Here is a 57,671-nt window from a genome sequence, read left to right as displayed (position 1 = left end):
CGATAAACAGCGAAACTGACATTATTTATTTGGGCGAAAGTGTTTGTTCAAAGCGTCGTGAAATGAAGCCTAAAGATTGGTTTTCAATTGCTAAAGATATTTCTGAATCGGGAAAACAAGTTGTACTTTCTACGATGGCGCTGTTAGAGGCCCCTAGTGAAGTCAGCGCAATGAAAAAATACATTGATAACGGTGACTTCATTATTGAAGCTAACGATGTATCTGCGATTCAATTGGCTTCAGAAAGTAAAGTTCCTTTTGTCGTCGGTCCCGCAGTTAACTGTTACAACGCTCAAACGCTCAATTTATTTTTAAAACAGGGTATGACTCGTTGGTGTATGCCCGTTGAGTTATCTCGTGAGTGGCTACAGAATGTTCTACTTCAATGCGATGATTTAGGCATTAAGGGAAAATTTGAAACTGAAGTATTCAGTTATGGCTATCTGCCATTAGCCTATTCTGCTCGATGCTTTACTGCTAGAGCTGAAAATAAACCAAAAGATGAATGCGAGACTTGTTGTATCAAATACCCTAATGGTATTACGGTTAACAGCCAAGAAGGACAAGAAGTCTTTACATTAAACGGAATTCAAACTCAATCAGGCTACTGCTATAACTTAATCAATGACTTACCAAGCATGAATGAACTAGTTGATGTGGTTCGTTTAAGCCCATTAAGCGTTGAAACATTCAGTGAAGTCTCTAAGTTTAAAGCTAATGAAGCCGGTACTGAAAAATTTGCATTAAAAGATGCACGTCAATGCAATGGCTATTGGCACAACATTGCTGGGTTAGATGTTCAAATTTAATTCATATGTACTGTAAATAAAAAAGCCCTTACTTACTTTAAGTCAGGGCTTTTGATTCAAAAAATAATCTCTATTTATTCGCTTAGCGCTTCTTCTTTTAACGCTTCTTTTTCAATACCTTCAGATACAGCAGTTTCTTTAGCTTCTAATGCTTGCTGCTCTTTTATTTTCTGTTCTTGTAATTCACGTAATGATTGATAGATCTTTCCTAATTCAACAAACGAATAGCGATGCTCAACAAATTCATAGACGTTACCTGCCATTGCTAATTTATACAGAGCAATTGCACTTGGGTAATCACCATCATGCTGGTAGCCTTTCGCTAAATAAAAATAGCCTTCGGTTAATTTCTGAGCTAACTCCACGTTATTACGAGTCGTGGTTAGTAGCTTATTAAAAAACTCATCTTCAGTTGTCTCTTTTAGAATCAGGCCAACAAGATCCCACCCAAAATCATCATCTGTACGTTGTTGATATTGAACTTTGAATTCTTCCGTTGCCGCTAATGGGTCAACTTCAAGGCCAATCCAATATAACCAAATCGCACGATAAGGGTCTGTGGGTGCATCATTATAATGCTTTCTTGCTATCTCATACGCTTGGTCATAACGTTCACCATAATAAAGAGCAATCGCTAAATTTCGCTCTGCAAATTGATTACTAGGATCAAGTTCTAATGCTGAATCTAACGCTTCATAAGCCCCATCAAAATCAGTATTCTGCGTGTAATACACACCCAAAATATTAAATACATCACTTTGATCTGGCTTCAAGTTTAAAGATTGAGTGAAATCAACACGAGCTAAATCACGTAATCCCAGACTGTCATTAATTAACCCGCGTTCATAAAACATTTTAGCTCGGGTAATATCATCAATATCTGGACGCAGTAATAGTTGCTCCAAACGAGAGAGTTGTATCTCCTGTTGAATACTTGCTTGCAAAGGTACCGCCATTGGAGGGGAAACCCATCCAGAAGTGTTACTTGTTGATGCACAACCTGATAACACCATAACTACGCCAACTAAGGCTACTCGAATCCAATTCATTCATTTTCTCCTATGATAAGCTGACTTCTTCTAACTGCAGTTAAAAGAAAAGGGAGCATTTCTGCTCCCTTTATAACACGCTTTATATTAAAAGACTGTAATCAATCAGATTATTCTGCGTCTTTTACTTCAGCTGCAGCTGCTGGGTTTAACTCAGCATTTGCTTCTTTGATACTTAGACGAATACGGCCTTGACGGTCGATTTCTAGTACTTTAGTTTTCACTTCTTGACCAACTTGTAGGTGGTCAGCTACTTTCTCGATGCGCTCTTCTGCGATTTGAGAGATGTGTACTAGACCTTCTTTAGGACCAAGAACCGTTACGAATGCACCGAAATCAACGATACGCATAACTTTACCAGTGTAGATCTTACCCACTTCAACTTCAGCAGTAATTTCTTCGATACGACGGATAGCTTCTTGTGCAGCAGCACCTTCAGTCGCAGCGATTTTGATAGTACCATCGTCTTCGATTTCGATAGTTGTACCTGTCTCTTCACAAAGAGCACGGATAACTGCACCACCTTTACCGATAACATCTTTGATCTTATCAGAGCTGATTTTCATTGTGTGGATACGTGGAGCGAACTCAGAGATATCTTCACGAGCACCAGAGATTGCTTCGTCCATAACAGTAAGGATGTGCTTACGCGCGCCTTGTGCTTGGTTTAGAGCGATCTGCATGATCTCTTTAGTGATACCTTCGATTTTGATGTCCATTTGAAGAGCAGTAATACCTTCGTTAGTACCCGCTACTTTAAAGTCCATATCACCTAGGTGATCTTCGTCGCCAAGGATGTCAGAAAGAACAACGAAATCGTCGCCTTCTTTAACAAGACCCATTGCGATACCAGCAACAGACGCTTTAATTGGAACACCCGCATCCATAAGAGCTAGAGATGTACCACATACAGAAGCCATTGAAGATGAACCGTTAGATTCAGTGATTTCCGATACTACACGTACTGTGTATGGGAATTCTTCAACAGAAGGCATAACCGCTTGGATACCACGTTTAGCTAGTTTACCGTGACCGATTTCACGACGCTTAGGAGAACCAACAAAGCCAGTCTCACCTACACAGTATGGAGGGAAGTTGTAGTGTAGAAGGAAGTGATCTTTCTTCTCACCCATTAGGCTATCGATGATTTGTGCATCACGTTGTGTACCAAGCGTTGCAGTAACAAGTGCTTGAGTTTCACCACGAGTGAATAGAGAAGAACCGTGTGTACGCGGAAGAACACCTGTACGTACGTCTAGCGCACGAACCATGTCTTTTTCACGACCATCGATACGTGGGTGACCAGCAATTATGCGGCTACGTACAACGTTTTTCTCTAGAGAACCAAGCATGCCGCGGATTTCGCGCTCGTCTAGTTCTTCATTTTGAGCTAAAAGTGCTTCAACAGCTTCGTTTTTAATTACGCCAACTTGCTCGTAACGCGCCATTTTTTCAGTAATTTGGTACGCTTCAGAAAGACGAGTTTCTGCAAGCTCAGCAACTTGTGCTTTAAGCTCTGCGTTTACTTCTGGAGCAGTCCAATCCCAAGCAGGAGTAGCTACTTCAGCAGCGAATTCGTTGATTGCTTTAATTACTACTTGTTGTTGGTCGTGACCAAATACAACAGCAGAAAGCATTTCTTCTTCAGATAGGTTGTCAGCTTCTGACTCAACCATTAATACTGCGCCTTCTGTACCAGACACAACTAGGTCTAGTTTAGAGTTTTCAAGCTCAGTGTTTGATGGGTTAAGAACTAGCTCACCATTGATGTGACCAACACGTGCAGCACCGATAGGACCATTAAATGGTACACCAGCGATAGAAAGTGCAGCAGATGTTGCGATCATTGTGATCATGTCTGGGTTTACGTCAGGGTTGATAGAAACAACCGTAGCGATAACTTGAACTTCGTTTTTAAACGCACTTGGGAAAAGTGGACGAATTGGACGGTCGATTAGACGAGCCGTTAGTGTTTCGCCTTCAGAAGGACGACCTTCACGCTTGAAGAAACCACCAGGAATTTTACCAGCAGCGTAAGTACGCTCTTGGTAGTTAACTGTTAATGGGAAGAAATCTTGACCCGGTACTGCGTCTTTTTTAGCAACAACAGAAACGAATACTGAAGTATCGTCCATGCTTGCCATAACAGCTGCAGTTGCTTGACGTGCCATTACGCCCGTCTCAAGAGTTACGGTGTGGTTACCGTACTGGAATGATTTTACGACTGGATTCGCGAACATTATTTTTCCTTCATTCTTAATAACCAAACCATTTCTGGCTGAAATTAAGAAAATTTAAGTGATAATTCAATCTATTACCAATCGCGACTAGTACAAATTTACTTAAAAAAGATAACTTGTAATAGTCGCGACCTAGTGGCCGACTTCGGTGACTGTAATAGATGAACAAAATTATAGAGTTAAAAACGCACACAGCGATTTCAACGGCAATAGTATACCCCAATTAAGGCAATATGCGAGGTTCAGAAATGAAAAAGGAGAATTGCAGGCACAAAAAAAGGAGCGATAAACGCTCCTTTTTGTCAAACTGTCTTTACAAACATCGCAATTAGCGACGTAGGCCTAGACGTTTGATTAGATTTTGGTAACGCTCGCTGTTTTTACCTTTTAGGTAATCAAGAAGCTTACGACGGCTAGAAACCATACGTAATAGACCACGACGGCTGTGGTGATCGTGCTTGTGATTAGCGAAGTGACCTTGAAGGTGGTTGATAGAAGCTGTAAGTAGTGCTACTTGTACTTCTGGTGAACCTGTATCGCCTTCAGATTGTGCGTATTCTGCAACGATTGCTGCTTTAGTTTCTGCATTCAGAGACATAATGCTCTCCTGATAAGAGTTGTTTAATATATGTAGCAGCCAATCTCTGATTCAGCCACTACGCGAAGGGCGAATTATACGGATGAACAATAATAAAGCAATAAAAAAAAGAGCAAAACCGTAAGGCTTTACTCTTTATTAATCAGGCTACTTCAAAAGTATTTATTTATCTTCTTCGACTTCATCTCGGAAAACAACTAAACGCTTAGGAGCAACACGACCATCATTATCGATGTGACCAACACCGATGAATAAACGCTCTTCACCTGACGTCATACGAACAATGCCATCTTGTGGGGCGCCAAACACTTGAACAGGCTGTCCATGTAATACATGATCAGCCAATTCAGGGATCATATTTACTTCTGGTAAATCCTGTACTGCAGAGTCCATTGGCATAAGCAGTGGATCAAGCAATTCGCGAGGAGCAATTTCTTCACGATGTGCTTTTTCCAGTAAGGCTTCAAGGTGCTCAATCGTTACCATATTTTCATATTTGTAATTTGATACACCAGTACGACGTAAATAGGTTACGTGTGCGCCACAGCCAAGCATTTCGCCAAGATCATCAGTAATAGTACGGATATAAGTGCCTTTAGAACAGTGCACGTCCATTTCTACTTCATGACCTTCAAAACGGATTAATTCAATTGAGTAAACCGTAATTTTGCGAGACTCACGTGGTACTTCAATACCTTCACGTGCATATTCATACAAAGGGCGACCTTGATGCTTTAGCGCAGAAAACATTGAAGGGATTTGATCTGTCGTACCACGGAACTTAGCAATACAACGTTCAAGCTGACCACGGTCAACTTTTACTTCACGAGTTTGAACTACTTCACCATCAGAATCGGAAGTGTTAGTACGTTCACCAAGCTTAGCAACAACGCGATAGCGCTTATCAGAATCTAATAGAAACTGAGAGAACTTCGTCGCTTCACCAAAACATAATGGCAGCATACCAGTTGCAAGTGGATCAAGCGCGCCGGTATGACCTGCTTTTTCAGCAAAGTAAATACGTTTTACTTTTTGCAATGTATCGTTCGACGTAATTCCTGTTGGTTTATCGATTAAGATAACACCATTAACTGGACGACCCTTACGACGACGAGCCATTACTCTTCACCTTCATCTGATTCAGTACGACCAGATTCAGCCATTTTACGCTTATCTGTGTTTACAACGTCCGACACTAAATTAGACATACGCATACCTTCAACAAGCGTATTATCGTAAGTAAAGCGAACCTCTGGCGTTAAACGATGACGAATACGCTTACCAAGCATCATTCGAACTGGCACTTCATGTTCTTTTAGTGCTGCTAGGCATGTTTCAGGCGTTTGATCGCCAACACAGAAGAAAGTAACGAATACTTTTGCGTATGCAAGGTCACGAGATACTTCAACATCAGAAATGGTAACCATACCGATGCGTGAATCACGAACTTCGCGTTGTAGAATTAGAGCTAACTCTTTTTGTAATTGTTGCGACACACGTTGTGTGCGGCTAAATTCTTTTGACATATCATTTCTCACTTAGAAAGATGGGGGGCTTGGTAATTACCAGCCCCCCATGGTGTATTCAACAACCGATTACTACTTATCGTTAATGATAACGTTAGTAATTATAGTCAATTAGTCAAGAGTACGTTTGATCTCAACAATTTCGAATACTTCGATTTGGTCGCCAGCACGAACATCGTTGTAGTTCTTAACGCCGATACCACACTCGTAACCATTTTTAACTTCAGCAACGTCATCTTTAAAACGACGTAGTGATTCAAGCTCACCTTCGTAGATAACTACGTTTTCACGTAGAACACGAATTGGGTTGTTACGCTTGATTGTACCTTCAGTAACCATACAACCTGCGATAGCGCCAAGTTTAGGAGACTTAAATACTTCACGAACTTGTGCAAGACCAATGATTTCTTGACGGAACTCAGGAGCAAGCATACCGCCCATCGCTTGTTTAACTTCGTCAATCAACTGGTAGATGATTGAGTAGTAACGAAGGTCTAGGTTTTCATTTTCAATTGTACGGCGAGCTGTCGCATCAGCACGAACGTTGAAGCCTAGAAGGATTGCATTAGATGCTGCTGCAAGTGTTGCATCAGTTTCAGTAATACCACCAACACCAGAACCGATGATGTTCACTTTAACTTCATCAGTAGACAGTTTCAGTAGTGAGTCAGCGATTGCTTCAACTGAACCTTGAACGTCAGCTTTAAGTACAACGTTACATTCAGCTACTTCACCAGCTTCCATGTTTGCAAACATGTTTTCTAGTTTCGCTTTTTGTTGACGAGCTAGTTTAACATCACGGAATTTACCTTGACGGTAGTTAGCAACTTCACGCGCTTTACGCTCATCACGAACAACTGTTGCTTCGTCACCTGATGCAGGAACACCAGAAAGACCAAGAATTTCTACAGGAATAGATGGACCTGCTGATTCAATGTCTTTACCGTTTTCATCGCGCATTGCACGTACACGGCCATACTCTTGACCACAAAGAACGATATCGCCTTTGTTTAGAGTACCAGATTGAACAAGAACAGTAGCTACAGGGCCACGGCCTTTATCCAGACGAGATTCAACAACAACACCTGATGCCATACCTTCTTTAACCGCAGTTAATTCAAGTACTTCAGATTGAAGAAGGATTGCTTCAAGAAGGCCTTCGATGTTTGTACCTTGCTTAGCAGAGATATGAACGAAGATATTCTCGCCGCCCCACTCCTCAGGAATAACGTCGTATTGAGCAAGCTCATTTTTAACGTTATCTGGATTAGCGCCTTCTTTATCGATTTTGTTTACTGCAACAATCAGAGGTACACCAGCCGCTTTTGCGTGTTGGATAGCTTCGATTGTTTGTGGCATAACACCATCATCTGCAGCAACAACAAGAACAACGATATCTGTCGCTTGAGCACCACGTGCACGCATAGCGGTAAACGCTGCGTGTCCAGGAGTATCAAGGAAAGTGATCATACCGTTGTCAGTTTCAACGTGGTATGCACCGATGTGTTGTGTAATACCACCAGCTTCCGCATCAGCAACGTGTGCACGACGGATGTAATCCAGTGTAGAAGTTTTACCGTGGTCAACGTGACCCATGATAGTAACAACTGGTGCTCGGCCTTCAACCGCTGCATTGTTATCACGATCAGACAGTACTGCTTCTTCTAATTCATTTTCTTTACGAAGAACCACTTTATGGCCCATTTCTTCAGCAACTAGAGCCGCTGTTTCTTGGTCAATAACTTGGTTGATAGTCGCCATAGCGCCCATCTTCATCATAACTTTAATTACTTCAGTCGCTTTTACTGACATTTTGCTTGCCAGTTCAGAAACAACAATTGTCTCACCAATAGCAACATCTTGCTTAGCAACAGTTGCTGACTTATCAAAGCCATGCTGCATAGAAGTTGGTTTGTTTACTTGAGGCTTCTTGTTGCGACCGCCACGTTGGTTACGACCACCGCGAGGTGCTGCTTCAGCTGGTTTCGCTTTCTTCTTACGACGACGAGGCTGTTGCTCATCTTTACGGTCAGCAGCATCTTCTGCTTCACGAGCGTGAGATGAAGTTGTCACATGGTAATCTGCAGTTTTTTCAGCTGCTGATTTCTTTTGCTCTTCTTCTTTCCAACGAGCTTCATTTTCTTCAGCCAGTTTACGAGCATCTTCAACCAGTTTTGCTGCTTCTGCTTCTGCTTTACGAGTTGCTTCTTGTTCTTGACGAAGTCTTAGTTCATCAGCTTCTTTTTTTGCTTGATCATTTTTAGTAGTCATTTCTTTTTTAGCCTTTTCAGTCTCAGCTTGTTTCGCTTTTTGTTCAGCGTCACGTTTTGCTTTAACCTCTGCTTCAGCATCACGCTTAGCTTTTTCTTCCGCTTCACGTTGTGCTTTTTGTTCAACTTCGTGAATTGCAGCATCCTCTGCATCACGTTTTGCTTGCTCTTCAGCTTCTGCTTTCAGCTGCTCAGTTTTCTTCTCTTCTTCAAGTGTGCTTGCTTTTACATAAGTACGCTTTTTACGTACTTCAACTTGCACATCTTTACTTTTACCGCCAGTACCAGCAACACTTAATGTACTACGAGTCTTACGTTGAAGAGTTAGACGGGTTGGTGACGCGCTGTCATCAGCGCTACCATGCTCTTTCTTTAGGTGAACTAGCAATGATTGCTTTTCACCTTCAGAAACAAAATCGCCATCTTTTTTATTAATACCAGCATCCGAAAATTGCTGAAGTAAGCGGTCAACTGGAGTTCCAATTTCATCACTAAGTGCTTTTACCGTAAGCTTTGTCATACCGCTTCTCCTTGCTGAAATAATTATGCTTCGTCGCTAAACCAACAAATATTACGTGCTGCCATGATTAACTCACCAGCACGAGCTTCTGTTAGGTCTTCAATATCAGACAGCTCATCAACACCTTGATCTGCAAGATCTTCAAGTGTCACAACACCTTTAGCTGCAAGTTTAAACGCTAATTCACGTTCTAGACCTTCAAGTGCAAGTAGGTCTTCTGCTGGTTCTACACCATCAAGAGATTCTTCTTGCGCTAGAGCAAGTGTTGTTAATGCTTCTTTAGCGCGAGTACGAAGAAGATCAACTGTCTCTTCGTCCAAAGCTTCAACTTCTAATAGTTCGTTTACAGGTACGTAAGCGATCTCTTCAAGCGTAGTGAAGCCTTCTTCAACTAATAGCTGAGCAAAATCTTCATCGATATCTAAATGCTTAACAAATGCATCAATAGAACCTTGCGCTTCTTCTTGGTGCTTCTTGTTAAGATCTGCAACTGTCATTACATTTAGTTCCCAACCAGTTAGTTGAGATGCTAGACGTACGTTTTGACCACTACGGCCAATTGCTTGTGCTAGGTTATCAGCTTCAACAGCAATATCCATTGTATTGTTGTCTTCATCAACAATAATAGAAGCAACTTCAGCTGGAGCCATTGCATTGATAACGAATTGGGCCGGGTTATCATCCCATAGCACGATATCAATACGCTCACCGCCAAGATCGTTCGATACAGCTTGAACTCGAGCACCACGCATACCAACACAAGCACCCACAGGGTCAATACGCTTGTCGTTAGTTTTCACTGCGATTTTAGCACGAGAACCTGGATCACGAGCAGCGGCTTTTAATTCAATCAGTTCTTCACCGATTTCAGGCACTTCTACGCGGAATAGTTCAGTTAGCATAATGCCTTTTGAACGAGTCATGAATAACTGGAAACCACGTGCTTCTGGTTTAACTGCGTATAGCAGACCACGAACACGGTCACCTGGACGGAAGTTTTCACGTGGAAGTTGGTCTTCACGTAAAATTACCGCTTCAGCGTTGTTACCAAGATCCACAATGATTGCATCACGGTTTACTTTTTTAACGATACCAGTGATTAGTTCACCTTCGTTATCAATAAACTGTTCAACGATCATTGCACGCTCAGCTTCACGTACTTTTTGTACGATAACTTGTTTCGCTGTTTGAGTGGTAATACGGTCAAATGTTACTGATTCAATATCATCTTCAACGTAACCACCGATCTCGATAGTTTCATCTTCAAACTGTGCTGCTTCAATAGAAATTTCAAGCGTTGGGTGTTCAACTTTTTCTACAGCTACCCAACGACGGAAAGTTTCAAAGTTACCTGTTTTGCGATCAATCGCTACACGTACTTCAATTTCTAATTCAGATTTTTTCTTTGTTGCTGTTGCTAGCGCGATTTCTAATGCTTCAAAAATTCGCTCACGAGGAACAGCTTTTTCATTTGATACTGCTTCTACAACAGCTAAGATTTCTTTGTTCATTTTAGCCTCTATTCAGCCTTAAAATTTAGGAACTAAGTTCGCCTTTGAAATGTTGCTTAACGCAAATTCTTCATTGTTACCATCAACTGTAACCGTAACAATCTCACCGTTAATGTCTAGGATATCTCCTTTCCATTTACGACGGTTATTCATCGGCATCTTTAATACAAGGCTGACCTCGTGACCAACAAATTGTTGATAATGTGCTGCTTTAAACAGTGGACGTTCAAGACCTGGAGACGAAACCTCTAGGTTATATGCTACTGTAATTGGATCTTCTACATCCATTACCGCACTGATTTGACGACTGGCTTCTGCACAGTCCTCCACAAAGATGCCATTTTCATGATCGATAAATACGCGTAACGTTGAATGCTCACCCGCACGAATAAATTCCAAACCGACCAATTCATAACCTAAAGCACCAACAGGAGCCTCAAGCATTTCTGTTAGTTGTCTTTCTAATCCTGTCATTGATATCCCCTGAAAACAAAAAAAGGGCACTAAAGGCCCAATTCTTAAAAAACAGTCTGTTTCAGATAGCAAAAAACCCCGAAAATTGCGGGGTTTAGTACTGCTGGACCCTGAATGCCACTTGCGTGACTTATCTAATAATAGCAATTACTCTTATTAGATAATTGGTTGCGGGAGCCGGATTTGAACCGACGACCTTCGGGTTATGAGCCCGACGAGCTACCAAGCTGCTCCATCCCGCGTCCGAAAAGAACAAAGAAAGTATAGTTTCTTTATCCTTTTATTACAAGAATCAGATTCTTGTCTGAATATGGTGCCGAGAGAGGGACTTGAACCCTCACACCATAAGGCACTAGCACCTCATGCTAGCGTGTCTACCAATTTCACCATCTCGGCTAAAGTCGTTTAAAGAGGTACGTCGCTGTTTTCAGTAGCAGGAACGTCACTCGTATTATCAGTTACTTGCTCTGTTGCTTGTTGATCTAATTTAAGATCAAAGCCTTCAGATTTATGCGTAGACATATTGCCTAGCGCTAAGCTGATAATAAAAAATACTGTTGCACAAAGTGCGGTCATTCGGGTTAAAAAGTTTCCAGAGCCACCAGAGCCAAATACTGTATTTGATGCTCCAGCCCCAAATGAAGCTCCCATATCTGCGCCTTTACCGTGTTGTACCAATACTAGGCCAATTACACCGACTGCGGCAATCAGATAAATCACAAGTAGAATAGTATGCATTCCGTCACCCATGTATCTAATTAATGTACCGGTAGCCCATTGGCAACACCAGCGCCCTCTCAATTAAGAGGCCGAGGGATATTAACCAAACTAGGCTACTATGACAAGTTAAAATTAACAAAAAACGTTCAATTTCATTTAATTGGTTAAATTAACAGCTTTCCTTTACAGCATCAGCAATCTGAAGTGCATATTGCTGAACAAGCTCAGCATTCTCGCCTTCAACCATAACGCGGATTAAAGGTTCCGTGCCTGATTTACGTAGTAAAACTCGACCGTTATCACCTAATTTTGATTCAACATCGGCTTGAGCTGCCTTAACTGCATCAGAATCAAGAGGATTACTATCGCCAGTAAAGCGAACATTTTCCAATACTTGTGGAAACATACTCATACCATTGCATAATTCTTGTAATGACATTTTACTTCCTACAATAGAAGCGATTACTTGAAGTGCCGCGACAATTGCATCGCCCGTAGTTACTTTATCCAATAAAATAACATGACCTGAATTCTCAGCCCCAATTAACCAGTTGTTCTCTAATAGTTTTTCCATCACATAACGGTCACCAACATTAGAACGAACAAATGGGATACCTAAATTACGTAACGCCACTTCCATTCCCATATTGGTCATCAAAGTACCAACAACCCCACCCTTCAATTCACCACGACGTAACGCATCACGAGCAATAATATAAGCGATTTGGTCACCATCAACCTTCTCACCAAATTCATCAACCATGATAATACGGTCACCATCACCATCAAAAGCGACACCGAAATCTGCTTTTTTTTCTAATACTTTTGCTTGTAGAGCACGTACGTCAGTAGCTCCTACTTCATGGTTAATATTAGTACCATTTGGTTCACAACCAATAGTAACGATCTCTGCACCAAGTTCTTTAAAAACGTTCGGTGCAATGTGATACGTTGCGCCATGAGCACAATCTACAACCATTTTCACACCGGCTAAACTCAGCTCTTTAGGGAAGGTACTTTTACAAAATTCAATATAACGACCTGCTGCATCGTTTAAACGAGATGCTTTACCTAACAAAGCAGATTCAACACACGTCATTGGTTTATCTAGCTCTGCTTCAATTGCCATTTCGATATCATCAGGAAGCTTTGTTCCTTCAGATGAGAAAAATTTGATGCCGTTATCATAATAAGGGTTATGTGACGCAGAAATAACAATACCCGCTTCAGCACGGAAAGTTTGTGTTAAATAAGCCACAGCAGGCGTTGGCATTGGGCCTGTAAATTTTGCTTGCAAACCAGCAGCAGCTAAACCTGCTTCTAGTGCAGATTCAAGCATGTAGCCAGAAATGCGTGTATCTTTACCGATAATAACTTTTTTCGTTCCTTGTTTTGCAAGGACCTTACCTGCAGCCCAACCTAATTTCATAATAAAATCTGGGGTGATAGGTGCTTGCCCTACAAGTCCACGAACACCATCGGTTCCAAAATATTTACGCTCAGCCATGTTGTACTCCATGTTTTATTTTTAATAATTTATTTTAAAATGAACAATTCTTTAATGAGATACTTGTTCTAACGTTGCTTGGCAAACTTTGACTATATCCATGGTTTGTTCAAAGTCATGAACTCGAATAATTTGTGCGCCTTTCATTGCCGCAATCGTCGCACATGCCAAGCTACCTGACGTTGCCTGTTGAGGTTCAACATCGAGCAATTTAAAAACCATTGATTTGCGAGACATTCCCGCCAAGACAGGTAAACCTAGTTGATGAAAACGCTCTAATTCTGCAAGTAGTTGGTAATTATGCTCCAAGGTTTTACCAAATCCAAACCCAGGATCAAGAATTAACTTATCTTTTGCGATACCAACCGATTGGCACGCTAAAATCCGCTCACTCAAAAAGTCAGAGATATCTGTAAACAAGTCTTGATAAGTAGGATTTGATTGCATCGTTCTTGGTTGACCTTGCATATGCATTAAACAAATAGGCACATTTGCCTTTGCTGCAGCCTCTAATGCATTTGGTTCTTGCAATGCTCGTACATCATTAATTAAATCAGCCCCAGCTTTTACGGCTTCTTTCATTACAATAGCTTTACTAGTATCGATAGAAATCCAAGTATCAAATCGCTGATGAACAGCCTCAATAATAGGGATAACACGATCTAACTCTTGTTGTAATGAAACCTCTGGCGCACCTGGGCGTGTTGACTCTCCACCGATATCAATGAAGGTGACTCCGGCATTCACCATTTTCTCTGCTTGCGTTAATGCAACGTCTAGATGAGTAAATTGTCCACCATCAGAAAAAGAATCCGGCGTAACATTAAGGATCGCCATAACATGAGAACGGTCTAATATTAACGTTTTATCTTTACTTATTAAGTTCATGTTTAGTCCTTTTAAAATACAAAAACCCCGAGCATAACTCGGGGTTTATTTCGAACTTAATTCATCTTATTTTTCTGATGAATCAGAATCTTTTTTAGTATCTTCAGGCTCTTGAGGTTTTTCGTCCTCAGGATTTTCTTCTACTTTTGACTCTTCTTCGTTTACTGGTTTCTCATTTTTCTCTTGAGGTTTAGTTTGATTATCATCGCCCCAACCTTGAGGTTCACGGATCTCAGTTTTACGTTCCATCAAATCATCAATTTGACCAGCGTCAATCGTTTCAAATGTCATTAGTGCATCTTTCATTGCATGCATGATATCCATATTATCTTCAAGGATCTGTCTAGCGCGAGCGTAGTTACGATCAATGATAGTACGAATTTCAGCATCAATAAGTTTTAGTGTTTCAGGTGAAACATGCTTTGAGTGATGAGAACCGCCGTGGCCTGAGAATGGGTCGCCTTGATCTTCTGCATAAAGCAGAGGACCTAATGCATCAGAGAAACCCCACTGTGTTACCATTTTACGAGCGATATCAGTGGCACGTTCAATATCATTTGATGCGCCAGTTGACACTTTATCAACACCATAAATCAGCTCTTCAGCCAATCGACCACCGTATAGACTTGAAATCATCGATTCTAAGTGCTGACGGTTCATACTGATACGATCTTGCTCTGGTAAGTACATTGTTACACCTAGCGCTCGGCCACGTGGAATAATAGATACTTTATATACTGGATCATGCTCTGGCACTAAACGACCAACAATTGCATGACCAGCTTCGTGATACGCTGTTGATGCTTTCGTTTCTTCTGACATAACCATCGATTTACGCTCTGCGCCCATCATGATTTTATCTTTAGCAAGTTCAAACTCAACCATCGAAACCACACGCTTATTAGTACGAGCAGCGAATAACGCAGCCTCGTTCACTAAGTTTGCTAAGTCAGCACCAGAGAAACCCGGTGTTCCACGAGCAATAAGCGATGGTTCAACACCGCCAGCTAATGGTACTTTACGCATATGAACTTGAAGAATTTGTTCACGTCCACGGATGTCTGGTAAACCAACAACAACTTGACGGTCAAAACGACCAGGACGAAGTAATGCCGCATCTAGTACGTCTGGACGGTTAGTCGCAGCAACGACGATAATACCTTCGTTACCTTCAAAGCCATCCATCTCAACCAACATTTGGTTCAGTGTTTGTTCACGTTCATCGTTACCACCACCAACACCAGCGCCACGTTGACGACCGACAGCATCGATTTCATCGATAAAGATAATACAAGGAGATGACTTCTTCGCTTGTTCAAACATGTCACGCACACGAGATGCACCAACACCAACAAACATTTCAACGAAATCAGAACCTGAAATAGAGAAGAAAGGTACTTTTGCTTCACCAGCAATCGCTTTTGCAATCAGTGTCTTACCCGTACCCGGAGGCCCGACTAAAAGAACACCTGTTGGGATCTTACCACCCAACTTTTGGAAACGGCTTGGTTCACGTAAGTAGTCAACTAATTCTTTAACGTCTTCTTTTGCTTCATCACAACCAGCAACATCATCAAAGGTTGTTTTAATCTGCTCCTCAGTCATCATCTTAGCTTTGCTTTTACCAAAGGACATTGCACCTTTGCCACCGCCGCCTTGCATCTGACGCATAAAAAAGATCCAAACACCAATAAGAAGGATCATTGGGAACCACGAAATAAAGATAGACTCAAGTAAGCTCTGCTCTTCAGGTGGTGTGCCTTTAACGATTACGTTTTGGTTAATAAGATCATCAAGCAATTTAGGATCTTGGAATACAGGCATATACGTTACATAACGACTACCGTCACGCTTCGTTACCTTAATTTCACGATTATTAAACGTTGCTTCTTGTACTTGACTATTACCAACTTCTTTTACAAAAGTGGTGTAATCAATCGAACGACCAGAGCTGTCACCCGGCCCAAAGCTTTGGAATACCGACATTAAAACAACAGCGATAACCAGCCACAATATTAGATTTTTTGCCATGTCACTCAAGGTGTTAACCCCGCGTTAACTAAATAGATGAAAGATAGAGTACTACAGTTTATTAAGTGTAGCTACTACGTACGAATTATCCTTTGTAACCAGTGGCTACAATATACACTTCACGAGAACGAGCACGTGATGAATCTGGTTTTCTAATTTTGACGACTTTAAACATTTTACGGACTTCTTGTAAGTATTGATCAAAGCTTTCACCCTGAAATACTTTAACTGTGAAGCTGCCGTTTGGAGCCAATACTTGACGGCACATATCCAATGCTAACTCAACAAGATACATAGCTCTTGGTTGATCTACCGCTTGGTTACCACTCATATTTGGCGCCATGTCAGACATTACTACATCTACCATATCTGGTTGTATGCGTTCAAGCAATGCGTTCAATACTGCTTCTTCCCTAAAGTCCCCCTGCAGAAAGCTTACACCTGCGATTGAATCCATTGCTAAAATATCACAAGCAATAACTTGCCCTGAATCACCTACTTGTTCAACCGCATACTGTGACCACCCACCAGGAGCTGCACCAAGGTCAACAACCGTCATTCCTGGTTTTAATAACTTGTCTTTATTTTGAATTTCTTCAATCTTAAAAATAGCACGAGAACGATAGCCTCTTTTTTGCGCTTCAAGAACGTATTTATCGTCAAAGTGTTCTTTTAACCAGCGGCCAGAGCTTGCTGAAAGTTTATTCTTACTCATGCATTACCTAAAAATACTTAATTTAAATTAGAAGACTGAAACAAAAAATAGTCTTCAGGGATAGATGGCGTTAGAATAGGCTGTTTTCAACCCTTAATATAGAAAAAATCGGGTATATATGAACCTAAGCACAAAACAGAAGCAACACCTTAAAGGCCTTGCTCACAATTTAAAACCCGTTGTGATGATGGGCTCAAACGGTCTTACTGAAGCTGTAGTAGCTGAAATTGAGATTGCGCTTAATCACCACGAGCTAATCAAAGTTAAAATTGCTTCTGAAGATCGTGATACTAAGCAACTGATTGTTGATGCAATCATTCGCGAAACTGAAGCTGAAAAAGTGCAAGTTATCGGTAAGACACTTGTCCTATTCCGCGCTAGCGAAGCTCGTAAAATCGAGATCCCTAGAAAATAATTTCTACACTTATTTTGTAAGAAATTAAAAAGGCCGTCTTAGTTCTCTACTTAAAGATAACTACGCGGCCTTTATATTTTGAATCAATAGTTACAAATCAAATGTACTCGACTTCTTCGATTTCAAATTCTTTAGTGCCGCCTGGCGTTTGAATGTTCACTTCATCACCAGCCATTTTTCCAATCAAACCACGAGCAATCGGTGAGTTTACTGAAATTCGACCTTCTTTAATGTTAGCTTCATCATCCGCTACAATCTGATATTTAACTTCATCGTCAGTATTCACATCAATCAATGTAACTGTAGTTCCGAAAATAATCTTGCCAGTGTTGACCATTTTAGTAACGTCAATCACATGAGCAACTGATAACTTATATTCGATATCACGGATCTGAGCTTCACAGATACCTTGTTCTTCACGAGCAGCATGATATTCAGCATTCTCTTTTAAGTCACCAAGCTCACGAGCCTCGCCAATTGCTTTTGAAATAAGAGGACGACGCTTTAATAACACATCTAACTCATCACGCAGTAACTTTTCACCACGTACCGTCATTGGTACCTTATCCATATTTTCTACCTCTAAAGCTGAAATTACAAATTCAGCAAATAAAAATCCCACCAAGGGCACCCATAGTAGCAAAACATTTGCTAAATAAGAAAACGACCTAAGTGTATCTGTTTAAATTTAATTTGCTCTAGTGTAAACAAAGAAATGGCTTTTATCACCTATCTATTGTTTGTTTCTAGCATTTGTTTTTAAGTAATGACTACAACACACGTAAGAAGTTCGTCTCAAAAATAAAATTAAACCAGTAAAATAATAGAGTATAAAATATAAAGTGGGACAATTATCACATTACTTTTATAGTTAAAACTAAAAAAAACATAAAATACCATTAAGCTTAAAATTTAAGAAAACTTTATTTAAATTTTATAAACACCTGATTTTCAATGACAAGGCTCACAAAAAAACAATAAAAAACACTGTTCAATTGCAGTTTTTAGATTGTTTTACTAACCTTTTATCCGAAATAACCCTGAAAATGACCTTATTGAAACAGTGAATGTAAGCGATAGCTCCACTTACAAGATAAGAGGCTATCTATTACACTCTTCATTGAAAATGGACATAATCTCCTCCACCCTTATAGGAATTAGAACAATGATGAATAAAAAAGTACTAGCTCTAGCAGTAGCAGCAATTACTTCAGCTGGCGCGGTAAATGCAGCAGAAATTTACAAAGGCGCAGACCAAACTCTAGAAATGGGTGGCCGTGCTGAAGCTCGTCTATTCGCTCAAGATGGTGATGTTTCTGATAACTCTCGTATCCGTCTAAACTTTAAAGGTACTACTCAAATTTCTGACGGCCTATACGGTGTTGGTTTCTGGGAAGGTGAATTTACAACAAATGATAACGGTCTAGTTACTGATTCAGGTACTGATGGACTTGAAAACCGTTACGCATATGCTGGAATCGGTGGTAACTTCGGTGAAGTTTCTTACGGTAAAAACGATGGTGCTCTAGGCGTTATCACTGACTTTACCGATATCATGGCATACCACGGTAACTCAGCTGCAGATAAAATTGCAGTAGCTGACCGTACAAACAACAACCTTGGCTACAAAGGCACATTTGGTGACTTCTCTGCTAAAGTAAACTACCGTTTTGACGATGCTGATAATAACGAAATCTCTAATGATGGTTACGCTCTATCTGGTATTTACGCATTTGGCGATTCTGGCTTCAAACTAGGTGGCGGTTACGCAGACCAAGCAGACTCTAACGAAATGATGGTTGCTGGTTCTTACATCATGGGTGACCTATACCTTGCTGGTACATTCACCAACGGTGAGAAGCAAAAAGCGACTACAGTAAATAATACTACTGTATTCCATAACGGTTCTGTTGATTACACCGGTTACGAAGCAGCTGTAGCTTATACAATGGGTAAAACAGTATTTACTTCTACGTATAACAACGCAGAAACAAATAATGAAACATCAACAGACAACTTTGCTGTAGATGCAACGTACTTCTTCAATGCTAACTTCCGTACATACATCTCTTACAACTTCAACTTAATCAGTGAAGGCGATAAGATGGGTTCTACATCAGGAGTTAACGGAAAAGCATCAAATTCTGACGCTGAAGACTCTCTAGCTCTAGGTATGCGTTACGACTTCTAATCCAGTCCTAACTCCTACTTAAATAAAGCGCTCACCTCGGTGGGCGTTTTTTATTTGTGATATTCCATTAATTTTTGCTCAATCATTACACATCACTCGCTGCAAACGATAATATATACTCAATTATCTTTATATTGAGTTCATCATGTCTTTTTCTCGTTTTACTCTTTTAAGTCTCGCTTTATTTTCTTACTCAAGCTTTGCTCATAATATCCAAGAAAATCTTGATTACCTCCCACCTGGAAGTCGAGCGGCTATTATTGTTGAATCATTACCAACTCATGATATTAAATACCAACAAAAGCAAAACGAACTACTACCTCCAGCAAGCACATTAAAACTCGCAACTGCACTAGCAGCAAGGTTAGCTCTTGGCAAAGACTTCACCTTCTCTACTACGCTTTATAAGCAAGGAAATGATGTAACCCTTACTTTCACTGGCGATCCTTCCCTTTCAAGAGAACAATTATCCGCTCTTTTTGAAGACAGCGGCTTAAAAACCATTAAAGGTGACTTATGGGTAGATGGCACAATATTTACTGGATATGAACGAGCAGTCGGTTGGCCATGGGATATTCTAGGGGTTTGCTATAGTGCACCATCAAGCGCCTTAAGTATTGATGAAAACTGTGTACAAGCCTCTATCACTACACATGATGATGGCAGCACTAAAGTCTTCGTCCCAATACATCAGCCTATTTCATTTTCCAGTAATGCGAAAAGTGTTACTAAAAAGGAGCAAAAAGAATCATTCTGTGATTTAGAACTAACGACTCAAGGAAATCATTATCAATTAAATGGTTGCCTGGTTAATCGTAATAAACCCTTACCTCTCAAATTTGCAGTACAAGACACTCAAGATTTCACCGAACAAACTGTTTTAAAAATTTTAGGTGAGCATAATATTGCCCTTAATGGTCAAGTCCGCTTTGGTAAACCTCAACAAGAACCTCTACCATCGAGCTTACTAGCTCAGCATCAATCTAAACCTTTAATGACGTTATTAGATCACATGCTTAAAAAATCGGATAACCATTACGCTGATAATTTAACCAAGATGTTAGGTCACTTGAATTACCAACAAGCAGGAAGCTTCACCAATGGTACAGCTGCAATTAAAGATATCTTACTAAAGCACGCCGATATCGATTTAAGCAATGCGGTGTTAGTGGATGGTTCAGGTTTATCTCGTAATAACCGTATGACCGCAAATCAAATGAGATCAATCCTTCAATATATCTATAAATACGATAAAGAATTAGGGCTGATCGACCTATTACCGACATCAGGCATTGATGGCACACTAAAATATCGTAACAGCATGCGTAAAGAGCCAATTAAAGGCAGCATGAAATCTAAAAGTGGTTCACTGTTTGGTAGTTATAATATGGCGGGATTTGTCGGCTTAGAAAATAAAGAACCTCATTTGTTTGTTCAATTTGTAGCAGATTATCATCCGGTCGCCGCAAAGAAAGATTCAGTGCCCGTTGATCGCCCTATTGATACCTTTGAGAAAAGCTTCTACCAAGAGTTAATTGAACTGTCTAAAGATTAGCTTTTTATTTTTCTAATTAATTGCATTAGATTAACTAGAAAAGATAAATGAAAAAATCCCGAAGAATTCTCATTCTTCGGGATTTTTATTATTACTTAACTAATACTTTTCTTAACTAACTTAGTAATTAAGCGTATTTAGCCGCTACTTTAGCGTGTAGCTCTTGAACAGAGTTAACCGTATTACGGTCATCTGCTTCATGCGCTAAACAGCTAGCAAATGCTGCATTTAGCGTTGTTGTGTAGTTCACTTTTTCAGCCAATGCACCACGACGTAATACTTTAGAATCTTCAATCGCTTGACGACCAGCTGCAGTATTTACGATGTAGGTGTATTCGCCATTCTTGATACGGTCAAGAATGTGAGGACGACCTTCGTGTACCTTGTTTACTAGACGAGGGTTAATACCCGCTTCGCCAAGAATAACCGCTGTACCGTGAGTGGCATCTAATTGGTAACCCAATTTAACAAGATGTTTTGCTAAATCGACAACACGTTTCTTATCGCCTTCACGAACAGAAAGTAATGCTCGACCGCCTTCTGGGTACTCTTTGCTACAACCTAACTCTGCCTTTGCGAATGCTTCAGCAAACGTTGCACCAACACCCATAACTTCACCCGTCGAACGCATTTCTGGGCCTAACAGTGGGTCAACACCAGGGAACTTGTTGAACGGTAATACCACTTCTTTAACTGAGTAGTATGGAGGAATAATCTCTTTCGTAAAGCCTTGAGACTCTAACGATTGCCCCGCCATTACTCGTGCAGCAATCTTAGCCACTGGCGCACCAGTCGCCTTAGATACGAATGGAACCGTACGAGCAGCACGTGGGTTCACTTCAATTAGATATACTTTGTTATCTTTAACAGCAAACTGTGTATTCATTAAGCCACGCACACCTAACTCGAATGCCAGCTTACGTACTTGATCACGCATTACATCTTGAATTTCTTCGCTTAATGTATAAGCAGGAAGAGAACATGCTGAGTCACCTGAGTGAACACCCGCTTGCTCGATGTGCTCCATGATACCAGCAATAACCACTTGCTCACCGTCACAGATTGCATCTACGTCAACTTCAACAGCATCATCTAGGAAGCTATCAAGAAGAACTGGAGATTCATTTGAAACGCTCACTGCTTCATTGAAGTAACGACGTAAGTCTTGCTCATCATATACGATTTCCATCGCACGACCACCAAGGACATAAGAAGGACGAACAACTAATGGGAAACCAATTTCTTTTGATTTCTCAACGGCTTGTTCCATTGTAGTTACGGTTGCATTTTCTGGTTGAAGAAGGCCTAAACGGTCTACGGCAACTTGGAAACGCTCACGGTCTTCTGCACGGTCAATCGCATCAGGGCTTGTACCAATAATTGGCACACCTGCCGCTTCAAGAGCACGAGCCAGTTTAAGTGGCGTTTGACCACCGTACTGAACGATAACGCCTTTTGGTTTTTCAACACGTGCAATCGCTAATACATCTTCCAGAGTTACTGGTTCGAAGTATAGACGGTCAGACGTATCGTAATCAGTAGAAACAGTCTCAGGGTTACAGTTAACCATGATAGTTTCATAACCATCTTCACGCAGTGCTAGTGATGCGTGTACACAACAGTAATCAAACTCAATACCTTGACCAATACGGTTTGGACCGCCACCTAAGATCATGATCTTATCTTTATCTGTTGGATTTGCTTCACACTCTTCATCGTAAGATGAGTACATGTAAGCCGTATCTGATGAGAATTCAGCGGCACATGTATCTACACGCTTGTAGACTGGGTGAATATCATGTTGGTCACGTAGGCGACGAATTTCACTTTCAGCAACACCTAGTAGTTTAGATAAACGCGCATCAGCAAAACCTTTACGCTTAAGTTGACGAAGGCCATCCGCAGTTAAGCTTGCGAAACCGCCCGCTTTAACTTCAGCTTCCATCTTAACTAAGTCTTCGATTTGAACTAAGAACCAACGGTCAACATTCGTTAGGTTAAATACGCCATCAACTGACATACCTGCACGGAATGCATCAGCGATGTACCAAATACGTTCAGCACCAGCATCTTTTAATTCATGACGAATTTTAGTTAATGCATCAGGAGCATCAAGATCAACCATTTCATCAAAACCATCCGCGCCAACTTCTAGGCCACGTAATGCTTTTTGTAGAGATTCTTGTTGGTTACGGCCGATAGCCATAACTTCACCAACTGATTTCATCTGTGTTGTTAGACGGTCGTTAGCTCCTGCGAATTTTTCGAAGTTAAAACGAGGGATCTTAGTAACAACGTAATCAATTGTTGGTTCGAATGATGCTGGTGTTGCCCCACCTGTAATGTCATTCATTAACTCATCAAGTGTATAACCAATCGCAAGTTTCGCTGCAATTTTAGCAATAGGAAAACCCGTCGCTTTAGATGCAAGCGCAGAAGAACGTGATACACGTGGGTTCATCTCGATGATAACCATACGGCCATCTTTCGGGTTAATACCAAACTGTACGTTTGAACCGCCTGTTTCAACACCAATCTCACGCAGTACTGCTAGAGAAGCATTACGCATTAATTGGTATTCTTTATCTGTTAGCGTTTGAGCTGGAGCTACGGTGATTGAGTCACCTGTATGGATGCCCATTGCATCAAAGTTTTCAATCGCACATACGATAATACAGTTGTCGTTCTTATCACGAACCACTTCCATCTCATACTCTTTCCAACCGATTAATGATTCATCGATTAGAAGCTCGTTGGTTGGAGATAGGTCCAAACCACGACGACAAATTTCTTCAAACTCTTCTTTGTTATAAGCGATACCACCGCCAGTTCCACCCATCGTAAATGATGGGCGAATGATACAAGGGAAGCCTACCATCTCTAGAACTCTGTAAGCTTCTTCCATTGTTTTTGCAGTATCAGCCGTTGGACACTCAAGACCAATTGACTTCATTGCTTTATCGAAACGTGAACGGTCTTCAGCTTTATCAATGGCATCAGCCGTTGCACCAATCATTTCAACACCGAACTCTGCAAGCACGCCGTGTTTTTCTAAATCAAGCGCACAGTTCAATGCTGTTTGGCCACCCATTGTAGGTAGAACTGCATCTGGACGCTCTTTTTCGATAATGTTACGAACCACTTCCCAATGGATAGGCTCAATGTATGTTGCATCAGCCATATCTGGGTCAGTCATGATTGTTGCAGGGTTAGAGTTCACAAGGATAACGCGGTAGCCTTCTTCACGAAGTGCTTTACACGCTTGTGCACCAGAGTAGTCAAATTCACATGCTTGGCCGATTACGATTGGGCCTGCACCTAGAATTAGAACGCTTTTAATATCAGTACGTTTTGGCATCTTATTACTACTCCGAATTAAGCTTTATGCTGCTGAATCAATTCAATGAAATGGTCAAATAATGGCGCTGCATCATGTGGACCAGGGCTTGCTTCAGGGTGACCTTGGAAGCTAAATGCTGGCTTATCTGTACGATGAATGCCTTGCAGAGTGCCATCAAACAATGATTTGTGTGTTGCACGTAAATTTTCTGGAAGTGTTTCTTCATCTGCCGCAAAACCATGGTTCTGTGCAGTGATCATAACTACATCACGATCCAAATCTTTAACAGGGTGGTTTGCACCGTGGTGACCAAATTTCATTTTTACTGTTTGAGCGCCTGATGCTAGAGCAAGAATTTGGTGACCAAGACAGATACCAAAGATTGGTAACCCTTTTTCTAGGAACACTTTCGTTGCTTCAATTGCGTAAGTACATGGGGCAGGATCACCAGGGCCATTTGATAGGAATACGCCATCAGGATTCATTGCTAACACTTCTTCAGCTGAAGTTTGCGCAGGAACAACCGTTAGGCGACAACCGCGGTCTACTAACATACGTAGGATGTTACGTTTAGCACCAAAATCGTAAGCCACTACGTGGAATGGTAATTCACTGTCTGCTTTTTCTTCTGGCAAACCGCCAGTTAAAGTCCAAGAACCTTGTTTCCATTGATAAGCTTCAGAAGTTGTCACTTCTTTTGCTAAATCCATTCCTTTAAGACCTGGGAACTCTTTTGCTTGAGCAAGTGCGAACGCTTCATCTAGGTTGTTGCCAGCAACGATACAGCCATTCTGAGCACCTTTCTCTCGTAAAATTCGAGTCAGCTTACGCGTATCGATATCAGCAATGCCGACAATATTTTGAGATTTAAGGTATTCAGAAAGAGTTTGTTCACTGCGGAAATTTGAAGCTAAGAGAGGGAGATCGCGAATCACAAGGCCTTGAGCGTGGATAGAAGAGGATTCTTCATCTTCGGAATTGATTCCGGTATTGCCAATGTGAGGATAAGTAAGAGTAACGATTTGTTGAGAATAGGAAGGATCGGTGAGAATTTCTTGGTACCCCGTCATCGAGGTATTAAAAACGACTTCACCAACGGCCGAGCCATCTGCTCCAATCGATTGACCGCGGAACACTGTCCCATCTTCTAGGACTAACAGCGCTGATTTACTCAAGACAACCTCCAAACATAATAAATATTCAACCTTACAACATAATAATGCAAAGTTGTTTTTTTTAAACCCAAAACTCGAACTTTAAGGTCGAATTTTGACAAATTGGCGAAATTCTAGAGATCTATAGGATAACTGTCAACACAAAACACATTAATAAGTAACATTTTTAGAGGCTTCATACCAAAAACACTCTTTTAACTATTATTCTTTAAACTATCCAACCCTATTTGTCGATTATTTAACCTTATGATGATTTATTGCATACTCAATCTTTTTTATTAAAAAAAAATTACTCATAAAAATAAAGCAAACGTTAAATTAAAGATTAAACATAACAAAATAAAAGACTAAATGGAAAAATAGGCTGTAACAATCAAAAACAACAATAAACTTATGAAAGGAATCCACTCAATCATAATAAATAAATTTATAGGAAAAGCCTAAAGCACTATATACAGCCCGCCATACTTGCATAAAATATGATTACAAACTTATTTAGTGTAAAAAAAAGCCCGAATCTATTATGATTCGGGCTTAATTAAAAATTAAAGCTGATCTAATTCTAAAACATCATGCATGGTATAAAAACCTGGAGATTTTTGATGTAACCAATGAGAAGCTCTTACCGCACCATTAGCAAATGTCATTCTATCGGTTGCTTTATGTGTGATTTCAACACGCTCACCAATATCTGCAAACATTGCCGTATGCTCCCCTACAATGTCACCAGCTCGAATAGTAGCAAAACCAATTTCATCCTTGGTTCTTTCTCCTGTTATCCCTTCACGAGAATACACAGCTACATCATCCAGTTTATTCCCCATAGCACCAGCAATTGCTTCTCCCATCCCAATAGCAGTACCTGAAGGAGCATCTACTTTATAACGATGGTGCGCTTCTACAATTTCGATATCACAATAATCACCCATTACTTTTGCTGCTTTCTCTAGTAATTTAAATACTACATTTACACCAACACTGTAATTAGGCGCCATCACGATAGGAATAACTTTTGCAGCTTCATCTATTAGTTCTTTGCCTGGCTCACTAAACCCTGTAGTACCAATAACAATCGCTTTCTTATTCTCTTGGCAAAGCTCTATATTTTTAAGCGTAGAGATAGGAAGAGTAAAATCAATAATGACATCAAAATCATCAACAACTTTTGCTAAATCATCAACAATAGAAATACCAGATTTACCTAGGCCAGCCATTTCGCCAACATCAACACCAATTAAGCTTGATTCTGGGTGCTCACTTGCCGCTGCAAGTACCGAAAACTGGGAACCATTTACCGCTTTAATTAAATTACGGCCCATTCTTCCTGCTGCACCAGCAATTGCTACTCTTACCATCTTAATTCTCGCTCCTTTAAATTAGTATCCTTGCACTCTATCTTAATTTTTTTACTTCGGCTATGTGAAGATTTAAGACACGGTTTTAATTTGAAGTTCTTTTGGTACTTCAAAAAACATATTTTCTTCACGACCACTCAACTCATCAACGGTAGTGCCACCGAAGGCTTTTACTTGTTCAATGATTTGATTCACTAACTCTTCAGGCGCTGATGCTCCAGCTGTTACGCCAACTTTAGCTTGATCGGTTAACCACTCTTCTTTTAGTTCTTCTGGACAATCAATCAAATAACTTGTTGTGCCTAGTTTTTCAGACAATTCACGTAAGCGATTCGAGTTAGATGAATTTTTCGAACCCACTACAATCATTACATCAACCTGACTTGCCATATCTCGCACTGCATCTTGGCGATTTTGTGTCGCATAACAGATATCATCTTTACGCGGCCCTTGGATCTCTGGGAATACTCGGCGAAGTTCATCAATGACATCTGCGGTTTCATCAACAGACAGTGTTGTTTGGCTGACGTAATGCAAGTTGCTTTGATCACGAACACTCAGTTTTTCAACATCAGCTGGTGTTTCAACTAAATACATCCCTCCAGTTTCACTTGCGTATTGCCCCATCGTACCTTCGACTTCTGGGTGACCGGCATGACCAATCAATACGACTTCAATATTTTTCTTACTTGCACGCGCTACTTCCATATGTACTTTAGTTACCAATGGACAAGTTGCATCAAACACGGTCAACGCTCGTTCTTTCGCTTCTTTTCGTACTGCTTGAGAAACACCATGAGCTGAAAATATAACGATATTATCGTCAGGCACTTCACTTAACTCTTCAACAAAAATAGCACCACGTTGTTTTAAGCCCTCAACAACAAAGCGGTTATGAACCACTTCGTGGCGAACATAAATAGGTGCTTCATACAATTCAAGCGCACGTTCAACAATGCTAATCGCACGATCAACACCAGCACAAAAACCACGAGGATTCGCTAATACTATTTTCATCTTTTATCTCTATATCTTGTTGAATTAATCAACCGCTACAATTTCTACGTCAAAGATAACATCTTGGCCAGCTAATGGGTGATTAAAATCAACCGTTACCGAATCACCTGCGATCTCTGTAATAATACCTGGAATATCCATACCATCAGGACCACTAAACCCCATAATAGTCCCAATCTCTGCCGCCGCATCTCCAACGAAGCGACTTTTATCCATATGATGGATATTATCAGGATTTGGCAAACCGAAAGCATCTTCAGCACTAAGTTCAATACTTTTAGACTGCTTTGACTCTAAACCTAATAGACACTTTTCAAAATTTTCACTAATGCTTCCATCACCCATGGTGAATTTTGCTGCTTTTCCTCCAGTATGCGTACTGTCCGCAACTGAACCATCTTTTAGTTTTATTGTAAAATGTAGAGTGACTTCGCTATTGCTTTCAATTTTTGACATTCTCTTTCCCTAGATTTTTATATTGTATTTAAAAAAAACGCCACCTCGAGTTCACGGGCAGCGTTAATTTACTTTCTTTTTATTTACTGTTCTTTTTTATTCGTACGAAGACCATCTAGAATGATAAGTCCTGCACCAATACAAATTGCGGCATCTGCTAAATTGAAAGCTGGCCAGTGATAATTCCCCCAATAAAAATCGAGATAATCCACTACAAACCCATGCACTAAGCGATCAAACACATTACCAATGGCTCCGCCAATGATCAGTGCATAAGCCATATTGTTTAGCTTGTCAGTTTGTGGTGCTTTACGCATCCAATACCCTAGTAAGCTACACACAGCTACAGCAATACCAGTAAAGAACCAACGTTGCCAACCAGCTTGATCACTTAAAAAGCTAAATGCCGCACCATAGTTATGAACATAAAGAAAGTTAAAGAATGGCAATACCTCAATTCGGTTTGCCCAACCATAACCCATCTCTTTCATCACAAATAATTTGATGCTGATGTCTGCCATAAAGATGATCCCCGCTAGCCATAGCCAGCGAAGTCCTGATTCTTTAAGCAGCGGTAATGTCTTATTATCGCTAGTCATTATGCAAATTTACGCTCTTCGCCTTCGCCACTAACGTTAGATACACAACGACCACATACTTCTTCGTGACCTTCGATAGTACCTACATCAGCAACATGGTGCCAACAACGCTCACACTTCGCGGCTTCAGAAGCGGTAACATCTACAAACAAACCTTCAAGTTCTGTTGCTTTTGCTGATTCTGTTTTTTCGCTAAGTGGCTTAACTGTTGCACTTGATGTTAGAAGAACAAAACGTAACTCATCTTCAAGTTTGTTAATTTTAACTGCTAGTGCATCATCTGCGTATAACGTTACTTCAGCTTGAAGTGAACCACCGATAACTTTCTCACTACGAGCAGTTTCTAGAAGTTTGTTTACTGACGCACGAACTGATTGAATTTCAGTCCAGAATTCATTATTAAACTCTTCGCCTTCAGCAAGATAAAACAGGCCTTGGTACCACTCACCTGTGAATACGAATTTCTCGCGCTCACCTGGCATTTCATTCCAGATTTCATCAGCTGTGAATGACATGATTGGTGCCATCCAACGAACAAGAGCTTCTACAATGTAGTAAAGCGCAGTTTGACAGCTACGTTGAGCGTGGCCACTTTGCTTCGCTGTATATTGACGGTCTTTAATTACGTCTAGGTAGAAAGAACCCATTTCGATTGAACAGAAGTGCATCAAACGCTGAGTTACTTCATGAAGGTTATATTCCTCAAAAGACTTAATGATCTCTTCTTGTGCAGCAAATGCACGACCAACGGCCCAGCGATCAAGAGCAACCATTTCTTCAGCAGGAACGATGTCTGTTTCTGGGTTAAAGCCGTTTAAGTTCGCTAAGAAGAAACGTGCTGTGTTACGAATACGACGGTACGCGTCAGCTGAACGTTTTAGGATTTCATCAGAAACCGCAACTTCGTTAGTATAATCCGTTGAAGCAACCCATAGACGAAGAATATCTGCGCCTAGTTTGTTCGTTACGTCTTTTGGTGCAACTACGTTACCGATAGATTTAGACATCTTACGACCATTACCATCTACCACGAAACCGTGTGTTAGTACTTGGCGGTAAGGTGCTTTACCTTTCATTGCAACAGAAGAGATCAATGATGATTGGAACCAACCACGGTGTTGATCTGAACCTTCTAGGTAAAGATCTGCGCTGTGTGTTCTTTCTTCTTTTTCTTCTGGGAAGTCATACTCTTCACGAGAATCAACCACAGAGAAGTGCGTAACGCCAGAATCAAACCATACATCTAAAGTATCTAATACTTTTTCGTATTTAGCGGCGTCATCTTCACCCATAAGCTCAGCGGCATCTACATCCCACCATGCTTGAATGCCTTTTTCTTCAACTAACTTAGCTACTTTTTCAATTAGCTCTAGTGAATTAGGGTGTAGTTCAGACGTTTCTTTGTGAACGAATAGAGCGATTGGCACACCCCAAGTACGTTGACGAGAAATACACCACTCAGGACGACCTTCGATCATACCTTCAATGCGGTTTTGACCCCACTCAGGCATCCACTCAACACTCTTCACTTCTTCTAATGCTTTTGCACGAAGACCCGCTTGATCCATTGAGATGAACCATTGTGGTGTAGCACGGAAGATGATTGGCGTTTTGTGTCTCCAGCAATGTGGATAGCTGTGCTCGTACGCGTGATGATGCAGTAATGCACCTTTTTCTTTTAGTACTTCAAGAACTGAATCGTTCGCTTTAAATACGTGTTGACCAGCAAACAGTTCAGTATCAGGAAGGTATACACCGTTTGAACCTACTGGGTTTGCAATTTCTAGATCGTATTTTTTACCAACCACGAAATCTTCTTGACCGTGACCAGGGGCAGTATGAACGATACCTGTACCTGAATCTGTCGTTACGTGCTCGCCTAAAATAGCTGGAACCGTAAAGCCATAGAATGGGTGATTGAATTGAAGAAGCTCTAAATCAGACCCTTTTGCAAAACCTAAGTTATGGAAATGCTCAATACCTGCGCGATCCATTACAGATTTAGCTAGCTCAGATGCAAGGATTAGACGTTGTGCTTTTTGCTCACCATGTGCTTCAACTTGAACTAATACGTATTCAAGATCAGCATGTAATGCTACTGCACGGTTAGCAGGAAGAGTCCAAGGTGTCGTTGTCCAGATAACAACCGATACTTCACCTTCACCTTGATGGCCTTCAGGCGTGCTGAATTTTGCTAATGTTGCGGCTTCGTCTGCAGCAATAAAACGCACATCGATCGATGGAGATACTTTATCTTGGTATTCAACTTCTGCTTCAGCAAGAGCTGAACCACAATCTGTACACCAGTGAACAGGTTTGAAACCTTTAAGTAGGTGACCTTGGTCAGCAATTTTACCCAATGAACGGATGATGTTTGCTTCAGTACCAAAATCCATAGTGCGGTATGGTTTATCCCACTCGCCCATGATGCCTAAACGCTTAAAGCTTTCTTTTTGACCTTCAACTTGGCCTGCCGCGTATTTACGACACTCTTCACGGAATTCAGCCGCAGAGATTTTTTGACCAGGCTTGCCTTTTTTCTTCTCTACCATTAATTCAATTGGTAGACCGTGGCAATCCCAACCAGGAATGTACGGCGCATCAAAGCCAGAAAGTGTCTTTGACTTAATAATAATGTCTTTAAGAATCTTGTTTAATGCGTGACCAATATGGATGTCACCATTTGCATAAGGAGGACCGTCGTGTAATACGAACGATTTCTTACCTTTTTTTGCTTTACGGATCTCACCGTAAAGATCTTCATCATACCAACGCTTCAGCATTTCTGGCTCACGATTAGCCAGGTTACCACGCATTGGGAATCCTGTTTCTGGCAGGTTCAAGGTATCTTTATAGTCACTCATTGATTCTTAATTCCGTTACTTGGGCGAAATGAAATGTTATCTGTTTTCAGACAGCCACACCCGTGCTGCCTGAGAATCTAATTCTATTTGTTGTTTTAATGCGTCAAATGACTCAAATTTATGCTCATCACGCAACTTACAAAGTAACTCTACATCCAATTGTTGGCCATATAAATTGCCTTTGTAATCGAAGAAGTGAACTTCCAGCTGTTGACGAACGCCATTTACCGTTGGACGGTTGCCTATATTGGCGACACCACCTAATTGTTTACCACTACTGTCTTTGGCTTGAACAACATAAACGCCAGATACAGGGGAAACACAACGCTTTAATGGGATATTCGCAGTGGGAAAACCTATCGTTCTCCCTAGTTTTCGACCATGTGAAACACGGCCTGTAATACTATAGTGTCGCCCTAACATCGTGGCGACGTCTTCAAATCTGTCTTCAGCAAGTGCATTACGAATAGCTGTACTACTGACTCGCTGTTTTTGCAGACAAAAGCTTTGTGTATTTACTACTTCAAAGCCATATTTTTCACCTGCTTTTTGTAGCATTTCAAAGTTACCTTGGCGATGTTGTCCAAAACAAAAATCATCACCAACAACCAGAAACTTAACACCCAATAGCTTAACCAACAAGTGCTCAACGAATTCATCTGCCGTTTGCTGTGCAAATTTATGATTAAAATTAATACAAAGCAGACGCTCTATATCCAATTTATCAAGTTGAACAAACTTATCTCGTAAACGAGTCAATCGAGCTGGTGCTTTATCTTTAGCAAAAAATTCCATTGGTTGTGGATCAAATGTCATTACAACAGAAGGTAAACCTAATTGCTTAGCTTTAGCCTTAACTTGTTGTAATACTTGTTGATGTCCTAAATGAACACCGTCAAAATTACCAATAGTCATTACGCAACCATGATGGTCAGGCGTAATATTATGAATGCCTCGGATTAATTCCATTATCTCAATATCAAGTTATTTGATTAAAAAAACTGACGAATTATATACTAATCTTACTAGCCAAACCACTCAACTCAGTGAATAACAATATTATGCATTAACTCGTAAGTGGCGCAGACGCAATCCTAATACTAACGCAGGGATTAAGTAACTCACCGCTCCTAGTCCAATAAAGCCTAGTAGCATGATCATTCGTTTTAATAAGTCCCATTCTAGCCACACATTCATGGCTGGCATAAACCACAATAAAACGCCAACCATAATGCCACCAGATACCACTAATTTTATAATATAAATAATAGTCTCTTTAGATAGCTTATATACATTTGCCAAATGCAAACCACGATAAAGCAATGCCATGTTAACCAAAGCAGACAATGCTGTTGCCATTGCTAATCCAACATAACCATAGAAATAAGCAAAAATAGCATTAAAAAACATATTAGTTATCATCGCAATGATACCGTAGCGCACCGGGGTTTTAGTATCTTGGCGAGCATAATAGCCAGGAGCCAATACCTTAATTAGCATGAAATTTAATAATCCAGATGAATAAGCAAGGAGAGATAATGAAGCATTATGTACGTCATTAGGAGAAAACTCACCACGCATAAACAATACCATTAACATAGGTTTCGCCAATACCATCAGCCCTAACATTGCAGGGATCCCAAGTAATATCACCATTCTAACCCCCCAATCCATCGTACTAGAGAAGCCAGTTCCTTTTGCATCAACATGCTGGCGAGACAAAGCAGGTAAAATTACCGTAGCAATAGCAATACCAAATAAACCCAATGGGAATTCTAATAAACGATCTGAATAATAGAGCCAACTAATCGATCCCGTTGCCAAGAAACTTGCAATAAAAGTATCAAACAATAAGTTAATTTGACTTACTGATACCCCAAAGAGTGCTGGGATCATTAACGTTCTGATTTTTACTACACCAGGATCATTCCAGCCCCATTGCGGACGAACTAACATTTTCGCTTTATAAAGAAATGGCAATTGAAATAGAAATTGAATTAAACCACCAAGGAACACACCAATCGCTAAACCGATCTCTGGTTGTTCTAAATTCGGTGAAACAAAATAAGCGCACGCAATAATAGCAACGTTTAAAAAGACAGGCGTAAATGAAGAAACGGCAAATTTACCTAATGTATTTAAAATGGCACCAGATAACGCAACAAAAGTAATAAACCAGAGGTAAGGGAAAGTAATTTTTAGCAAGAAACTAGCAAGTTCAAACTTAGGGGCATTAGGACCATCATTAAGCCAGTCCATAAACCAGCCCGCTCCGAACAAGGCTGTGACCGCTCCAGAACCTAAAACTCCGAAAAAAGTAACTATCGTAACGAGAACACCAAGAGTACCCGATGCTTTTGCTATTAATTCACGAGTTTTATTATCATCACCACTGGCGTGATATTCCGTTAGTACAGGAACAAACGCTTGTGAAAAAGCTCCTTCTGCAAATAAACGGCGTAAAAAATTAGGTATTTTATTCGCAAAGAAGAAAACGTCGGCAGACGCCCCCGCTCCCATTAAATTTGCTACCACTACATCACGGACTAAACCGAGTACTCTAGACACTAAAGTCATGATACTGACGATTAAGCCAGAACGTAAAAGTCGTTTACTCATAAAAAAAACCTCATAAAGATGCCGTTGATGGCGATAAAGAGCTTACTAACTGGAAAAAATGCTGTTAGAATGCACGCCATCTTAACCGTGTTTTGCCATTCTCATCAAACTTTTGTCTGAGACAGCTTGGTTTTTACACAAATCATTTGACATTTGGGTTCAATGGGTGCATATTTCCCGACCTTAAATTGTCACCGAACTACGTTTTTGGGAGTTAGACCCTTGGCAAATAGTAAATCTGCTAAGAAGCGCGCAACTCAAGCTGAAAGACGTCGCCAGCACAACGCTAGCCGTCGTTCAATGATGCGCACTTACATGAAAAAAACTATTGCAGCTATTGAAGCTGGCGATAAAGAAGCTGCAACTGCTGCACTAGCAACTGCAACTCCACTTCTAGACCGCATGGCGACTAAAGGCCTTATTCATAAGAATAAAGCTGCACGTCATAAAGCGCGTTTCACTGCAGCAATCAAAGCTCTTTAATAGAAATTTGATTCTCAGTTAGAAATAAGAAAAAACCGACCTAGGTCGGTTTTTTTATATCTGCAATTTGAAGAAAAAACAAAAGAAGATTACTTACCCTTTTGCTATCCCATCTATAGCTTACTTTTGACAGTATAAATCATGTAATAGTTGAATTACGGATCTTACTTCATGGCTATTCAATGAATAAAACACCGTTTGAGACTCTTTTCTTGTTGATACTAATTCATCTTTACGTAGCCAGCCTAAATGCTGAGATAGTGCAGATTGGCTAAGTTCTAATTTTTCTGCAATTTGACCAACAGATAACTCACCATCAAGTAATAAACACAAAATAAATAAACGACGTTCATTCGCCATCGCTTTTAATAATGCTACTGCTTGAGGTGCATTTTCTTCCATCATTTGTAAATTCATAAAACAACCTCTAATTTAGCTAGTGCTAATTTAGTATATTCTACCTCACTATTGCAAATGAAAATCAAATAAATGTGAGAAATCAGCAGCACAGATACTTTTCACTGCAGGATGCTGAATCATTCGCTCAGCAAAAATAACATAATATTCTTCTTTCAAATCTTTTACGTCTGCTATTCGATGTAAAGAAAGGTCTGAATCTGCCTCATTCATGTAAACCGTTGGGGCCAAAAACACTGAATCATTCTCACGAGCAAATGCTTTCATTAAAGCAACGTCATCAAACTCACCTAAAATATTAGGGGTAATGCCTTGTTGATCGCACCATTGGATCACTTTTCTACCCATTGATGTTCGGCTACCAGGAATAAGTACCTTTTTTCTCTCCAATACGTCAGGAAATTGAATATCCGTCATTTCTTTAGAGCAAAAAAAACTCATTCCACACTCACCTAATTTTTTACTAAAAAGCCCTGAGTTTTGACTTGAATCCACAGGACAATCCGACAGGATCATATCTAATTTATGTTGCGATAACTGTTCAAGTAAAAGTTCATGGGTAGATTCAAAACAACGAAGATGGATTGACGCGTCTTCAGGGATCGTTGTTGAAAGGACTTTACTTACTAATCGTTTAGAAAGTGCATCAGCCACACCAACATCAAATAATACATTCGATTGTTGACTGTAATTTACAATATCGAGCATTTCATAACTTAACCCAAACATGCGGTCAGCGTATTTATAAATAAGTTGACCCAGCTCTGTTGGCTCTACATTACGACCATTACGCTTGGTTAACTTACCATTAACTCTCTCTTCCAGCGCCTTAATCTGCCCGGTAACCGTTTGAGGTGTAAGAAATAAAGCTTCTGCTGCTTTCGTCACTGACCCTTGTTTGCATACCATCCAAAAATAATACAAATGGTTATAGTTTAAATGAGACATTTCGAATCCTATGATTTATAAATCAATGCACTTATCTATTACATTAAGAATGATAGTAATAATTTAAGATACGTCATTTATTACACCAATAGCAAACACTTCGTAAAAACCATTCATTTATCACTTACATTTCGCTTTTTCCGCATCCATATTCTTAAAAGTGTCATTAATCCGCAATATAGAACAAAAAAGTTTTAAAAAAAAATTTATATTCCATTTTAAAATAAAGAATAAAAAACAATAAATATCAAAAGCTTAAAAGGTAAAAAACAAACACCCAATGCATCAAAATCAAATATGACGCATTTATTACAGTTTTCCTTCTGACTGTAATATTTCTGAAATATTCCTTATCTACTATCGCTTCAGATTAAATAAACCGACAACATACTATTTCGGTACGGAGCTTTACTATGAATACCCAATCAATTTCTGCAGCAACAATGAGTAACACCTCGCGCATGCTGCGTTGGGCAAACTTAGCATTTATGCTTTATCTTCTTCTTTTAGCTGTTGCTATGGTTGGCACAGGCTTTAAATGGTCTGTAGGTGAAGAAGCAAAAGTTCTTTTTGAATTCGCTTCTCACCCAGTTGCTGGCTTAATGATAGGCCTAGTTGCAACAGCATTGATTCAATCATCTTCAACTGTAACTTCTATTATTGTTGGCTTAGTTGCAGGTGGTTTACCTGTTGAAACGGCTATCCCTATGGTTATGGGGGCAAACATTGGTACGACAGTTACGAATACACTAGTTAGTTTAGGTCACGCGCGTTGCAAGACTGAATTTAGACGTGCATTTGCATGTGCTACTGTTCATGACTTTTTTAACTTGCTTGCTGTTTCGATCTTCTTACCACTAGAAATGATGTTTGGTATCTTCCAAAAGTTGTCTGCATGGTTAGTTTCTCCACTATTGAATGCTGGCGACATGAGCATTAAAGGTTTTGACTTCATCAAGCCAATTACTAAACCTGTTATTGGAGCAATCAAAGAGCCTCTATCTAACTTTGGCAGCATGACTGGCGGTCTACTAATGATTGCTTTAGGTATTGTGATTTTGGTTATTGCGATTACGTTGATGGGAAAACTAATGAAGAGCCTTATGGTTGGTCGTGCTCGTGATATCCTTAAAAGCGCGATTGGTCGTGGACCTCTGCATGGCATCGCATCAGGTACAGTAGTTACTGTTCTTGTTCAATCATCTTCAACAACAACAAGTTTAATGGTTCCATTAGTAGGTACTGGCGTTCTTAAAGTACGTGACGTATATCCATTTACTCTTGGAGCAAATATCGGTACTTGTGTAACTGCATTATTAGCAGCAACGGCAGTATCAGGTGAATATGCTATCTTCGCTCTACAAATTGCATTGGTACACTTGTGCTTCAACGTAATTGCAACACTGGTTATCTTTGGTACTCCATTCTTACGTGAATTACCATTGAAAGGTGCTGAGTGGATTGCAGAGATGGCGAACCGTAATAAAGGTGTGGTAGCAGGCTATTTAAGCTTTGTATTTATCATCCTACCAGGCAGTGTGTTAGCACTAACTGTATAAAAAATAATACGTATATAAAAAAGCCCCAGAGTGAACTTACACTCTGGGGCTTTTTTAATCTATAACTTAGACCGAAAAAGGATATTTAATCGCTTCATGGCTTTCATAGCCAACTACATCAAAATCATCCACAGTTACCCATGTTTCTAAATCTTCTAATGATTTAATCTTAGGGTTTATTTTAAAGACTGGGGCTTTCAATGGCTCACGCTTTAGCTGTACATCTTTCATCAATTCAAGTTGATCTTCATAGATATGACCATTCACAATCTTATGATAAGCCTTACCTGCTTTATGCCCTGTAATCTGAGCCACAATAGCTAACAGAAAATACACTTGAACCATGTTAAAATTAAGCCCTAAAGGAACATCACAAGAGCGTTGAGTACTATTTAAGTATAACGTATCACCTAGCAGTGAAAAGTGGTGTGAGTACATGCACGGACGTAAACAGCCCATATCAAACTCACCTGGATTATAGAAATTTAAAATCTCACCACGGTCGTCAATACCATTGCTTAAATCATCAATGATCTTTTTCAACTGATCGATAAACTCACCGTTTGGTTTTGCCCATGAACGACCTTGAACACCATATACTCGTCCCATGTCATCTTCACCTTTACGGTGAGGATTATTCAGCCAAGCATCATTTAAATTCGAATTAGCATCCCATGTTTTAGTGCCTATTTTACGAAAATCTTCAGCATTATCATAACCGCGAATATAACCAATCATTTCAGCTACTGCTGACTTCCAAAAACTTTTACGTGTTGTAACTAAAGGAAACTCTCCATTAGCAACATCGTAAGTCAGATCGGCATTAATTACCGTCAAACAGCGCTTTCCTGTTCGCTCGTTTTCAATCCAGGTTCCTTCATCAACGATGCGTTGGCATAAATCTAAATACTGCTTCACGGTCATGTTCTCTAAAATTGGCTTAAAAAAATGGCCTCAAACGAGAGGCCATCACTATAAATCGTTATTAACGCTATTCTAACGTATTTTTCTGAGTTTGTTTATTTTGCTTTTGGTTTCGATTTTTTTGACTTCGTCTCATTTATCTGTAAATCAGTAGCAAAAAGATTACGCTTAAATGCCCAAAGCATCATAAGAAGACCACCAATCACCATTGGTAGCGATAAGATTTGTCCCATTGAAATCCAATCGCCAAACAGACCTAATTGAGCATCAGGTTGACGAACATATTCGACTAAGAATCTAAATGTTCCGTAACCAAATAAGAATAAACCAGATACTGCACCCAAAGGACGAGGTTTACGAATAAACCAATTTAAGATTAAGAATAAAACAACCCCTTCAAGTGCAAACTCATATAATTGAGATGGATGACGAGGAAGAGGCCCCCCTGTTGGGAATATCATCGCCCAAGGCACATCAGTAACTCGGCCCCATAGTTCACCATTCATAAAGTTACCGAGACGACCAGCACCTAAGCCAAACGGTACTAATGGCGCTACAAAGTCAGCAATAGTAAAGAAGCTGCGATTATTCTTATAACCATACCAAAGCATTGCAGAAATTACACCAAGCAATCCCCCATGGAAAGACATGCCGCCAGTCCATACTTCAAATAAGTACAGTGGGTTATCTAAGAAATAACCAAAGTTATAAAATAAGACATAACCAACTCGCCCACCAATCACGACCCCTAAAAAGCCAGCAAAAAGAAGATCACTGACTTGATCACGAGTCCAACCGCTATTTGGTTTGTCTGCACGCTTATTTGCTAACCATAAGGCAAACATGAAACCGAACAAATACATTAATCCATACCAACGAACAGCTAGTGGACCTATTTGAAATAATATTGGGTCAATATTTGGGAAGGTTAAATACCCTTGGTTCATGATTACTCTCTTATCCTAAGAACATTTTACTGCCGATAAATACTAGAAATACGGCAAAGATTTTTTTTAATGTTGATGTTGGTAAATGCGAAGCTAATTTTGCGCCAACTCTAGTGGTAAAAATAGACGTTACACTAATGCCACATAACGCAGGTAAATATACATACCCTAAACTCATTGACGGCAAATTAGCGACACTAACACCGTGTATAACAAAGCCTATCATGCCAGCTATTGCTATTAATGTGCCACACAAAGAAGAACTACCAATAGCTTTTCTCATTTCAACACCATGAAAGCTTAAATAAGGTACTGTCAATGAGCCACCACCAATACCTGCTAAACTAGAAACAATACCGATAATCCCACCAGAAGCAGCTGTTTTTAAAGGAGATGGCATAGCTCTTGTAGCTGTGAATTTAAGTGCTAACAGCATTTGTAATGCTAGTAAAAGTACGATAATACCAAATACTTTAGGTAAATATTGTGTTGGAATTAACTCAGTAAGGTAACTACCAACAAAGCCTCCAAGAATGACTCCAGGAGCTAAACTTTTAATTAACCTCACTTCGACATTGCCTAAACGCAAATGGTTCAATGCCGATGAGCTCGATGTAAATATAATTGTCGCTAGCGACGTACCAAGAGCCATTTGCATTGCGATGCTTGAATCGATTCCAGCCAAGGGCAGTAGCCACAGCAAAGCAGGAACAACAAGTAATCCACCACCAATCCCTAATAAGCCGGCCATAACGCCAACCACACTGCCAAGTACAAGATACAGCGCAAAAATAGACCAAAAATCTACTGACATTTATTTACCTGCTCGAATAAACCCTAAAAGATCTTTCTCTTCAAAAAACGTCATCATATCAGCTAAAATTTTCTCAGCATCATCATGATGTAAAAGAATCTCTGTTATTGATTCAATTTCAGCCAAAGTTACTTGTCTAATAATGTATTTAATCTTAGCCACATTGGACGTATTCATACTTAAATTACGATAACCAAGTCCAATTAACAGTAAACAACCAATAGGATCACCCGCTAATTCCCCACACACACTAACAGGTAAGTTATGCTGAGTTGCTGTTTCTACTATTTGCTTTAAAGCCAAAATAACAGCCGGATGGTAAGACTCATAAACATGAGAAACTCTTGAATTGTTCCTATCTACCGCTAATAAATATTGAGTTAAATCATTACTTCCAACAGAAATAAAATCAACAAGTCCAGCCACTCTTGGTAATAAATACAGCATTGATGGCACTTCAACCATCATACCAATACGAGGCTTAGAAAAATCCATGTCAGACTCGTTGAGCACTTCTTCGTATGCTTGATTAATAAAAGCTCTTGCCTGCTTCAACTCAGGGATGCCTGAAATCATAGGTAGCATAATCGATAAGTTTTCATTACCAATATTAGCTCTGATCATCGCTTTTAATTGCAATAAAAATATATCAGGATGATCTAAAGTAAAACGAATACCACGCCAACCTAAGAAAGGATTATCTTCCTCAATAGGTAAATAAGGTAAAGGTTTATCACCGCCAATATCAAGCGTTCTCATGACTACCGGTTTTTTAGGGTATGTTTCTAAAATAGCTTTATATTGTAGGTATTGTTCTTCTTCTGATGGAAAACGTTGATGTAACAAAAATGGAATTTCGGTTCGATACAAACCAACACCATCAACGCCTTTATTCACCGCAATACTTGAATCAACACTCAATCCTGCATTTAAATGAATATTCATTAAATGCCCATCAAGTGTTAATGTGGGTTTATCAAGATCAAGCGTAATCAGCTTTGATAATTCAAGCTCTTCATTTTGAAGATCAGTATATTCTTGAATTAAAGCTTCCGTTGGCTTGATATAAAGTGAGCCACTATACCCATCAACAATGGCTAATGATTTATGATAATGAGCAGGGTTAAACTCAACCCCCATTATTGCAGGTATCCCAAGCGCTTTAGACAAAATAGCAGCATGCGAGTTTGCCGCCCCTTCTAAGGAGATCACCGCTTTTAATTTATCTTTAGGTATACTGGCAAGCATTGATGCTGTCAGTTGAGTTGTTACCAGAATCACTGGATGTGACAGATCAATATCTAGCTTATCTTCATAATTAAGAAAATAAAGTAATCGTTGCCCAAGCTCTCGAACATCGTTTGCTCGTTCACTCAAATAAGAATCACTCATTCGTTCAAAGCGCCCAGCATAAGACTCTATAACTTGACGTAGTGCCCATTCAGCAGAATCACCTTGGTTAATCTGTTTTTTAAGATCAGCCTTTAACATAGGATCATTCAATAAATGACTAAATAAATCAAAAATGGCTAACGTTTCGGTATTAAGCTCTTGTTCAAACCGTTTCTTTGCACGTCGAAAGTCTTTCAATGCAAGTTCAACAGCAGTACCAAGACGATCTTTTTCCAATTCAATATCAAGACATGAACTAGGTAAAATAGCTTCTATCTTCGGTTGAGCATCATCAAACCACAGCGGTGCGATTCCAACGCCATTAGACGCAGAAATACCTTTGAACTGCTTTTGTTGTGTGGAAGAGGCTTGCAGTTGAGTAGACCAACTTTCATGAGCTTTTGCATGAGCTAAAACAACCGCAAGCTGAGCAGATAGAGTCACTAAAAAGGATTCTTCAACTTCGGTAAACTGACGCTTTTCTTTTTGCTGGACAACCAATACACCTAAGTTTTGACGACGATATATGATTGGCGTAGCGAGAAATGAATTAAATTTATATTCGGCAATACTTGGGATATATTTATATGAAGGATGTACCGATGCATTGGCGAGGTTTAGAGGCTCACAGCTACGAGCGACAAGACCAACAAGTCCTTCATCAATACCCAATGACACCGTATTAGGCTTTGCTTTTAAGCCCTCAGTAGCCATCAATTCTAGTCGAAGATTGTCATTACTCATCAAATAAACTGAGCAACACTCTGTTCTCATAGAGTGCCGAGTATTTTGCACCAGTAGCGCTAAAGCATCATCCAATGACTCTGCTTTAGCGACGTGATCAACTATATCCCTGAGTTGAGTAAGCATACTAAATAATCCTTAAGGTGATAAGGTATAGACAGCTTACCCTTTTTTACCTTTCCTTTTAAATTTTCGTTCCTTAAACGGCATAGCAATCACCGCGAACTCTTTTAGCGCTCGGCGATAAACGTCACGTTTAAATGAAACAACTTGTCTTACAGGGTACCAATAACTTACCCATCGCCAGCCATCAAATTCCGGCGAGCGATCTCTTTGCATATTCACCTTGGATTCGTCACATTCCAAGCGTAACAAAAACCATTTCTGTTTTTGTCCAATACAGACAGGTTTTGAGTCCCATCTAACTAAACGTTTCGGTAGTTTATATCGCAACCAATGACGGCTGCTTGCTAAAATACGTACATCATTTTTTGTCAAACCAACTTCTTCATACAATTCTCGGTACATTGCTTGCTCTGGTGTCTCACCATCATCAATGCCACCTTGTGGAAATTGCCAAGAATGTTGCCCGTATCGTTTCGCCCAGAATACTTGACCATGGCTATTGCATATCACTATCCCGACGTTCGGGCGGAAACCATCGCCATCTATCACTGGATGACCTCATCATAAACTTATATTCCTTTGATTTTTTCACAGATCGCCTCTTTGAGCAAACAGGATCACGCTTTCTTGTCACGTTTTACTAAAATAAGCGCTTTCCTTGAATAACTTTTAATCGATTAACGACTTATCAACATAACAATGAGAGCTGACCCACATTTATTCACCTTTTCTGTGTATAACTTTGTGAAGAAGATAAAAACAAATCAAATAGCACAATAAAAATCAATGTATCAATAGAAAGTACTGGAAAAAAAAGAACAATAAAATACATATTAAACAGCAAGTTAAATAAAAGATCTTTTACATGATCTTTTAAATTAAAATCGGCAGATTAATATAAATGCAGATCGGTTAAAGATCAATCAATCTAATGGTTACCCACAAAGTAACGCCCTTTAATGTGCCATGCACCTGAAAGTCAATAACTTATTCATAAATATAATACTGTACATGGATCCAGACAAATAGATATCGCTTAAAAAAACATCGCCAATGTGGATAACTTAATTAGATCCAATTAAGAGCACTAAAACTATAAAATAATATGATAATCTACCCTCTAAACCATCATCAACGAGTCGCTATGAAACAACCACCTACTACTATTAATGAGTTATTAATAAGAGCTGAAAGTATTGCAGGCTACACGCTATTAGAGCTTGCCGAGCAAGTTGGTGCTCCTGTGCCTGAAAACTTAAAGCGTGATAAAGGTTGGGTTGGTCAATTATTAGAACTGCATTTAGGTGCCTCAGCTGGCAGTAAACCTCTCCCTGACTTCATTGATCTTGGTATTGAATTAAAAACAATTCCGATCAGTTATACCGGTAAGCCACTCGAAACAACTTTTGTTTCAGTAGCCCCATTAACTGGGATTCATAGCTTACGTTGGGAAGAATCACATGTACGCCATAAACTGGCGCACGTTTTATGGATCCCTGTAGAGGGAGAAAGAGAAATCCCTGTGAGAGATAGACGCGTAGGCTACCCCGTATTATGGCAGCCTTCAGCTAAAGAAGAAAAACAGCTCAAACAAGATTGGGAAGAATTAATGGATTTGATCGTTTTGGGTAAGGTTGAATCAATTACAGCAAAGCATGGGGAAGTTTTACAACTCAGACCTAAAGCAGCAAACAGCAGAGCACTTACTGAAGCTTATGGTGAAAATGGTCAGCCAATCAAAACATTGCCAAGAGGTTTCTATCTGAAAACCCATTTTACTCACGCTATCCTCACTTCATTTTTTAATTAAAAAAAAGGCCTATCTCAATGAGATAAGCCATTTTATTACTCTGTTGATTTACCTTCTATATAAGCCGTCGCTCTAACTTAGCTATAGCTTCTTGGTTCAGAGATTAAATTATGTTTATTCAATAAGCGGTACATTGTTGCTCGAGATACACCAAGCTCTTTCGCAGCAGAAGAAACCTGACCATCATGAGACTCTAAAACCATCAATAAAGCGTCTCGCTCTGAGTTTTCTCGAATCACTCGTAAGCTACGTTTTGTATCATTACGCTGAGGAAGATCTAAATGCTCAAGATCAATCGTCATACTATCAGCAAGAAGTACCGCTCGTTTTACTTGATTAACTAATTCACGAACATTCCCAGGCCACGGATAATGCAGCATGGTTTGCATAGAATCTTCAGAAAAAGTACGTGCTTGAGTATTGTATTCTTTTGCATAGCGTTGAAGGAAGTGCTCCGCAAGAATCGCAATATCTGAACTTCTCTCTTTTAAAGAAGGCACATGGATACGCAGTACATTCAGGCGGTAATAAAGCTCTTCTTTAAAACAACCTTCTTCTATCCCTTTCTCAAGATCAATATGACTTGCAACAATCACTCGCACATCAATATCGATAAAACCTTCAGACGTTTCAATATTACCTTCTTGTAAGAAACGTAATAAATGTTGCTGTTGGCTGACTGGTAAATCATTAATATCATTTAAGAATAATGTACCGCCATTCGCTTGAAATAGTTTTGACTCTTTGTACTCTGAAAGATGAAGGCCAAATAATTCTTGCTCTATTTTAGATTCAGATAATGAACCACAATTCAGTGAAACAAATGGGCCTTTGTTACGACCAGATGAATCATGAACGGCTCTAGCTACCGCATCTTTACCTACACCGCTTTCTCCTGAAATTAAAATAGAGACATCAGTTGGTGCAACTCGACGAATTTGATCTCGTAGACGTTTCACTGCTGGCGCTTCACCTAGAATACCTAAGTCTGACTTCTTACCCATATTAGGCCAAACTTTACGCTCTAGCTTTAACATACCTAACTGGTGACCAATAGTACTTAGCAATTGCGTATCAGGAATTGGGGCGGTGAAAAAATCGATACAGAAGTTTACTATGAATTGGCAAATAGTATCTGAGCTCAATTGTGATTCACGAATAAATGCCATCCAGCGAACTTGTTTGTTGTTATTAACCAACGTCGCAATACCATTAAGACTAAAATCGTCTTGGCTTAAGTCTACAATACCAATGCATGGGCCAATTTCGTCAAACAGTGTTTGTGCTGCTCGAAGATCATAACAACGATGACAACGCCAACCTACCTGTTCTAATACTGCTAACCAAGGTTCATAACTTCCGCCAACAACCACTAATGAACCGGGAACAGAATCCATACGAAACTGAGTACTCATATAAGCCTTACCTCTAAATTCTTGAATGAAACTAACTGAGAAATCGTTATAGAACAACTATACAGGTTTTAAGACCCCCCAGCGTCTCACAAACGAGATGCACGTCATCCTTTTAACAAAAACAAAACAACTAAAAGCTAAATAATAAATGACAGTTAACATATTAGAATTAAAGTTGACTCATTTATAAGAATGAAGGGTAAGTTTGATATAAAAATGGAACTTTTAATTACTTTTAAAGGCGGGGATTTAAGTAAAAAAGAATTGTAAAAGTTAGGTCAATTGATAAAAAAGTGTAATTACTTTCTCATTTTTATACATTATGTAAGAAAATTAATAAAAAAAGAGCAACTTAGTAGTCGCTCTTTTTATTAATTCTATTCTTAATTATGCTTGTGGACGCATAGAAGGGAATAAAATTACGTCACGAATTGTATGAGTGTTAGTGAATAGCATCACTAAACGGTCAATACCAATACCTTGACCCGCTGTTGGCGGTAAGCCGTGCTCAAGCGCTGTAATATAGTCAGCATCATAGAACATTGCTTCATCATCACCAGACTCTTTTGCATTAACTTGCGCTTTAAAACGCTCATCTTGGTCTTGAGCATCATTAAGCTCAGAGAAACCATTTGCTACTTCACGACCACCAATGAAAAATTCAAAACGGTCTGTAATGAAATCATTGTTGTCGTTACGGCGTGCTAATGGAGAAATATCTGCTGGGTATTCAGTGATGAACGTAGGTTGCATTAACTTAGGTTCCGCTGTTTCACCAAAGATCTCTTCAAGAAGTTGACCACATGTCCAGAAGCTTTCAACATCAACATGAACTGATTTCGCGATAGAAACCATTAAATCACGATCTTGAACGCCTTCGTACGTTAGCGCTTGAATCTCAGCATGCTCTGGGTTGTATAGTTTAATCGCGTCTAGCATGCTCATACGTGCGTATTTGCCACCAAAATCAACGGTATACTCACCGTAAGGCATTTTATCGCTGCCTAGAACAGAGATAGCTACTTGAGATAGCATTGCTTCTGTTAGATCCATTAGATCGTTGTAATCAGCATACGCCATGTAGAATTCCATCATTGTGAATTCTGGGTTATGACGTGGAGATAGGCCTTCGTTACGGAAGTTACGGTTAATTTCGAACACACGCTCAAAACCACCAACAACTAGACGTTTTAGGTAAAGCTCAGGGGCGATACGTAGGTACATATCAACATCAAGTGCATTATGGTGTGTTACGAATGGACGTGCAGAAGCGCCACCAGGGATAACGTGCATCATTGGCGTTTCAACTTCCATGAAGCCTTTATCAACCATGAAGTTACGAATTGCAGAAACCACTTTAGATCGGATAACAAATGCAGTACGTGAATCATCATTTACGATAAGGTCAACATAACGCTGACGGTAACGCATTTCTTGGTCAGTTAAACCGTGGAATTTTTCAGGTAATGGACGCAGTGCTTTTGTTAGCAATACGTACTCTTCCATGTTCACGTAAAGATCGCCTTTACCTGATTTATGTAGAGCACCTTTAACACCGATGATGTCACCGATATCTAAACCTTGGTATTTCTCTTTAAGCTCTTTTTGCACTTCTTTTGCTGCATAAGCTTGGATCTTACCAGACACTTCTTGGATCAATAAGAAAGGACCACGCTTAGCCATGATACGACCTGCGATAGCAACGATATGGTTTAATTCTTCTAGCTCTTCTTTGGTCTTCTCACCAAATTCTGCTTGAAGATCCGCAGCAAGGCTGTCACGACGGAAGTCATTCGGGTGGCCATTTGCCTTACATGCTTGACGGATATGGTCTAATTTACCACGACGTTCTGCAATCAGTTTGTTTTCATCTAGTTGTACTTGGTCAGTCATAATGAACCCTTTCTTATAATCCAGATTTTAAGCTGGCTTCGATAAATTTATCTAAATCACCGTCTAATACGGCTTGCGTATTACGATTTTCAATGCCGGTACGCAAATCTTTAATGCGCGAATCATCTAATACGTATGAGCGAATCTGACTGCCCCACCCGATATCGGATTTAGAATCTTCGTTTACTTGTTTCTCTGCGTTTTGTTTCTGAAGCTCAAGTTCAAACAGTTTTGCTTTCAACTGCTTCATCGCTTGTGCTTTGTTTTTATGCTGAGAACGATCATTTTGACATTGCACAACTGTATTTGTCGGAACGTGAGTAATACGTACCGCAGATTCAGTGGTGTTTACGTGTTGACCACCCGCGCCAGACGCTCGGTATACATCAATACGTAAATCAGCAGGATTGATATCTACTTCAATATTGTCATCTATTTCAGGATAGATAAACGCTGAAGCAAATGAGGTATGTCGACGACCACTTGAATCAAATGGAGATTTACGAACTAAACGGTGTACACCCGTTTCAGTACGTAACCAACCATAAGCGTATTCACCAGAGATGCGTACTGTTGCGCCTTTAAGGCCAGCAACATCGCCATCAGAAACTTCAATAATCTCTGTTTTAAATCCTTTGGCTTCCGCCCAACGCAAATACATACGCAACATCATTGATGTCCAATCTTGCGCTTCTGTACCGCCAGAACCTGATTGTAAATCAATATAACAATCTGAAGGATCATGCGCACCAGAGAACATACGACGGAATTCTAATGTCGCTAGTTTTTCTTCTAAGTCAGCAAGCTCTGGTTCAATCTCATCAAACGTTTCTTGATCTTGTTCTTCAACTGCTAACTCAAGCAAACCTTCAACGTCTTCGCCGCCTTGATCTAATTGGTCAATAGTTTCAACAATCGCTTCCAAAGAGGCACGTTCTTTACCTAACGCTTGTGCGCGCTCAGGTTCGTTCCATACTTCAGGTTGTTCTAACTCTGCATTGACTTCTTCTAGACGCTCTTTCTTAGCATCATAGTCAAAGGTACCCCCTCAGGATATTTGTGCGATCAGACACATCCTGGAGGCGGTTTTTAATAGGATTAATTTCGAACATGGTGTTTTATCATCGCCGAATAAAAAATAACCGAGAGATTTTAACGAAAAGTGTGATAGAAATCGAGGTATTTCAACCTCTGAAAGCAAGAACAATAAGGTTTGAGAAAATGGTGTAAATTTAATCACACCAAATTCTTTTTTATTTAACCTCAACTCGGAATACGAGCCTTTCTATTTTCATACAAAACAAAAACGCAACATCTCATTAGGTATTTCTTAACGGCTAGTTTAGTATAAATTAACCTTTTCACGTTATAGAAGGGTCGCTTTACATTGGTTCTATGTATTCAACCATTAATTGCAATGTTTGATTACCTCTAAATTCATTAATATCTAAACGATAAGCCAGCTTCACTTTTTGGACCGACGCATCAGGCCAACGACGAATATCAATATTAAAAGCAATAGCATCGACCATTTTATTGGTTGGGAAATCTTTATGAATTGGCTCTAACATCAATTTAAGGTGTTTCTCACCCACCAAACGCTGATTCAATACTTTAAATTCACCATCAAAAATCGGCTCGGGAAAAGCTTGTCCCCATGGGCCACCAGCTCGAATAATTTCAGCAGTTCCTAGGGTAAACTCTTCTGGTGTTAATTCCCCATCAGATAAAACCACCCCATTAAGGGCCTCTTCTTCTACGGATTCACGAACTACGCCATCAAAAGCTTGATTGAACTTTTTATAATCGACTTCTTTAATAGTTAAGCCCGCCGCCATTGCATGGCCACCAAATTTTAGAATCAAGCCTGGGTTACGGGTATCAATCAAATCCAATGCATCACGCATATGAAAACCAGGGATAGAACGACACGAACCTTTAATGAATCCATCACCACCATCAGCAAAAGCAATCACTGGACGGTGATATTTCTCTTTAATACGCGAGGCTAAGATACCAATCACACCTTGATGCCAATCGCGTTGGAATAACACTAAACCAAAAGGCAATTCACTTTGCGCCCCAAACTCTAATCGTTCACAAATCGCCATTGCTTCATCTTTCATGCCTTGCTCTATCTCTTTACGAGTTTGATTCAAGGCATCTAGCTCTGAAGCCATGCGGCGAGCAGCGTGAATGTTATTGGACATAAGAAGTTCAACACCAAACGACATATCATCCAAACGCCCTGCTGCATTAATTCTTGGTCCAAGTGCAAAGCCAAAATCAGAAGCTAAAATTCGAGACGGTACTTTATTTGCTACTTCGATTAACGCTTGTATGCCCGGACGACACTTACCCGCACGAATTCGTTGAATACCTTGATGCACTAAAATACGGTTATTTTCATCCAGCGCCACCAAGTCAGCAACAGTGCCTAGTGCGACCAAATCCAATAAATCAGCAAGATTCGGAATAGGTATATTTTGAGTTTCAAACCAATTGTTTTCACGTAAACGTGCACGAATCGCTAACATCAAATAAAACGCGACGCCAACACCCGCTAAAGATTTAGACGGAAAAGCACACTCTTCTAGGTTTGGATTAACAATTGAATCGGCAATCGGTAAAGAAGCCCCCGGTAAATGGTGATCGGTTACGACCACTTGCATGCCATAAGCTTTAGCTGCCGCGACTCCTTCAATGGATGAAACACCATTATCTACCGTCATAATGATTTCAGCGCCCATCGCCTTAGCTTGATCGACAACATCAGGACTTAATCCGTAACCATCTTCAAAACGATTCGGCACTAAGTAATCCACATTACTGCTGCCCATTAAGCGAAACGCCATGACAGACAATGCTGAACTCGTCGCGCCATCAGCATCGAAATCACCCACAACAATAATACGCGTTTGCTTTGCTATCGCTTCAACTAAGATATCAACGGCTTTAGTAATGCCATGCATAGATTGAAATGACAGTAGCGATTTGGCACCACGCTCTAATTGAGAATTTGATGTAATACCACGAGCCGCATAAATCCGTTGTAAAATTGAAGGAATTGAACTCGGAAGAGCTGGAATTTCTGGAATAAGACGACGTTTCACTTCAATCATGATAATGGCCCAAGGTAAGGTTTATAAAGATAAAAAAATCCCCGCACTATACTTAATTTAAATAAGTATTGCGGGGATTTAAATTCAATTACGTAAGAATTATTTTTCTAAGTCTTTCAAAAGCTCTTGTGCTGGTTTGTAACCAGGTACGAGATCACCATTAGGTAGCACAATCGCAGGCGTACCATTTACACCCATTTTACGACCTAATAAATACTGTTCTTTGATGATGTTCTTACACTGAGCTGTTGCTGGTTTTGAACCATTAATTGCACGGTTTGATTTTGCATCTTCCATCGCCTGTTGCTTATCATCAGCACACCAAATTTGTGCCATTTTATCAGCAACAGAGCCTTGGTAACCTTGGCGAGGATATGCTAAATAACGAACAGTAATACCAGCATCATTATAGTCTTTCATCTCTTTATGTAACTTAGTACAGTAGCCACAAGTTATATCAGTGAAAACTGTAATGACATGCTTTTCATTTTTCGCAGGGAACACGATCATGTTTTCGCTTTGACTATCAACTAATTTAGCAAAACGAGCCGCTAATAAATCTTTCATATTGCCATTTTCATCAAACTCAAAAATACGACCTTGAATAAAATGCTTACCGTCATCTGATACATAAAAAATACCAAATGGCGTTTCAACTTGTTTAAAGCCATCCACTTCAGAATCGTGAATCGCTTCAACAGGCAAGCCTAATGTCGTTAAACGCTGAGTAATCGCTTGCTCTGAATCAACCTGAGATGTTTCAACAACTGACGGAGATACTGCGTGCTCTTTTGCTTGCTCATCAGAACACGCGGTAAAAGAAATAACACTTAATAAAGCAATACACATCGCGCTAGTACGGCGAATAAATGACATAAAAGATACCTATAAAAAAAGTAAAAATAGAAGGTTTAAATTTTAGAGTAACAAACCAACAAGAAGTTCCCTCTAACTATGAACGAGGATGGTGTTCTTGATGAATTTGTTTTAAACGTTCTGTAGCTACGTGAGTATATATTTGTGTCGTCGAAAGATCACTATGTCCAAGTAACATTTGTACGACTCTAAGATCTGCCCCATAGTTTAGTAAATGTGTAGCAAACGCATGGCGTAATACATGGGGTGATAATTTATCCGTATCAATACCCGCGATCACAGCATAGTGTTTAATACGATGCCAAAAGGTTTGCCTTGTCATTTGTCTGGCTCTTTTACTAGGGAAGACCACATCTGAACTTTTTTCGCCAAGTAACGCTGGACGCCCTTGATCCAGAAAAGTTTGAATCCAATCTACCGCATTTTCACCCATTGGTACTAAGCGTTCCTTGTCCCCCTTACCTGTAACACGAACAACACCTTGGCGAAGGCTCAAGTTTTCCATGGTTAAACTTACCAATTCCGTCACACGCAAACCTGTAGCATAAAGCAGTTCTAGCATTGCACGATCTCGAAGCTCTAATGGATCGTCTACATTTGGTGCTTCTAATAAATCATTTACCTGATCCTCACTCAAATCTTTTGGTAAACGTTGCGGTAATTTAGGGCTCATCAATAACGCGGTTGGATCATCACCACGTATTTTCTCACGGTGTAAATACTGAAAAAATCGACGAAGTGCTGACAGCATACGCGCTCGCGATGTCTGTTTATATTCTTTATCTACCAAATACGCTTGATATTCATTTAATCCCATTGCTGAAATAGAAGCGCATTTATAATGATTATCTTCTAGCCATTGCAATAATTTCACCAAGTCATTTCGATACGAAGCTAACGTATTTTCTGATAATCCACGCTCCATCCACATGGTATCTAAAAAACGCTCAATTAAAGCCATATCATTGTTCATTGCCATCACCATTTACTGAAAACCAAAAAATACTGGTTAGAATTACAGTATTAAACAATTATCACCGCTTTCATTGCAAGTTTAATTTTAAGAATCATTTGCGGTACACTAGGCTTTCGTCCTCTTTAATAATGGTAGTTAAAATGAAAATTGGTCTGTTTTACGGCTCGTCCACTTGTTACACCGAAATGGCTTCTGAAAAAATCAGAGCAATCATGGGCGAAGAGTTGGTTGATATCTACAATATTAAAGAGACTCCAGTAGCTACAATGAACGATTATGATCTGCTGTTACTTGGCATATCTACATGGGATTTTGGTGAAATTCAAGAAGACTGGTTAGCTGTGTGGGAAGAGTTAGATGGCCTTTCTCTAGAAGGTAAAACTATTGCTCTATTTGGTCTAGGAGATCAAGAAGGCTATGGCGAATGGTTCTTAGATGCAATGGGTCTATTGCATGATGAATTAAAAGCAACAAACGCTAAGTTTATCGGTTATTGGAAAAATGAAGGTTATCAGTTTGATGCATCAAAAGCGTTGACTGAAGATGAATCTCACTTTGTTGGTTTGGCGTTAGATGAAGACAGCCAATACGATAAAAGTGATGAGCGTATTGAGCAATGGTGTGAACAGGTGTTAGTGGAGTATCACGATTCGCTTTAATAGCTAGAAACGATACGCTTCGCTAACTAGATCGCTTCGCTCCTATAAAAGAAAAGAGCGAGTAAACTTAAACAGTTACACTCGCTCTTCTAGTCTCTAAAAATTATGCACTTTCAGTTACTAATTCGTCTTCTTTCGAACCTACAAAACGAACGATAATCATCGATGCAAACGTTGGGATAACCCAAGCCATGCTATGCTCAAACATTGGTAACATAGAGAATACTGACATATCCGCACCCGCGACCTTTGCTGCATCTAATATCGCAAAACACGTCGCAACTAAAATAACAACTCGGTATGCAAGACGAGGATTAGGCATAAATTTGCGAGTAAATGCTAACGCAACTAATGCAATTGCTACTGGGTAAAGTAAAAATAACACAGGAACAGACAGTGTAATCAATTGACTTAATCCTACATTAGCAACTACTGCACACGCAACACCAACGATAATAACCCACGCCTTATATGTCACTTTACAAATTGAACTGAAATAATCTGCACAAGCTGAAATCAGACCAATCGCTGTTGTTAAACAAGCAATCAATACGATAATAGACAATACGATTTGACCAGAAGAGCCAAACAATGCATGAGTGTAAGCCGTTAAGATAGCTCCACCATTGCCAGCACCCGCAGCGACAGTACTTGACGTCGCGCCTAAGTAAAATAGTGAAATATAAACAAATGCCAAGCCTGATGCAGCAATTAAACCTGCAATAGTTAAATACTTAGTTGTTGCTTTATGTTCTGTAATCCCTTTATTCTTCAATGCATCAATAATCAAAATACCAAACATTAAGGCACCAAACGTATCCATGGTGTTATAGCCCTCAAAGAAACCTGTAGTTAAAGGGCTATCAATGTACTTTCCTGTCGCAGCAACAATATCCCCTTGTGGGTTAATAAATACGGCAATAGCAAGAACGATTAAACCAATGAATAACGCTGGCGTTAAGAACTTACCAATCGTATCGATTAGCTTACCTTGAGACCACGCAAAAAACATTGCGATTGAAAAGAATGCGATTGAAAATAGAGTTAGAGAAAGCTGACCCGCATCCGCTCCAAGAAAAGGTTTTGCTGCCATTTCATAAGCAACTAATCCCGTACGTGGTGCAGCAAAAGCTGGACCAATAATAACGAACATTAGAATCGCCATGATCATTGCTACTTTAGGCGGTAAATCACGAGTAAGGTGCTGCCAAGAACCACCAGAAACACCGATAGCAATAATAGTCAGTAATGGTAAACCAACGGCTGTAATTAAAAATCCACTCATAGCACTAAAGACATGCGCTCCAGCCATTTGACCAGCAATTGGAGGGAAGATGATATTACCCGCGCCTAAAAAGAAGGCAAAAAGCATAAAGCCAACAGCAATGATATCAGTGAGTTTTAATGATTGTTTCATAAGAAACCCTTGTATAATGTTGTGTGTATTTAATGTTGTGTTTTATATCTTTTTCGATATTTATGTCAGAATAATGAACAAATTATCAATAATTCGCAATAGTCTAGAGAAAAACACCATAATCAAATTGCCAACAAGCCAATATGCAGTGTTATCCTCTATTAATTGGTTTTATAAAAGAGTGATCAATTAGCATTCAAAGATTCAACAAAATATCAAAAATAGAATATCACACCATTTAACATATAAATTACAACATTAACAACTATACTCATATTGAGCTAATTATGAATAAAAGCTTCACTTTTAAACAATTTCATATTGATATCGGACAATGCGGTATGCCAGTAAGCACTGACGGTGTTTTATTAGGTGCGTGGGCAACAATTAATAACAGCCTGTCGATCTTAGATATAGGGTGTGGAACTGGATTATTAAGTTTAATGTGTGCTCAAAGAGAACCATTGAGTCAAATTGATGCTGTAGAATTAATGCCAATGGCGGTAGAAGTAGCTCAAGCTAATTTCCAAAACAGTAAATGGGCAAAACAAATAACCTTGTTTCATCAAGATATTCTCTCTTTTACTCCACAAAAAACCTACGATGCTATTATTTGTAACCCTCCCTATTTTAATAACGGTGAACAATCACAAAAAGGGGAACGCTCTGTTGCTCGTCATACTGACGCTCTACCATTTTTTGATTTACTAACACAATGTAAAAAATTACTCACCTCAGAGGGGCGTGCAAGTTTCATTCTTCCGCTCATTGAAGGTGAACAATTTATTGAAATAGCTAAAAACTGCGATTTTAAGCTAACAAAACTCACAAAGATCAAAACAACTGAAAAAAAATCCGTTTCTCGCTTATTAATAGAACTTTCTGTTTTTCCTTATGATTATCAAGAGAATACATTAATAATTCATAATCAAGATGGCTACAGTGATGCCTTTATTAACCTAACAAAATGTTTTTATCTCAATATGGATTAAAAGATCGGTGATCCATCTCTAATAAATCACTATAATGTCTGGCTAACATGATATTTATACTCTTTAGACCTGAACGGAGAATCCAACAGTGATCAAAACGTTTGCTGATCTCGATCTATCCCCTAACCTACTGCGCGCTCTTGAGGAGATTGGTTATCAACGTCCAACTCAAGTTCAGGCTATGGCTATTCCTGAAGCATTAGAAGGAAAAGATATCCTTGCTTCTGCTCCAACTGGTACTGGTAAATCTGCGGCTTTTTTATTGCCTGCTTTACAGCATCTTGACGATTTCCCACGTCGTGATCCGGGTCCTGCGCGCGTATTGATCCTGACGCCAACACGTGAACTTGCAATACAAGTAGCTGATGAAGCTCGTGAATTAGCAAAATATACTCACCATAAAGTATTTACCATTACTGGTGGTATCAGCTATCAAGAGCATGCTGATATTCTTGCAAGAACTCAAGATATCGTAGTAGCAACACCTGGACGTTTAATGGAATACATCGAAGCTGAGCGCTTTGACTGTCGTGCTATTGAAACGCTAATCCTTGATGAAGCAGACCGTATGCTAGACATGGGCTTTGGCCCTGTTGTTGACCGTCTTTCAAAAGAGTGTCGCTGGCGTAAGCAAACCTTTTTATTCTCTGCAACATTAGAAGGTCGTGGTGTTGAAGGCTTTACAGCTGATCTATTAAATGAACCAGCAACAATAAATGCAGAACCATCACGTCGTGAGCGTAAGAAGATCACTCAGTGGTATCACCGTGCCGATAATATGCCTCATAAAATTGAGCTATTAAAAAGCATCTTAACTCAACAAGCTGAGCGCTCAATTGTCTTTGTTAAAACGCGCGAGCGTCTTGCTGAACTTCGTGGCCATTTAGAAACCGCGAAGATTTCATGTGCATGGTTACAAGGTGATATGCCACAAGAAAGCCGTAATAATGCTATCGCTCGTTTCCGTGACGGCAAAGTTAACGTACTTATTGCAACAGACGTTGCTGCTCGTGGTATCGATTTGCCAAACGTAAGCCATGTTATTAACTTCGACATGCCACGCACTGCTGACGTATACCTACACCGTATTGGCCGAACTGCCCGTGCTGGTAATAAAGGCAGCGCTGTTTCTTTAATCGAAGCACACGATCAACCAATGATGGAACGTGTTGGCCGTTACGTTAAAGAAGAAGATGAGATCATTAAAGAACGCTTTATTGAAGGGTTAAAACCAACTCATAAAAAACCTGTTTTTAAAAATAAACAGAAAAAGAACGCGAAGAAAAAAGCGGCTTTAGCGAAGAAACTTGCGCCGAAGAAAAAAAAGAAAAAGTAATTTCTGTATGCTTCGCTAGCTAGAACGCTACTCTTTAGAAACGATAAAAGCAGCCTGTATTACAGGCTGCTTTTTTATTAGAAGTCACTCAGGAACTAGGGACAAAAACGCTTCGCTTCGAGTAAAAGCCAAAGCTAAAGACTCGTCCCTACATTCTCGCCTCTAGTCCCTATTACAGACATAAAAAAACCCGCTATTAGCGGGTTTTTATTAACTCAATTCGAGCTGTCTATAATACAAATTATAGTACGTCGATTGCGTTAAGGTCAGCAAATGCTTTCTCAAGACGAGTAACCATTGAAGCTTGACCAGCACGTAGCCATACGCGTGGATCGTAGTACTTCTTGTTTGGCGCAGATTCGCCAGTTGGGTTACCG

Annotated in this window: 48 protein-coding genes and 2 tRNA genes (2 of these 50 only partly in view); 10 read left to right on the top strand and 40 right to left on the bottom strand. The window is 39.8% G+C overall.

All coding sequences use genetic code 11. The features are described from left to right. Positions 1–809 carry the 3' portion of a U32 family peptidase gene (locus BTO22_RS01810; RefSeq protein ID WP_105054040.1) on the top strand. The gene continues 70 nt to the left of window position 1, outside the view, so only the last 809 of its 879 coding nucleotides appear in the window; its start codon lies beyond the left edge, outside the window; its stop codon occupies positions 807–809. Positions 810–883: 74 nt separating this feature from the next. Here the strand turns inward: BTO22_RS01810 and nlpI are convergent, their stop codons facing one another. From nlpI to rlmE, 15 genes are all read right to left on the bottom strand, one after another. Further along, the gene (nlpI, locus tag BTO22_RS01805) at positions 884–1,858 is read right to left on the bottom strand and encodes a lipoprotein NlpI (protein ID WP_105054039.1); all 975 of its coding nucleotides are present in this window, start codon (positions 1,856–1,858) and stop codon (positions 884–886) included. 110 nt (positions 1,859–1,968) lie between these two features. Beyond that, positions 1,969–4,098 carry a polyribonucleotide nucleotidyltransferase gene (gene pnp, locus BTO22_RS01800; protein ID WP_105054038.1) on the bottom strand — a complete coding sequence of 710 codons (2,130 nt, stop codon included), beginning with the start codon at positions 4,096–4,098 and terminating at the stop codon, positions 1,969–1,971. Between the two features lie 328 nt (positions 4,099–4,426). Then, on the bottom strand, positions 4,427–4,696 hold the full coding sequence (rpsO, locus tag BTO22_RS01795) for a 30S ribosomal protein S15 (protein ID WP_060992441.1): 270 nt from the start codon (positions 4,694–4,696) through the stop codon (positions 4,427–4,429). 162 nt (positions 4,697–4,858) lie between these two features. Continuing rightward, the gene (truB, locus tag BTO22_RS01790) at positions 4,859–5,815 is read right to left on the bottom strand and encodes a tRNA pseudouridine(55) synthase TruB (RefSeq protein ID WP_105054037.1); all 957 of its coding nucleotides are present in this window, start codon (positions 5,813–5,815) and stop codon (positions 4,859–4,861) included. Then, positions 5,815–6,222, bottom strand: coding sequence for a 30S ribosome-binding factor RbfA (gene rbfA / locus BTO22_RS01785; RefSeq protein ID WP_060992443.1), 408 nt, complete (start codon positions 6,220–6,222; stop codon positions 5,815–5,817). Before rbfA ends, truB begins: the two co-directional genes overlap by 1 nt. 111 nt (positions 6,223–6,333) lie before the next feature. Next, positions 6,334–9,012, bottom strand: a complete 2,679-nt coding sequence (gene infB / locus BTO22_RS01780) for a translation initiation factor IF-2 (protein WP_105054036.1) — start codon at positions 9,010–9,012, stop codon at positions 6,334–6,336. 23 nt (positions 9,013–9,035) lie between these two features. Beyond that, the gene (nusA, locus tag BTO22_RS01775; protein WP_105054035.1) at positions 9,036–10,523 is read right to left on the bottom strand and encodes a transcription termination factor NusA; all 1,488 of its coding nucleotides are present in this window, start codon (positions 10,521–10,523) and stop codon (positions 9,036–9,038) included. Positions 10,524–10,541: 18 nt separating this feature from the next. Continuing rightward, on the bottom strand, positions 10,542–10,997 hold the full coding sequence (gene rimP / locus BTO22_RS01770; RefSeq protein ID WP_012549404.1) for a ribosome maturation factor RimP: 456 nt from the start codon (positions 10,995–10,997) through the stop codon (positions 10,542–10,544). A gap of 165 nt (positions 10,998–11,162) precedes the next feature. Beyond that, a tRNA-Met gene (locus BTO22_RS01765) sits at positions 11,163–11,239 on the bottom strand. A gap of 69 nt (positions 11,240–11,308) precedes the next feature. Next, positions 11,309–11,393 (bottom strand) — tRNA-Leu (locus BTO22_RS01760). A 9-nt stretch (positions 11,394–11,402) separates the two neighbouring features. Next, positions 11,403–11,735, bottom strand: a complete 333-nt coding sequence (gene secG, locus BTO22_RS01755) for a preprotein translocase subunit SecG (RefSeq protein WP_105054034.1) — start codon at positions 11,733–11,735, stop codon at positions 11,403–11,405. 151 nt (positions 11,736–11,886) lie between these two features. Further along, positions 11,887–13,224 (bottom strand): phosphoglucosamine mutase, encoded by a 1,338-nt coding sequence (gene glmM / locus BTO22_RS01750; protein WP_105054033.1) that lies wholly within the window; start codon positions 13,222–13,224, stop codon positions 11,887–11,889. 51 nt (positions 13,225–13,275) lie between these two features. Next, positions 13,276–14,112 carry a dihydropteroate synthase gene (gene folP, locus BTO22_RS01745; RefSeq protein ID WP_105054032.1) on the bottom strand — a complete coding sequence of 279 codons (837 nt, stop codon included), beginning with the start codon at positions 14,110–14,112 and terminating at the stop codon, positions 13,276–13,278. Positions 14,113–14,178: 66 nt separating this feature from the next. Beyond that, on the bottom strand, positions 14,179–16,143 hold the full coding sequence (gene ftsH, locus BTO22_RS01740) for an ATP-dependent zinc metalloprotease FtsH (RefSeq protein WP_105054031.1): 1,965 nt from the start codon (positions 16,141–16,143) through the stop codon (positions 14,179–14,181). A gap of 85 nt (positions 16,144–16,228) precedes the next feature. After that, entirely contained in the window at positions 16,229–16,858 is a 630-nt protein-coding gene (rlmE, locus tag BTO22_RS01735; protein WP_060992450.1) for a 23S rRNA (uridine(2552)-2'-O)-methyltransferase RlmE, read from the bottom strand. Between the two features lie 118 nt (positions 16,859–16,976). Here rlmE and yhbY point away from each other — a divergent pair, with 118 nt between their 5' ends. Continuing rightward, the gene (yhbY, locus tag BTO22_RS01730) at positions 16,977–17,273 is read left to right on the top strand and encodes a ribosome assembly RNA-binding protein YhbY (RefSeq protein WP_105054030.1); all 297 of its coding nucleotides are present in this window, start codon (positions 16,977–16,979) and stop codon (positions 17,271–17,273) included. A gap of 97 nt (positions 17,274–17,370) precedes the next feature. Here the strand turns inward: yhbY and greA are convergent, their stop codons facing one another. Then, on the bottom strand, positions 17,371–17,844 hold the full coding sequence (greA, locus tag BTO22_RS01725) for a transcription elongation factor GreA (RefSeq protein ID WP_105055535.1): 474 nt from the start codon (positions 17,842–17,844) through the stop codon (positions 17,371–17,373). Positions 17,845–18,441: 597 nt separating this feature from the next. Between greA and BTO22_RS01720 the strand changes: the two genes are divergently transcribed. Together BTO22_RS01720 and dacB are read left to right on the top strand one after the other, a co-directional pair. Beyond that, positions 18,442–19,464 (top strand): porin, encoded by a 1,023-nt coding sequence (locus BTO22_RS01720; protein WP_181044601.1) that lies wholly within the window; start codon positions 18,442–18,444, stop codon positions 19,462–19,464. Between the two features lie 145 nt (positions 19,465–19,609). After that, positions 19,610–21,019 (top strand): serine-type D-Ala-D-Ala carboxypeptidase, encoded by a 1,410-nt coding sequence (dacB, locus tag BTO22_RS01715; protein WP_105054028.1) that lies wholly within the window; start codon positions 19,610–19,612, stop codon positions 21,017–21,019. A gap of 127 nt (positions 21,020–21,146) precedes the next feature. On the opposite strand, the gene carB is transcribed toward dacB, so the two are convergent. From carB to murJ, 9 genes are all read right to left on the bottom strand, one after another. Beyond that, entirely contained in the window at positions 21,147–24,377 is a 3,231-nt protein-coding gene (gene carB / locus BTO22_RS01710) for a carbamoyl-phosphate synthase large subunit (protein ID WP_105054027.1), read from the bottom strand. Between the two features lie 17 nt (positions 24,378–24,394). After that, positions 24,395–25,534, bottom strand: coding sequence for a glutamine-hydrolyzing carbamoyl-phosphate synthase small subunit (gene carA / locus BTO22_RS01705; protein WP_105054026.1), 1,140 nt, complete (start codon positions 25,532–25,534; stop codon positions 24,395–24,397). Between the two features lie 545 nt (positions 25,535–26,079). Then, positions 26,080–26,889 carry a 4-hydroxy-tetrahydrodipicolinate reductase gene (gene dapB, locus BTO22_RS01700; RefSeq protein WP_105054025.1) on the bottom strand — a complete coding sequence of 270 codons (810 nt, stop codon included), beginning with the start codon at positions 26,887–26,889 and terminating at the stop codon, positions 26,080–26,082. A 72-nt stretch (positions 26,890–26,961) separates the two neighbouring features. Further along, positions 26,962–27,906, bottom strand: a complete 945-nt coding sequence (gene ispH / locus BTO22_RS01695; protein WP_105054024.1) for a 4-hydroxy-3-methylbut-2-enyl diphosphate reductase — start codon at positions 27,904–27,906, stop codon at positions 26,962–26,964. Between the two features lie 24 nt (positions 27,907–27,930). Next, a complete protein-coding gene (gene fkpB / locus BTO22_RS01690) occupies positions 27,931–28,362 on the bottom strand; it encodes an FKBP-type peptidyl-prolyl cis-trans isomerase (RefSeq protein ID WP_105054023.1) in 432 nt (143 codons plus the stop codon). Positions 28,363–28,445: 83 nt separating this feature from the next. After that, positions 28,446–28,961, bottom strand: coding sequence for a signal peptidase II (lspA, locus tag BTO22_RS01685; protein WP_105054022.1), 516 nt, complete (start codon positions 28,959–28,961; stop codon positions 28,446–28,448). Further along, complete coding sequence (gene ileS, locus BTO22_RS01680; RefSeq protein WP_105054021.1) at positions 28,961–31,825, bottom strand: isoleucine--tRNA ligase; 2,865 nt, start codon at positions 31,823–31,825, stop codon at positions 28,961–28,963. Before ileS ends, lspA begins: the two co-directional genes overlap by 1 nt. Before the next feature lie 36 nt (positions 31,826–31,861). Next, positions 31,862–32,794 carry a bifunctional riboflavin kinase/FAD synthetase gene (ribF, locus tag BTO22_RS01675; protein ID WP_061004593.1) on the bottom strand — a complete coding sequence of 311 codons (933 nt, stop codon included), beginning with the start codon at positions 32,792–32,794 and terminating at the stop codon, positions 31,862–31,864. A 90-nt stretch (positions 32,795–32,884) separates the two neighbouring features. After that, complete coding sequence (gene murJ, locus BTO22_RS01670; protein WP_105054020.1) at positions 32,885–34,444, bottom strand: murein biosynthesis integral membrane protein MurJ; 1,560 nt, start codon at positions 34,442–34,444, stop codon at positions 32,885–32,887. Positions 34,445–34,666: 222 nt separating this feature from the next. Between murJ and rpsT the strand changes: the two genes are divergently transcribed. Next, entirely contained in the window at positions 34,667–34,927 is a 261-nt protein-coding gene (gene rpsT, locus BTO22_RS01665) for a 30S ribosomal protein S20 (RefSeq protein WP_005417629.1), read from the top strand. 120 nt (positions 34,928–35,047) lie between these two features. On the opposite strand, the gene BTO22_RS01660 is transcribed toward rpsT, so the two are convergent. Then, positions 35,048–35,344 carry an ArsR/SmtB family transcription factor gene (locus tag BTO22_RS01660; RefSeq protein WP_105054019.1) on the bottom strand — a complete coding sequence of 99 codons (297 nt, stop codon included), beginning with the start codon at positions 35,342–35,344 and terminating at the stop codon, positions 35,048–35,050. Between the two features lie 48 nt (positions 35,345–35,392). Next, positions 35,393–36,292, bottom strand: coding sequence for a transcriptional activator NhaR (nhaR, locus tag BTO22_RS01655; RefSeq protein ID WP_060992464.1), 900 nt, complete (start codon positions 36,290–36,292; stop codon positions 35,393–35,395). 413 nt (positions 36,293–36,705) lie between these two features. Between nhaR and BTO22_RS01650 the strand changes: the two genes are divergently transcribed. Next, a complete protein-coding gene (locus BTO22_RS01650) occupies positions 36,706–37,851 on the top strand; it encodes a Na/Pi symporter (protein WP_105054018.1) in 1,146 nt (381 codons plus the stop codon). 66 nt (positions 37,852–37,917) lie between these two features. Here BTO22_RS01650 and BTO22_RS01645 read toward each other — a convergent pair whose 3' ends face one another. The 5 genes from BTO22_RS01645 to rppH form a co-directional block, all read right to left on the bottom strand. Beyond that, positions 37,918–38,769 (bottom strand): thymidylate synthase, encoded by an 852-nt coding sequence (locus tag BTO22_RS01645; RefSeq protein ID WP_105055534.1) that lies wholly within the window; start codon positions 38,767–38,769, stop codon positions 37,918–37,920. 101 nt (positions 38,770–38,870) lie between these two features. After that, complete coding sequence (gene lgt, locus BTO22_RS01640; RefSeq protein ID WP_105054017.1) at positions 38,871–39,722, bottom strand: prolipoprotein diacylglyceryl transferase; 852 nt, start codon at positions 39,720–39,722, stop codon at positions 38,871–38,873. A gap of 10 nt (positions 39,723–39,732) precedes the next feature. Next, positions 39,733–40,536, bottom strand: coding sequence for a sulfite exporter TauE/SafE family protein (locus BTO22_RS01635; protein WP_105054016.1), 804 nt, complete (start codon positions 40,534–40,536; stop codon positions 39,733–39,735). Continuing rightward, positions 40,537–42,798 (bottom strand): phosphoenolpyruvate--protein phosphotransferase, encoded by a 2,262-nt coding sequence (gene ptsP, locus BTO22_RS01630; protein ID WP_105054015.1) that lies wholly within the window; start codon positions 42,796–42,798, stop codon positions 40,537–40,539. 36 nt (positions 42,799–42,834) lie between these two features. Then, a complete protein-coding gene (gene rppH / locus BTO22_RS01625) occupies positions 42,835–43,347 on the bottom strand; it encodes an RNA pyrophosphohydrolase (RefSeq protein WP_005417607.1) in 513 nt (170 codons plus the stop codon). A 595-nt stretch (positions 43,348–43,942) separates the two neighbouring features. On the opposite strand from rppH, the gene mutH reads away from it, so the two are divergent. Continuing rightward, on the top strand, positions 43,943–44,608 hold the full coding sequence (mutH, locus tag BTO22_RS01620) for a DNA mismatch repair endonuclease MutH (RefSeq protein WP_105054014.1): 666 nt from the start codon (positions 43,943–43,945) through the stop codon (positions 44,606–44,608). A 77-nt stretch (positions 44,609–44,685) separates the two neighbouring features. Here the strand turns inward: mutH and BTO22_RS01615 are convergent, their stop codons facing one another. The 6 genes from BTO22_RS01615 to xerD all read right to left on the bottom strand — a co-directional run bounded on the left by BTO22_RS01615 (position 44,686) and on the right by xerD (position 52,887). Beyond that, entirely contained in the window at positions 44,686–46,023 is a 1,338-nt protein-coding gene (locus tag BTO22_RS01615; protein WP_105054013.1) for a sigma-54-dependent transcriptional regulator, read from the bottom strand. A 387-nt stretch (positions 46,024–46,410) separates the two neighbouring features. Continuing rightward, a complete protein-coding gene (gene lysS / locus BTO22_RS01610; RefSeq protein ID WP_105054012.1) occupies positions 46,411–47,916 on the bottom strand; it encodes a lysine--tRNA ligase in 1,506 nt (501 codons plus the stop codon). A gap of 13 nt (positions 47,917–47,929) precedes the next feature. Beyond that, positions 47,930–49,028, bottom strand: a protein-coding gene (gene prfB, locus BTO22_RS01605; RefSeq protein WP_105054011.1) for a peptide chain release factor 2 whose coding sequence is annotated in 2 segments (ribosomal slippage) — positions 47,930–48,952 and positions 48,954–49,028 — 1,098 coding nt in all. Because the reading frame shifts where the segments join, the coding sequence is not laid out codon by codon here. A 270-nt stretch (positions 49,029–49,298) separates the two neighbouring features. Next, complete coding sequence (recJ, locus tag BTO22_RS01600; RefSeq protein WP_105054010.1) at positions 49,299–51,038, bottom strand: single-stranded-DNA-specific exonuclease RecJ; 1,740 nt, start codon at positions 51,036–51,038, stop codon at positions 49,299–49,301. Positions 51,039–51,137: 99 nt separating this feature from the next. Further along, on the bottom strand, positions 51,138–51,914 hold the full coding sequence (gene dsbC, locus BTO22_RS01595; RefSeq protein ID WP_105054009.1) for a bifunctional protein-disulfide isomerase/oxidoreductase DsbC: 777 nt from the start codon (positions 51,912–51,914) through the stop codon (positions 51,138–51,140). A gap of 76 nt (positions 51,915–51,990) precedes the next feature. Further along, positions 51,991–52,887: a site-specific tyrosine recombinase XerD gene (gene xerD, locus BTO22_RS01590; RefSeq protein WP_105055533.1), complete on the bottom strand. Its 897-nt coding sequence runs from the start codon at positions 52,885–52,887 to the stop codon at positions 51,991–51,993. Positions 52,888–53,030: 143 nt separating this feature from the next. Here xerD and fldB point away from each other — a divergent pair, with 143 nt between their 5' ends. Then, positions 53,031–53,549 (top strand): flavodoxin FldB, encoded by a 519-nt coding sequence (fldB, locus tag BTO22_RS01585; RefSeq protein WP_105054008.1) that lies wholly within the window; start codon positions 53,031–53,033, stop codon positions 53,547–53,549. Between the two features lie 103 nt (positions 53,550–53,652). Here fldB and brnQ read toward each other — a convergent pair whose 3' ends face one another. Next, on the bottom strand, positions 53,653–54,966 hold the full coding sequence (gene brnQ / locus BTO22_RS01580; RefSeq protein WP_105054007.1) for a branched-chain amino acid transport system II carrier protein: 1,314 nt from the start codon (positions 54,964–54,966) through the stop codon (positions 53,653–53,655). A 287-nt stretch (positions 54,967–55,253) separates the two neighbouring features. Here brnQ and BTO22_RS01575 point away from each other — a divergent pair, with 287 nt between their 5' ends. Together BTO22_RS01575 and srmB are read left to right on the top strand one after the other, a co-directional pair. Continuing rightward, the gene (locus BTO22_RS01575; RefSeq protein ID WP_105054006.1) at positions 55,254–55,958 is read left to right on the top strand and encodes a tRNA1(Val) (adenine(37)-N6)-methyltransferase; all 705 of its coding nucleotides are present in this window, start codon (positions 55,254–55,256) and stop codon (positions 55,956–55,958) included. A gap of 88 nt (positions 55,959–56,046) precedes the next feature. After that, the gene (srmB, locus tag BTO22_RS01570; protein ID WP_105054005.1) at positions 56,047–57,294 is read left to right on the top strand and encodes an ATP-dependent RNA helicase SrmB; all 1,248 of its coding nucleotides are present in this window, start codon (positions 56,047–56,049) and stop codon (positions 57,292–57,294) included. 241 nt (positions 57,295–57,535) lie between these two features. Here srmB and fbaA read toward each other — a convergent pair whose 3' ends face one another. After that, a protein-coding gene (gene fbaA, locus BTO22_RS01565) for a class II fructose-bisphosphate aldolase (RefSeq protein ID WP_105054004.1) crosses the window boundary here: on the bottom strand, positions 57,536–57,671 show its final stretch. It continues 941 nt past the right edge of the window; only the last 136 of its 1,077 coding nucleotides appear in the window; the start codon falls outside the window, past its right edge; its stop codon occupies positions 57,536–57,538.

The sequence above is a fragment of the Aliivibrio sifiae genome, from assembly GCF_002954705.1.
Taxonomy (GTDB): Bacteria; Pseudomonadota; Gammaproteobacteria; order Enterobacterales; family Vibrionaceae; genus Aliivibrio; species Aliivibrio sifiae_A.
This window is presented reverse-complemented; position numbering and strand designations above follow the sequence as displayed.

What these genes read in the sequence shown, in the direction of transcription:
- nlpI (WP_105054039.1), bottom strand. Translation starts at nt 1,858, where the DNA reads ATGAATTGGATTCGAGTAGCCTTAGTTGGCGTAGTTATGGTGTTATCA.
- pnp (WP_105054038.1), bottom strand. Translation starts at nt 4,098, where the DNA reads ATGTTCGCGAATCCAGTCGTAAAATCATTCCAGTACGGTAACCACACC.
- rpsO (WP_060992441.1), bottom strand. Translation starts at nt 4,696, where the DNA reads ATGTCTCTGAATGCAGAAACTAAAGCAGCAATCGTTGCAGAATACGCA.
- truB (WP_105054037.1), bottom strand. Translation starts at nt 5,815, where the DNA reads ATGGCTCGTCGTCGTAAGGGTCGTCCAGTTAATGGTGTTATCTTAATC.
- rbfA (WP_060992443.1), bottom strand. Translation starts at nt 6,222, where the DNA reads ATGTCAAAAGAATTTAGCCGCACACAACGTGTGTCGCAACAATTACAA.
- infB (WP_105054036.1), bottom strand. Translation starts at nt 9,012, where the DNA reads ATGACAAAGCTTACGGTAAAAGCACTTAGTGATGAAATTGGAACTCCA.
- nusA (WP_105054035.1), bottom strand. Translation starts at nt 10,523, where the DNA reads ATGAACAAAGAAATCTTAGCTGTTGTAGAAGCAGTATCAAATGAAAAA.
- rimP (WP_012549404.1), bottom strand. Translation starts at nt 10,997, where the DNA reads ATGACAGGATTAGAAAGACAACTAACAGAAATGCTTGAGGCTCCTGTT.
- secG (WP_105054034.1), bottom strand. Translation starts at nt 11,735, where the DNA reads ATGCATACTATTCTACTTGTGATTTATCTGATTGCCGCAGTCGGTGTA.
- glmM (WP_105054033.1), bottom strand. Translation starts at nt 13,224, where the DNA reads ATGGCTGAGCGTAAATATTTTGGAACCGATGGTGTTCGTGGACTTGTA.
- folP (WP_105054032.1), bottom strand. Translation starts at nt 14,112, where the DNA reads ATGAACTTAATAAGTAAAGATAAAACGTTAATATTAGACCGTTCTCAT.
- ftsH (WP_105054031.1), bottom strand. Translation starts at nt 16,143, where the DNA reads ATGGCAAAAAATCTAATATTGTGGCTGGTTATCGCTGTTGTTTTAATG.
- rlmE (WP_060992450.1), bottom strand. Translation starts at nt 16,858, where the DNA reads ATGAGTAAGAATAAACTTTCAGCAAGCTCTGGCCGCTGGTTAAAAGAA.
- yhbY (WP_105054030.1), top strand. Translation starts at nt 16,977, where the DNA reads ATGAACCTAAGCACAAAACAGAAGCAACACCTTAAAGGCCTTGCTCAC.
- greA (WP_105055535.1), bottom strand. Translation starts at nt 17,844, where the DNA reads ATGGATAAGGTACCAATGACGGTACGTGGTGAAAAGTTACTGCGTGAT.
- BTO22_RS01720 (WP_181044601.1), top strand. Translation starts at nt 18,442, where the DNA reads ATGAATAAAAAAGTACTAGCTCTAGCAGTAGCAGCAATTACTTCAGCT.
- dacB (WP_105054028.1), top strand. Translation starts at nt 19,610, where the DNA reads ATGTCTTTTTCTCGTTTTACTCTTTTAAGTCTCGCTTTATTTTCTTAC.
- carB (WP_105054027.1), bottom strand. Translation starts at nt 24,377, where the DNA reads ATGCCAAAACGTACTGATATTAAAAGCGTTCTAATTCTAGGTGCAGGC.
- dapB (WP_105054025.1), bottom strand. Translation starts at nt 26,889, where the DNA reads ATGGTAAGAGTAGCAATTGCTGGTGCAGCAGGAAGAATGGGCCGTAAT.
- ispH (WP_105054024.1), bottom strand. Translation starts at nt 27,906, where the DNA reads ATGAAAATAGTATTAGCGAATCCTCGTGGTTTTTGTGCTGGTGTTGAT.
- fkpB (WP_105054023.1), bottom strand. Translation starts at nt 28,362, where the DNA reads ATGTCAAAAATTGAAAGCAATAGCGAAGTCACTCTACATTTTACAATA.
- lspA (WP_105054022.1), bottom strand. Translation starts at nt 28,961, where the DNA reads ATGACTAGCGATAATAAGACATTACCGCTGCTTAAAGAATCAGGACTT.
- ileS (WP_105054021.1), bottom strand. Translation starts at nt 31,825, where the DNA reads ATGAGTGACTATAAAGATACCTTGAACCTGCCAGAAACAGGATTCCCA.
- ribF (WP_061004593.1), bottom strand. Translation starts at nt 32,794, where the DNA reads ATGGAATTAATCCGAGGCATTCATAATATTACGCCTGACCATCATGGT.
- murJ (WP_105054020.1), bottom strand. Translation starts at nt 34,444, where the DNA reads ATGAGTAAACGACTTTTACGTTCTGGCTTAATCGTCAGTATCATGACT.
- BTO22_RS01660 (WP_105054019.1), bottom strand. Translation starts at nt 35,344, where the DNA reads ATGAATTTACAAATGATGGAAGAAAATGCACCTCAAGCAGTAGCATTA.
- nhaR (WP_060992464.1), bottom strand. Translation starts at nt 36,292, where the DNA reads ATGTCTCATTTAAACTATAACCATTTGTATTATTTTTGGATGGTATGC.
- BTO22_RS01650 (WP_105054018.1), top strand. Translation starts at nt 36,706, where the DNA reads ATGAATACCCAATCAATTTCTGCAGCAACAATGAGTAACACCTCGCGC.
- lgt (WP_105054017.1), bottom strand. Translation starts at nt 39,722, where the DNA reads ATGAACCAAGGGTATTTAACCTTCCCAAATATTGACCCAATATTATTT.
- BTO22_RS01635 (WP_105054016.1), bottom strand. Translation starts at nt 40,536, where the DNA reads ATGTCAGTAGATTTTTGGTCTATTTTTGCGCTGTATCTTGTACTTGGC.
- ptsP (WP_105054015.1), bottom strand. Translation starts at nt 42,798, where the DNA reads ATGCTTACTCAACTCAGGGATATAGTTGATCACGTCGCTAAAGCAGAG.
- mutH (WP_105054014.1), top strand. Translation starts at nt 43,943, where the DNA reads ATGAAACAACCACCTACTACTATTAATGAGTTATTAATAAGAGCTGAA.
- BTO22_RS01615 (WP_105054013.1), bottom strand. Translation starts at nt 46,023, where the DNA reads ATGAGTACTCAGTTTCGTATGGATTCTGTTCCCGGTTCATTAGTGGTT.
- lysS (WP_105054012.1), bottom strand. Translation starts at nt 47,916, where the DNA reads ATGACTGACCAAGTACAACTAGATGAAAACAAACTGATTGCAGAACGT.
- recJ (WP_105054010.1), bottom strand. Translation starts at nt 51,038, where the DNA reads ATGATTGAAGTGAAACGTCGTCTTATTCCAGAAATTCCAGCTCTTCCG.
- dsbC (WP_105054009.1), bottom strand. Translation starts at nt 51,914, where the DNA reads ATGTCATTTATTCGCCGTACTAGCGCGATGTGTATTGCTTTATTAAGT.
- xerD (WP_105055533.1), bottom strand. Translation starts at nt 52,887, where the DNA reads ATGAACAATGATATGGCTTTAATTGAGCGTTTTTTAGATACCATGTGG.
- fldB (WP_105054008.1), top strand. Translation starts at nt 53,031, where the DNA reads ATGAAAATTGGTCTGTTTTACGGCTCGTCCACTTGTTACACCGAAATG.
- brnQ (WP_105054007.1), bottom strand. Translation starts at nt 54,966, where the DNA reads ATGAAACAATCATTAAAACTCACTGATATCATTGCTGTTGGCTTTATG.
- BTO22_RS01575 (WP_105054006.1), top strand. Translation starts at nt 55,254, where the DNA reads ATGAATAAAAGCTTCACTTTTAAACAATTTCATATTGATATCGGACAA.